Annotated in this window: 50 protein-coding genes; 32 read left to right on the plus strand and 18 right to left on the minus strand. The window is 75.2% G+C overall.

The window, feature by feature from the left end; all coding sequences use genetic code 11:
- From BM142_RS20225 to BM142_RS20245, 5 genes are all read left to right on the plus strand, one after another.
- Positions 1-323 (plus strand): integrase core domain-containing protein (locus BM142_RS20225; protein WP_139228966.1); only part of this gene is annotated, 323 nt, incomplete at its 5' end.
- Between the two features lie 36 nt (positions 324-359).
- Complete coding sequence (locus BM142_RS20230; RefSeq protein ID WP_092202648.1) at positions 360-1,787, plus strand: GuaB1 family IMP dehydrogenase-related protein; 1,428 nt, start codon at positions 360-362, stop codon at positions 1,785-1,787.
- Between the two features lie 37 nt (positions 1,788-1,824).
- Complete coding sequence (locus tag BM142_RS20235; protein ID WP_217640819.1) at positions 1,825-2,172, plus strand: metallopeptidase family protein; 348 nt, start codon at positions 1,825-1,827, stop codon at positions 2,170-2,172.
- A gap of 43 nt (positions 2,173-2,215) precedes the next feature.
- Positions 2,216-2,671, plus strand: a complete 456-nt coding sequence (locus BM142_RS20240; RefSeq protein ID WP_092202734.1) for a globin domain-containing protein — start codon at positions 2,216-2,218, stop codon at positions 2,669-2,671.
- Between the two features lie 11 nt (positions 2,672-2,682).
- Positions 2,683-3,015, plus strand: a complete 333-nt coding sequence (locus tag BM142_RS20245) for a GroES family chaperonin (RefSeq protein WP_254791098.1) — start codon at positions 2,683-2,685, stop codon at positions 3,013-3,015.
- A gap of 135 nt (positions 3,016-3,150) precedes the next feature.
- Here BM142_RS20245 and BM142_RS20250 read toward each other — a convergent pair whose 3' ends face one another.
- Positions 3,151-3,633: a MarR family winged helix-turn-helix transcriptional regulator gene (locus tag BM142_RS20250; protein ID WP_092202649.1), complete on the minus strand. Its 483-nt coding sequence runs from the start codon at positions 3,631-3,633 to the stop codon at positions 3,151-3,153.
- A gap of 78 nt (positions 3,634-3,711) precedes the next feature.
- Here BM142_RS20250 and BM142_RS20255 point away from each other — a divergent pair, with 78 nt between their 5' ends.
- Both BM142_RS20255 and BM142_RS20260 read left to right on the plus strand, forming a co-directional pair.
- Positions 3,712-5,844: an MMPL family transporter gene (locus BM142_RS20255; protein ID WP_092202651.1), complete on the plus strand. Its 2,133-nt coding sequence runs from the start codon at positions 3,712-3,714 to the stop codon at positions 5,842-5,844.
- A 135-nt stretch (positions 5,845-5,979) separates the two neighbouring features.
- A complete protein-coding gene (locus BM142_RS20260) occupies positions 5,980-6,855 on the plus strand; it encodes a ketopantoate reductase family protein (RefSeq protein WP_092202652.1) in 876 nt (291 codons plus the stop codon).
- Positions 6,856-6,917: 62 nt separating this feature from the next.
- Here BM142_RS20260 and pheA read toward each other — a convergent pair whose 3' ends face one another.
- A complete protein-coding gene (pheA, locus tag BM142_RS20265; protein WP_092202654.1) occupies positions 6,918-7,868 on the minus strand; it encodes a prephenate dehydratase in 951 nt (316 codons plus the stop codon).
- Between the two features lie 113 nt (positions 7,869-7,981).
- Between pheA and BM142_RS20270 the strand changes: the two genes are divergently transcribed.
- The 4 genes from BM142_RS20270 to yczE all read left to right on the plus strand — a co-directional run bounded on the left by BM142_RS20270 (position 7,982) and on the right by yczE (position 14,685).
- Positions 7,982-9,676 carry a GGDEF domain-containing protein gene (locus BM142_RS20270; protein ID WP_092202656.1) on the plus strand — a complete coding sequence of 565 codons (1,695 nt, stop codon included), beginning with the start codon at positions 7,982-7,984 and terminating at the stop codon, positions 9,674-9,676.
- Positions 9,673-12,651, plus strand: coding sequence for a diguanylate cyclase domain-containing protein (locus BM142_RS20275; protein WP_092202658.1), 2,979 nt, complete (start codon positions 9,673-9,675; stop codon positions 12,649-12,651). Before BM142_RS20270 ends, BM142_RS20275 begins: the two co-directional genes overlap by 4 nt.
- 107 nt (positions 12,652-12,758) lie before the next feature.
- The gene (gene larC / locus BM142_RS20280) at positions 12,759-13,946 is read left to right on the plus strand and encodes a nickel pincer cofactor biosynthesis protein LarC (protein WP_254791099.1); all 1,188 of its coding nucleotides are present in this window, start codon (positions 12,759-12,761) and stop codon (positions 13,944-13,946) included.
- Positions 13,947-14,025: 79 nt separating this feature from the next.
- Positions 14,026-14,685 carry a membrane protein YczE gene (yczE, locus tag BM142_RS20285; protein WP_092202660.1) on the plus strand — a complete coding sequence of 220 codons (660 nt, stop codon included), beginning with the start codon at positions 14,026-14,028 and terminating at the stop codon, positions 14,683-14,685.
- Here the strand turns inward: yczE and BM142_RS20290 are convergent.
- Complete coding sequence (locus BM142_RS20290; protein ID WP_254791100.1) at positions 14,630-15,007, minus strand: VOC family protein; 378 nt, start codon at positions 15,005-15,007, stop codon at positions 14,630-14,632. The two genes, yczE and BM142_RS20290, sit on opposite strands and share 56 nt — an antisense overlap.
- A 121-nt stretch (positions 15,008-15,128) precedes the next feature.
- Here BM142_RS20290 and BM142_RS20295 point away from each other — a divergent pair, with 121 nt between their 5' ends.
- Positions 15,129-15,989, plus strand: coding sequence for a helix-turn-helix domain-containing protein (locus tag BM142_RS20295; protein ID WP_139228967.1), 861 nt, complete (start codon positions 15,129-15,131; stop codon positions 15,987-15,989).
- Here BM142_RS20295 and BM142_RS20300 read toward each other — a convergent pair.
- Complete coding sequence (locus BM142_RS20300; RefSeq protein WP_092202664.1) at positions 15,916-17,061, minus strand: MFS transporter; 1,146 nt, start codon at positions 17,059-17,061, stop codon at positions 15,916-15,918. The genes BM142_RS20295 and BM142_RS20300 overlap by 74 nt on opposite strands.
- 329 nt (positions 17,062-17,390) lie before the next feature.
- Here BM142_RS20300 and BM142_RS20305 point away from each other — a divergent pair, with 329 nt between their 5' ends.
- Both BM142_RS20305 and BM142_RS20310 read left to right on the plus strand, forming a co-directional pair.
- Positions 17,391-17,987, plus strand: a complete 597-nt coding sequence (locus tag BM142_RS20305) for a TMEM165/GDT1 family protein (protein WP_175527386.1) — start codon at positions 17,391-17,393, stop codon at positions 17,985-17,987.
- Between the two features lie 101 nt (positions 17,988-18,088).
- Positions 18,089-19,543, plus strand: a complete 1,455-nt coding sequence (locus BM142_RS20310; protein WP_092202666.1) for a sensor domain-containing diguanylate cyclase — start codon at positions 18,089-18,091, stop codon at positions 19,541-19,543.
- Here the strand turns inward: BM142_RS20310 and BM142_RS20315 are convergent.
- The 4 genes from BM142_RS20315 to BM142_RS20330 are packed head-to-tail and all read right to left on the minus strand — an operon-like array spanning position 19,530 to position 23,165.
- Complete coding sequence (locus BM142_RS20315; protein WP_092202668.1) at positions 19,530-20,507, minus strand: glycine betaine ABC transporter substrate-binding protein; 978 nt, start codon at positions 20,505-20,507, stop codon at positions 19,530-19,532. The genes BM142_RS20310 and BM142_RS20315 overlap by 14 nt on opposite strands.
- Positions 20,508-21,329: an ABC transporter permease gene (locus tag BM142_RS20320; RefSeq protein WP_217640820.1), complete on the minus strand. Its 822-nt coding sequence runs from the start codon at positions 21,327-21,329 to the stop codon at positions 20,508-20,510.
- Entirely contained in the window at positions 21,326-22,531 is a 1,206-nt protein-coding gene (locus tag BM142_RS20325; RefSeq protein ID WP_305764376.1) for an ABC transporter ATP-binding protein, read from the minus strand. Before BM142_RS20325 ends, BM142_RS20320 begins: the two co-directional genes overlap by 4 nt.
- Entirely contained in the window at positions 22,524-23,165 is a 642-nt protein-coding gene (locus BM142_RS20330; protein ID WP_092202670.1) for an ABC transporter permease, read from the minus strand. Before BM142_RS20330 ends, BM142_RS20325 begins: the two co-directional genes overlap by 8 nt.
- A 251-nt stretch (positions 23,166-23,416) precedes the next feature.
- On the opposite strand from BM142_RS20330, the gene BM142_RS20335 reads away from it, so the two are divergent.
- From BM142_RS20335 to BM142_RS20345, 3 genes are all read left to right on the plus strand, one after another.
- Complete coding sequence (locus tag BM142_RS20335; RefSeq protein WP_092202672.1) at positions 23,417-24,169, plus strand: MerR family transcriptional regulator; 753 nt, start codon at positions 23,417-23,419, stop codon at positions 24,167-24,169.
- A 279-nt stretch (positions 24,170-24,448) separates the two neighbouring features.
- A complete protein-coding gene (locus BM142_RS20340) occupies positions 24,449-25,537 on the plus strand; it encodes an FUSC family protein (RefSeq protein ID WP_139228968.1) in 1,089 nt (362 codons plus the stop codon).
- Between the two features lie 43 nt (positions 25,538-25,580).
- Entirely contained in the window at positions 25,581-26,672 is a 1,092-nt protein-coding gene (locus tag BM142_RS20345; protein WP_139228969.1) for an FUSC family protein, read from the plus strand.
- A 6-nt stretch (positions 26,673-26,678) separates the two neighbouring features.
- On the opposite strand, the gene BM142_RS20350 is transcribed toward BM142_RS20345, so the two are convergent.
- Positions 26,679-27,473 (minus strand): methyltransferase domain-containing protein, encoded by a 795-nt coding sequence (locus BM142_RS20350; RefSeq protein WP_092202677.1) that lies wholly within the window; start codon positions 27,471-27,473, stop codon positions 26,679-26,681.
- A gap of 26 nt (positions 27,474-27,499) precedes the next feature.
- On the minus strand, positions 27,500-29,050 hold the full coding sequence (locus BM142_RS20355) for a glycerol-3-phosphate dehydrogenase/oxidase (protein WP_092202679.1): 1,551 nt from the start codon (positions 29,048-29,050) through the stop codon (positions 27,500-27,502).
- Between the two features lie 35 nt (positions 29,051-29,085).
- Here BM142_RS20355 and BM142_RS20360 point away from each other — a divergent pair, with 35 nt between their 5' ends.
- Positions 29,086-30,744: an FAD-binding oxidoreductase gene (locus BM142_RS20360; protein WP_092202681.1), complete on the plus strand. Its 1,659-nt coding sequence runs from the start codon at positions 29,086-29,088 to the stop codon at positions 30,742-30,744.
- A gap of 150 nt (positions 30,745-30,894) precedes the next feature.
- Here BM142_RS20360 and BM142_RS20365 read toward each other — a convergent pair whose 3' ends face one another.
- Complete coding sequence (locus BM142_RS20365; RefSeq protein WP_092202683.1) at positions 30,895-32,334, minus strand: FAD-binding oxidoreductase; 1,440 nt, start codon at positions 32,332-32,334, stop codon at positions 30,895-30,897.
- A gap of 190 nt (positions 32,335-32,524) precedes the next feature.
- On the opposite strand from BM142_RS20365, the gene BM142_RS20370 reads away from it, so the two are divergent.
- The gene (locus BM142_RS20370) at positions 32,525-35,884 is read left to right on the plus strand and encodes an ATP-binding protein (RefSeq protein WP_175527387.1); all 3,360 of its coding nucleotides are present in this window, start codon (positions 32,525-32,527) and stop codon (positions 35,882-35,884) included.
- 240 nt (positions 35,885-36,124) lie between these two features.
- Here BM142_RS20370 and BM142_RS20375 read toward each other — a convergent pair whose 3' ends face one another.
- On the minus strand, positions 36,125-36,892 hold the full coding sequence (locus tag BM142_RS20375) for an SDR family oxidoreductase (protein WP_092202687.1): 768 nt from the start codon (positions 36,890-36,892) through the stop codon (positions 36,125-36,127).
- A 117-nt stretch (positions 36,893-37,009) separates the two neighbouring features.
- Between BM142_RS20375 and BM142_RS20380 the strand changes: the two genes are divergently transcribed.
- The 3 genes from BM142_RS20380 (at position 37,010) to BM142_RS20390 (ending at position 41,307) form a co-directional block, all read left to right on the plus strand.
- Complete coding sequence (locus BM142_RS20380) at positions 37,010-38,245, plus strand: arginine deiminase (protein WP_092202689.1); 1,236 nt, start codon at positions 37,010-37,012, stop codon at positions 38,243-38,245.
- Positions 38,246-38,377: 132 nt separating this feature from the next.
- Positions 38,378-39,877 carry an MFS transporter gene (locus tag BM142_RS20385; RefSeq protein ID WP_092202691.1) on the plus strand — a complete coding sequence of 500 codons (1,500 nt, stop codon included), beginning with the start codon at positions 38,378-38,380 and terminating at the stop codon, positions 39,875-39,877.
- The gene (locus BM142_RS20390; RefSeq protein WP_092202693.1) at positions 39,874-41,307 is read left to right on the plus strand and encodes a M20/M25/M40 family metallo-hydrolase; all 1,434 of its coding nucleotides are present in this window, start codon (positions 39,874-39,876) and stop codon (positions 41,305-41,307) included. The genes BM142_RS20385 and BM142_RS20390 overlap by 4 nt, the downstream gene beginning before the upstream one ends.
- Before the next feature lie 431 nt (positions 41,308-41,738).
- Here BM142_RS20390 and BM142_RS20395 read toward each other — a convergent pair whose 3' ends face one another.
- On the minus strand, positions 41,739-42,671 hold the full coding sequence (locus BM142_RS20395) for a DUF5926 family protein (protein ID WP_092202695.1): 933 nt from the start codon (positions 42,669-42,671) through the stop codon (positions 41,739-41,741).
- Between the two features lie 245 nt (positions 42,672-42,916).
- Here BM142_RS20395 and BM142_RS20400 point away from each other — a divergent pair, with 245 nt between their 5' ends.
- From BM142_RS20400 to BM142_RS20415, 4 genes are all read left to right on the plus strand, one after another.
- Entirely contained in the window at positions 42,917-44,119 is a 1,203-nt protein-coding gene (locus BM142_RS20400) for a cytochrome P450 (RefSeq protein WP_254791101.1), read from the plus strand.
- A 61-nt stretch (positions 44,120-44,180) separates the two neighbouring features.
- On the plus strand, positions 44,181-44,843 hold the full coding sequence (locus tag BM142_RS20405) for a class I SAM-dependent methyltransferase (RefSeq protein ID WP_092202699.1): 663 nt from the start codon (positions 44,181-44,183) through the stop codon (positions 44,841-44,843).
- Positions 44,844-45,123: 280 nt separating this feature from the next.
- Entirely contained in the window at positions 45,124-46,743 is a 1,620-nt protein-coding gene (locus tag BM142_RS20410) for a long-chain fatty acid--CoA ligase (protein ID WP_092202700.1), read from the plus strand.
- A 108-nt stretch (positions 46,744-46,851) separates the two neighbouring features.
- Positions 46,852-47,214, plus strand: a complete 363-nt coding sequence (locus BM142_RS20415) for a TFIIB-type zinc ribbon-containing protein (protein WP_092202702.1) — start codon at positions 46,852-46,854, stop codon at positions 47,212-47,214.
- A 77-nt stretch (positions 47,215-47,291) separates the two neighbouring features.
- Here BM142_RS20415 and BM142_RS20420 read toward each other — a convergent pair whose 3' ends face one another.
- Positions 47,292-47,621, minus strand: coding sequence for a rhodanese-like domain-containing protein (locus BM142_RS20420; RefSeq protein WP_254791102.1), 330 nt, complete (start codon positions 47,619-47,621; stop codon positions 47,292-47,294).
- Positions 47,622-47,680: 59 nt separating this feature from the next.
- Between BM142_RS20420 and BM142_RS20425 the strand changes: the two genes are divergently transcribed.
- Both BM142_RS20425 and BM142_RS20430 read left to right on the plus strand, forming a co-directional pair.
- The gene (locus BM142_RS20425; protein WP_092202704.1) at positions 47,681-48,205 is read left to right on the plus strand and encodes a PH domain-containing protein; all 525 of its coding nucleotides are present in this window, start codon (positions 47,681-47,683) and stop codon (positions 48,203-48,205) included.
- A 77-nt stretch (positions 48,206-48,282) separates the two neighbouring features.
- Positions 48,283-49,743, plus strand: coding sequence for a PH domain-containing protein (locus BM142_RS20430; protein ID WP_092202748.1), 1,461 nt, complete (start codon positions 48,283-48,285; stop codon positions 49,741-49,743).
- On the opposite strand, the gene BM142_RS20435 is transcribed toward BM142_RS20430, so the two are convergent.
- A complete protein-coding gene (locus tag BM142_RS20435; protein WP_175527388.1) occupies positions 49,724-51,028 on the minus strand; it encodes a glutamate mutase L in 1,305 nt (434 codons plus the stop codon). The two genes, BM142_RS20430 and BM142_RS20435, sit on opposite strands and share 20 nt — an antisense overlap.
- Before the next feature lie 235 nt (positions 51,029-51,263).
- Between BM142_RS20435 and BM142_RS20440 the strand changes: the two genes are divergently transcribed.
- Positions 51,264-52,556, plus strand: coding sequence for an Nramp family divalent metal transporter (locus tag BM142_RS20440; RefSeq protein ID WP_092202706.1), 1,293 nt, complete (start codon positions 51,264-51,266; stop codon positions 52,554-52,556).
- An 8-nt stretch (positions 52,557-52,564) separates the two neighbouring features.
- On the opposite strand, the gene BM142_RS20445 is transcribed toward BM142_RS20440, so the two are convergent.
- Positions 52,565-53,206 carry a response regulator gene (locus BM142_RS20445; protein WP_254791103.1) on the minus strand — a complete coding sequence of 214 codons (642 nt, stop codon included), beginning with the start codon at positions 53,204-53,206 and terminating at the stop codon, positions 52,565-52,567.
- Positions 53,207-53,308: 102 nt separating this feature from the next.
- Between BM142_RS20445 and BM142_RS20450 the strand changes: the two genes are divergently transcribed.
- From BM142_RS20450 to BM142_RS20460, 3 genes are all read left to right on the plus strand, one after another.
- A complete protein-coding gene (locus BM142_RS20450; protein ID WP_139228970.1) occupies positions 53,309-54,043 on the plus strand; it encodes a sensor histidine kinase in 735 nt (244 codons plus the stop codon).
- Positions 54,044-54,144: 101 nt separating this feature from the next.
- On the plus strand, positions 54,145-55,008 hold the full coding sequence (locus BM142_RS20455) for a manganese catalase (RefSeq protein ID WP_092202712.1): 864 nt from the start codon (positions 54,145-54,147) through the stop codon (positions 55,006-55,008).
- Positions 55,009-55,105: 97 nt separating this feature from the next.
- Complete coding sequence (locus BM142_RS20460) at positions 55,106-55,339, plus strand: hypothetical protein (protein ID WP_254791104.1); 234 nt, start codon at positions 55,106-55,108, stop codon at positions 55,337-55,339.
- A gap of 63 nt (positions 55,340-55,402) precedes the next feature.
- On the opposite strand, the gene BM142_RS20465 is transcribed toward BM142_RS20460, so the two are convergent.
- Together BM142_RS20465 and BM142_RS20470 are read right to left on the minus strand one after the other, a co-directional pair.
- Positions 55,403-57,136: a sodium:solute symporter family protein gene (locus tag BM142_RS20465; protein WP_092202714.1), complete on the minus strand. Its 1,734-nt coding sequence runs from the start codon at positions 57,134-57,136 to the stop codon at positions 55,403-55,405.
- Positions 57,133-57,441 carry a DUF4212 domain-containing protein gene (locus tag BM142_RS20470; protein ID WP_092202716.1) on the minus strand — a complete coding sequence of 103 codons (309 nt, stop codon included), beginning with the start codon at positions 57,439-57,441 and terminating at the stop codon, positions 57,133-57,135. Before BM142_RS20470 ends, BM142_RS20465 begins: the two co-directional genes overlap by 4 nt.
- Positions 57,442-57,671 lie beyond the last annotated feature (230 nt).

Here is a 57,671-nt window from a genome sequence, read left to right on the forward strand (position 1 = left end):
CCCGCGGGGTCACCACCCAGCGGGTGCTATCCGACAACGGCTCGGCCTACCGCTCCCACGCCTGGCGCGACGCATGCCTCGAGCTCGGCATCACGCCCAAGCGGACCCGGCCCTACCGGCCGCAGACCAACGGCAAGATCGAGCGCTTCCACCGCACCATGGCCGACGGCTGGGCTTTCGCCCGCATGTTCTACAGCGAGTCAGCCCGCCGGAAAGCCCTGCCCGCCTGGCTGCACGAGTACAACCATCACCGGCCCCACACCGCGATCGGCAAGCACTCCCCGATCACCCGCTTGAACAACCTGGCTGGGCAGTACATCTAGCGCGCACGTCGCCCGGCGTGCGGGACACTGGGCCCCATGCGGTTCCTGCAGCGCCCCGACCACGACCTGACCTACGCCGACGTCTTCATGGTCCCGAACCACTCGACGGTGGGCTCCCGGCTCGAGGTCGACCTGACCACGCCGGACCGCGTCGGGACGACGATCCCGGTCGTCGTGGCCAACATGACCGCCATCTCCGGGCGACGCATGGCCGAGACGATCGCCCGCCGGGGCGGGCTCGCGGTGCTGCCGCAGGACATCCCGGTCGACGTCGTCAGCGAGGTGGTGTCCTGGGTCAAGGCGCGGCACCCGGTCTACGACACCCCCATCACGCTGGGGCCCACCTCGACCGTCGGCGAGGCGCTGGCGCTGCTGACCAAGCGGGCGCACGGGATCGTCGTGGTGGTCGAGGGCGGCTCCCCGGTCGGCGTCGTCACCGACGGCCAGTGCCAGGGCGTGGACCGGTTCACCCAGCTCTCGGAGGTCATGACCCGCGAGCCGCTGACCGTCCCGGCCGGCACCGACCTGCCCAAGATCTTCGACGTCCTCTCCGGCGAGCGGGTGAGCGCGGCCCCGGTCGTGGAGGGTGACCGGCTGGTCGGGGTGATCACCCGCAAGGGCGCGCTGCGCTCGGCGATCTACACCCCGGCGACCGGCCCCGACGGCTTCCTGCTCACCTCGGCCGCCGTCGGCATCAACGGCGACGTCGCCGGCAAGGCCGGTGCCCTGCTGGCCGCGGGCGTCGACGTGCTGGTCGTGGACACCGCGCACGGGCACCAGGAGAAGGCGGTCGAGGCGGTGCGGGCCGTGCGCTCGGTGGCGGGGTCCGTGCCGGTGGTCGCCGGGAACGTGGTCACGGCCGACGGGACCCGCGACCTGATCGAGGCCGGCGCCGACGTCGTCAAGGTGGGTGTCGGCCCCGGCGCCATGTGCACCACGCGGATGATGACCGGCGTCGGCCGCCCGCAGTTCTCCGCCGTCGAGGAGTGCGCGGAGGCGGCCCGGGCCCTCGGCCGGCACGTGTGGGCCGACGGCGGCGTGCGGCACCCGCGCGACGTCGCCCTCGCGCTGGCCGCCGGCGCGGCCAGCGTCATGGTCGGGTCCTGGTTCGCGGGCACCTACGAGAGCGCCGGCGACATCCACGACGACGGGTCGGGCCGGCTGTACAAGGAGTCGTTCGGCATGGCGTCCGCGCGCGCGGTCAAGGCCCGGACGGCGACCCAGACCGGCTTCGAACGGGCCCGCGCCGGGCTGTTCGAGGAGGGCATCTCCTCCTCGCGGATGTACCTGGACCCCGCCCGCCCCGGTGTCGAGGACCTCGTCGACCAGATCGTGGCCGGGGTGCGCTCCTCCTGCACCTACGCCGGCGCCCGCACCGTCGAGGAGCTGCACGAGCGCGCGGTGCTGGGGGTGCAGAGCACGGCCGGGTACGAGGAGGGCCGGCCGCTGCCGACCAGCTGGTGACGGCGACCGCACCGGCGTCGCCGGGGAGGGCGGCCCGGTGAAGCCACTGCCCGTCGAGGTCTTCGAGCAGCTGGTCGCCGACGCCCTCGACCAGGTGCCGCCGGAGCTGCTGGCGCTCATGGACAACGTCGTCGTCCTGGTGGAGGACCGCAATCCCGAGGAGCCCGACCTGCTGGGGCTCTACGAGGGCTTCGCCCTGACCGAGCGCGGGTGGGAGTACGGCGGGGCGCTGCCGGACCGGATCATGATCTACCGGGAGGCGATCTGCGACATCTCCGAGACCGCCGACGACGTGGTCGACGAGGTGACGATCACCGTCGTCCACGAGATCGCGCACCACTTCGGGATCGACGACGAGCGCCTGCACGAGCTCGGCTGGGGATGAGCGGCACCCCGTGGCGGCACGTGTGCTGCCACACTCGTCCACCGTGCGCCCGACGCTGTTCGCGTTCGCCGGCGGCGAGCCTGCCTTCCGGGCGCTGGCCGCCGCACACCACGCCCGCTGCCTCGCCGACCCGGAGCTGAACCACCCCTTCACCCGCGCCGACCTGGACCCGCAGCACGTCCCGCGGCTGGCCGCGTACTGGGCCGAGGTCATGGGTGGTCCGCCGCGCTACTCCGAAGGGTTGGGCGACCAGTCCGGTCTGCTGCGGATGCACGCGGGCAACGGGGACATCAGCGACCTCGGCCGGCGGTTCGTCGACTGCTTCGTCGCCGCCCTCGACGACGCGCAACTGCCCGCCGACCCGGAGTTCCGGTCCGCGATGCGCGCGTACGTGGAGTGGGCCGTGGACGACGTGCTGGTCTTCTCGCCCGTGGATGCCGTCGTACCGGACGACCGCGCCGTCCCCCGGTGGTCCTGGGACGGTCTGCGGCGCGGGTAGCGTGGGACGACGTGCCCGAGAACTCAGCCGCCGGCAAGCTGCCGATCAAGATGCTGCACGACCGCATCCTGGTCGCGCTCCGCAAGGAGGACGGCGACCGTCGCTCCAGCGGCGGCATCCTCATCCCCGCGACCGCACAGGTGGCCAAGCGCCTGGTCTGGGGCGAGGCGAAGGGCGCCGGGCCGAGCGTGCGCCAGGTGAAGGTGGGCGACCAGGTGCTGTTCTCCCCCGAGGACCAGCACGAGGTCGAGGTGCACGGCGAGGACCTGATCATCCTGCGCGAGCGCGACGTGCACGCCGTCGCCGCCGAGCGCATCGAGGAATCGACCGGCCTCTACCTCTGACCGGGCTCCACCTCTGACCGGCGACCGCGCGCGACGGGCGGTCCCACAGGGGCGCGCGCGGGCCGCCGCGGCCCGTCCTCCCCCACCGCAGCGCGTCCTCCCTCAGCGCCCACCGTGCGGGAGGACGCGCCATGATCAGGTTCCCTGATCGTGGCCGGGCGGGTCGGCGCGGGAATGGCGCATGGTCGCCGCGGTCATGTCCAGCACGAACCGGCGGACGACGGCCAGCTCCTCGTCGGTGTAGTCCTCCATCGCCGCGGCCAGGTCCCGGGCCAGCCCCCCGAAGTGCTCGGCCCCCGCGGCCATGGCCGAGTCCGACATCTCCAGCGCCACCCGCCGCCGGTCGCCGGTGTCGCGCACCCGCCGCACGTGGCCGACCTTCTCCAGCCGGTCGACCAGCGCCGTCACCGAGGCCGAGCTCAGCTCCACGGCGGACCCCAGCCGGCCGGCGGTGAGCGCCTCGCCACGGCGGGCCGCGTCCATGATCGCCACCAGCGCCCGGACGTCGGTGCGGTTGAGGCCGTGCACCTGGGCGAATCTCTGGCCGACTGCATCCAGTTCCACGGTCAGCCGGCGAAGGAGCAGTGCGAGCTCCTGCCGTGACCCCGCATCAGCCACGCACCGCCTCCGTTCGCCATCCGCCGTCGTCCGCCATAATCTCTCGACGATCGAGATTATCGACCATCAAGGGACATCATGCCTCGCCGTACCGCCGCCCTCCGCTGGCTGATCCCCGCCCTCGTCGCCGTGGCCTGGCTGGCCCTGGCCGGACCGCTGGGCTCCTTCAGCGGCAAGCTGGGCGAGGTCTCGGAGAACGACTCCGCAGCCTTCCTCCCCGACAGCGCGGAGTCCACCCGGGTCACCGAGCTGCAGCAGCAGTTCCGCACCGAGCGCACGCTGCCGGTGATCCTGCTCTGGGAGAGCGAGGACGGCCCCCTCGGCCAGGACGCGCTGGCCGAGGCCCGGGCCCGCGTCGACCAGGCGGTGGGCATCGCCGAGGACGCCGGCGCGCTCGAGGGCGAGGCCTCCCCGCCGATCCCGTCCGAGGACGGCGAGGCCGTGCAGGCCGTCCTGCCGTTCGACCCGAACCTGGGCGACGCGCTCGGCGAGGTGATCGGGCAGCTGCGCGACCTGCCCGGGATCGACGGCACCACCGCCTACGTGACCGGCCCCGGCGCGATCTTCTCCGACTTCGCCGAGGGCTTCGCGGGCATCGACGGGCTGCTGCTGATCGCCGCGTTCGGCGTCGTCCTGCTCATCCTGCTCGTCGTCTACCGCAGCCCGCTGCTGCCGCTGCTGGTGATCGGCACGGCCGGCATGGCGCTGGTCGTCTCGCTCGCGGTGGCGTACTTCCTGGCCGACCAGGGCTGGATCACGGTGAACGGCCAGAGCCAGGGCATCGCCTCGATCCTGGTCGTCGGCGCCGCCACGGACTACGGCCTGCTGCTGGTCTCCCGGTACCGCGAGGAGCTGCGCCGGGAACGGTCCCCCGTGGCCGCCATGAAGGTGGCGCTGCAGCAGTCGTGGGAGCCGATCGCAGCCTCGGGCGGGACGGTGATCCTCGGCGTCCTCTGCCTGCTCTTCTCCGACCTGGGCTCCAACCGGGCGCTCGGCCCGATCTCCGCGGTGTGCATCGCCTTCGCCATGCTGGCCGCGCTCACCTTCCTGCCCGCGCTCCTCGTGCTGTTCGGCCGCGCCGCGTTCTGGCCCTTCCGCCCGAAGTTCGGCGAGGAGCACACCCACGGCAAGGGCTGGGAGCGGATCGCCACGTCGGTCGGCCGCCGTCCCACCCGGTACCTCGTGGGCAGCGCCGGCGTCCTGGTCGTCTTCGCGCTGTTCCTGCCCACCTTCGACGCCGACGGGATCCCGCTGTCGGAGGCCGTGCGCGGCGGGTCGGAGTCCGGCGCCGGGCAGGAGGCCCTGGCCCGCCACTACGAGGCCGGCGCGGCGAGCCCCGCGGTGATCATCACCCCGGCCGACGGCTGGCAGGACGTCGCCGACGCCGCCGCCGGGGTCGACGGCGTGGCGGAGGTGGCGCCCTTCACCGGCGAGCAGGGCGGCCCGCCCGGCGCCGGGTCCGGCGAGCCGGTCGAGGTCGACGGCCTCGTCCGGATCGACGCCACGCTGGCCGACGCCCCCGACAGCGAGGCCGCGCAGGACACCGTCCAGCAACTGCGGGCGGCCGTGAGCGACGTCGACGCCGACGCGCTCGTCGGGGGCTCCTCCGCGCAGGACCTCGACACCCAGGAGACGGCGGCCCGCGACCTGGCGGTGATCGTCCCGCTGGTGCTGCTGGTCATCACTGTCGTGCTGGCCCTGCTGCTGCGGGCGATCGTGGCTCCGCTGCTGCTGGTGGCCACGGTGGCGCTGAGCACGGCCGCGACCGTCGGCGTCGCCGCGCTGGTGTTCGACCACCTGTTCCAGTTCCCGGGCAGCGATCCGCAGGTGCTGCTGATCGGCTTCGTGTTCCTCGTCGCGCTGGGGATCGACTACAACATCTTCCTGATGACCCGGGCCCGGGAGGAGTCGGTCCGGCACGGGGCGAAGGACGGCGTGCTGCGGGCGCTGGCGGTGACCGGCGGGGTCATCACCAGCGCCGGGCTGGTGCTGGCGGCGACCTTCGGCGCCCTGACCGTGCTGCCGCTGGTGATCCTCATCCAGCTGGGGTTCCTGGTCGGCTTCGGCGTCCTGCTGGACACGTTCGTCGTCCGCACGCTGCTGGTGCCGGCCGCCGTCCACCTGATCGGGGACAAGGTCTGGTGGCCCGGCGCGCTGGCGAGCGGCCCGACCGCCCCCGAGCCGGAGGAGCGCGAGCTCGCGAGGGTGTAGGCGCGCGCCGCCCGCCCGCCCGCCCTGCCAGATGATCATCGGCGGGTGGCGCCCGTCAGCGGCGTGTCGTCCAGCCACCCGCCGATGATCAACGGCGGTCGGGCGACTGGTTGACCGGACGGGCAGGGTGGAGGCATGACTGCTCTCCGGATCGCGGTCCTCGGACCGGGCGGGGTCGGCGGGATGCTCGGGGCGCTGCTGGCCCGCGACGGGCACGCCGTCACCTGCCTGGCCCGCCCGGAGACCGCCGAGCACGTCCAGCGGCACGGCCTGACGCTGTCCAGCGACCGGTTCGGCGCGTTCACCGCTCCGGCCCGGGGGACGACGCGGCTCGACGCCCCGGTCGACGTCTGCCTGGTCACCCCGAAGGCCACCCAGCTCGCGGCCGCGCTGGACCGGCTGCCCGCCGAGGTGCTCGGGACGGCGGTGCTGGTCCCGCTGCTCAACGGCATCGACCACCTGGAGCTGCTGCGGGCGCGCTACCCGGAGGCCCGCACCGTGGCGGGGGCGATCCAGGTGGCCGCGCACCGGCCGGCTCCGGGGACCGTCCGCCACGACGGGTCGCTGGCCGCGGTGACGCTCGCACCCGGTGCCGAGCAGCTGGCCGACGCGCTGGCGGCGACCGGCGTCGACGTCGACGTCCGGCCGGACGAGCGCGGGCTGCTGTGGGCCAAGCTCTGCCTGCTCGCCCCACTCGCCCTGCTCACCACGTCGCTCGCCGCACCGCTCGGCACGGCGCGGGAGCAGCGGGCCGAGGACCTGCGGGCCGTCGTCGAGGAGGTCGCCGCCGTCTCCCGCGCGGACGGAGCCGACCCCGACCCGACCGCGACGCTGGAGCTGCTGCACTCGCTGCCGGCCGGGATGCGCTCCTCGATGCAGCGCGACGCCGAGGCCGGCCGGCCCACCGAGCTGGACGCGATCGGCGGCGCGGTGCTGCGGGCGGCCGGGCGGCACGGGATCGACGTCCCGGCCACCCGCCGGATCGTGGAGGAGCTCCGCGCCCGGCTCTGAGCCCGTCGATCATCGGCAGGTGGCTGCCCGACACGCCGGCAGGGGCAGCCACGCGCCGATGATCAACGCGGGGAGGGGCCGCCCCGGATGCCCGCGAGCCAGCCCTCCGCATCGGCGAAGGCCGCGTCGGCGGCCACGTCGGGCACGGGCACGTTCTCCCGCCCGTCGGCGCGGGCGTAGGACCCGAGGAACCGGACGTCGTCGCAGACCCGGTGCAGCGCGGCCAGCGCCTCGCCCACGCGGGCGTCGGCGATGTGCCCCTCGCAGTCGAGGCTGAAGGAGTAGACGCCCAGCCGCTCCCGGGTCGGGCGGGACTCGATCCGGGTCAGCGAGATCCCCCGGACGGCGAACTCGCTGAGCAGCGCGAGCAGCGCGCCGGTGCGGTCGCCGACGACGGCGACCAGCGAGGTCTTGTCGTTGCCCGTGGGCGCGGGCAGCGCACCGGCCGGCTCGACCAGCACGAAGCGGGTCACCGCGCCCGGGGTGTCGGCGAGGTCGTCGACCAGCGCCACCAGCCCGTAGCGCTCGGCGGCGATGGGCGCGCACACGGCGGCGTCGAAGTCCCCCGCCGCCACGGCCGCGGCGGCTCCCGCGGTCGAGGACACCGGCAGCGGGACGACGCCGGGGAACAGCTCGGCCAGCCGCCCCGCGGTCTGCGCCAGGGCGTGCGGATGGCTGGCCACCGACCGCACGCCGGCCTGCTCCGTCCCGGGCCGGACGGCCAGCACGAAGGCGACGTCGAGGAACACCTCGCGGGTGATCACCAGGGGCGCACCGTCGGCCAGCCCGTCCATCGTGGCCGGCACCGAGCCCTCGACGGAGTTCTCCAGGGGGACCAGCGCGGCGTCGGCGTCCCCCGATCGGACGGCGGCCAGCGCCGCGGGGACACTCGGCTGGGGGTACCGCGATCCTCCCGCGGAGGAGACGGCGCTGAGGGCGGCTTCGGCGAAGGTACCCTCGGGTCCCAGATAGGCGAACCGCGTCGGAGACGTACTGGGTGGCATCCCGGGCATCCGACGAGGGTAGTGCGGGCGGGGCGGGGCGTGTCCCGACCCGGGGGAACCGAGTCGTCACCGACAGGCTCGGCCGCAGCACGGCTGGCCCGACCCGTCAGTGGAGGGGATCTGTGACACCCAGCCCGGTCCGCGTCGCCTCGAGCGATCTCGCGGCCGTGCTGTGGCGCCTGCTGGACGCCAGCTCCCGGGACGACTCCACCGCCTTCCTCTGCCTCCTCGACGACGCCGACGGCGCCTTCGCCGAGGCCACCGACGCGCGGTGGACGGCGTGGCGGCACGCCCTGGCCGCCCAGCGGGCGCTGTTCGAGAGCGACCCGGACCTCGCCGTCGAGTCCGTGGCGGCCGCCCGGGAGGCGCTGCTCGCGTGCCCGCCCTCGGCCGACACCGCGCTCACGCTGGCCTACCTGGCGCACGTCGAGGTCACCGCCGACCACTTCGACGCCGCGATGCTGTTCGCCGTCGACGCCAGCCTGCTCACCGAGGGGCCCAACGCCGGCGAGCCCACCCGCGCCCTGCACCAGGCGCACCGCTGGCTGTCGCTGACCCTCTCGGGCCTGGACCTCGAGGAGCTCGCGGTCTCGCACGCGGTCCGCGGGCACCGGATCGCCGCCGCCCTCCCCGACCTGGGCGACCAGTGGCAGCTGCTGCAGCTCTCGGCCCAGCAGCACGCCGAGCTGGCCCAGACGCTGCGCCGGCGCGGGGACTCGGAGCGGGCCCGGGCGCTGGCCGCCGTGGCGATCGCCCAGGCCACCGAGGCCCGGGAGATGGCCTGGGAGCCGGATCCGGCCGCCGCCGACCTGCTCGACGTCGTCCAGGCGTGGGCGATGAACAGCTCCGACGACCTGGACAGCGCCATGGGCCCGCTGCGCCGGGTCCGCCGCCGCGTGCAGGAGCACGGTGGCCTGTGGCTGCGCGGCTACACCGACCTCGTCCTGGCCCGCCTGCTGGTCCGGGTGGCCCAGCGCGACGAGGACGCGGAGTACGGCGAGGAGGCCATCGGCCTGCTGGTGGACGCCGCCGGCGCCTTCGTGGCCTCCGGGGACCGGCGCCGCTACCGGCAGTGCCTGCTGGAGCTGGGGCAGAGCACCGCCGACCTGGGCCGGCCCGCCGAGGCGCTGCACTGGCTGGAGGCCTACCGCGCCGACACCGGCCGGGCGCACGCGCGCGGCCGGGAGATGTGGGCGGAGATGTTCATCCGCCGCAGCCGGCTGCGCGAGGCCGAGCGGCAGGCCGCCCTGCTGCGCCGGCACGCCCTGGAGGACCCGCTCACCGGCCTGGGCAACCGGCGCAGCGCCGAGCGGCGGCTGGGCACGATGCCGCTCGGCGAGGAGCCGCTGTCGCTGGCCGTGGTCGACGTCGACCGGTTCAAGAAGGTGAACGACGAGGCGTCGCACACCCACGGGGACGCCGTCCTCCGCCGGGTGGCCGACCTGCTGCGGGAACACAGCCGCACCGGCGACGAGGTGTACCGCTGGGCGGGCGACGAGTTCCTGGTCGTGCTGCCGACGGCGACGGAGGCCCAGGCGCTCGTGGTGATGGAACGGCTCCGCGCGGCCGTGGCCGAGGCGGACTGGAGCGACCTCGTGCCCGGCCCGGTCACCGTCAGCATCGGCGTGGCCACCGCGCCGGCCGTCGAGGAGCAGCCGCCGGCCGAACCACCCCGGCCGGGAGGGGGCTGGCGGGCGCTGTTCGACACCGCCGATCTGCACCTGTTCTCCGCCAAGCGCAGCGGCCGCAACCGCGTGCGGGCTCCCGGCGGGGAGGCCGCTGCCGGCTCCGGCGGACCGTCCCCGGCCCCCGCGTGACCAGCTCCGCCTGGGACGCGTGGGACGCGTCGGACGGGGGACGGCGCGTTCCCGAACAGGTGCTCGACAGCGCACCCGACGCCGTGCACAGTGCGCTCGTGCCGCCCGGAACCCTGCACCGCCGGGTGACCGCTGCCCTGGCGAACTGGCAGCTCGACGACGCCGAGGAGCTCCTCGCCGACGTGGAGCGCGAGCCCTCGCCGTACGTCGTCGCGGACCCGGTGGCCGACGCCCCCGCGGACGCCCCTGTCTCGCTGGGCAAGGCGTGGGCCGACACCCTGCGCGCCGAGCTGCTCGTCCGGCGCCTCCGCGTCGCCGGCTTCACCCTCGTCGGCGACCCGGTGACCGCCGGTGCCGCGGCCGGCGACCCGCTGGACCTGCACGCCGGCGTCGCCGACCTCATCGAGGGCACCGGCGAGGACGGCGACCCGCGGTCGGAGTCGGCCTCCCGCGCCGCGCTGGCCATCGCCCTGGTCCGGTCGGCGAAGGCCGCCTTCGACGCCTCCGACGACGACCTGCAGCGCGCCGCCGGCCTGGCCCGGCACGCCCGGATCGAGCTGCTCTCCCGGCGCATCGACGCCGCCATGGACGAGGCCGTCGAGGCCGCCAGCCTGCTCGACCCGGTCCTGCCGCCCAGTGCCCTGCTGGTGGACACGCTCGGCACCCTCGCCGGCGTGCTCGCCGACCTCGAGCTCATGCCGCTGGCGCTGGACTACCAGCGGCGGGCCCACGAGGCGGCGCTGACCGCCGCCGCCGACCCGGCCGCCGCGGGGTGGTCCGGGGACGGTGACGCCGCCGACGTCGTGGTGGCCACCACCGCCACCTGTCTCGGCGAGCTCTGCGCGGAGCTGGGCGAGGGCCTGCTGGACGACGGCGTCCCCGAGTCGGCCGTGCCGCACTTCGCCGAGGCGCGCCTGCTGGCGGAGAAGGCCCTCGAGCTGCTGCCCCCGGACAGCCCCGGGCTCGTCCCCGCGCAGGTGGTGCACGGCTGGGCGCTGGTGGGGCTCGGCGAGCACGCCGCCGCCGTGGGCCCGCTGCGCGCCGCCGTGCGCGTCACCTCGGCGACGGCCGACCGCGCCCAGCTGGCGTCGGCGCAGCTCGCCCTGGGCCGGGCGCTGCGCCGCCAGGGCGACGTGTCCGAGGCCGACGAGCACCTGGTCTCGGCGCTGAGCCTGGCCACCGAGCACGGCCTCCCCCGGCTGCGGCGGGCCGCGCTGCGCGAGCTGTGCACCCTGCACGCCGAGCTGGACGACGCCGGACGCGCGCTCCCCTACCTGCAGGCCTACCTCTCCGACGAGCTGGACCGGGTCGACGAGCGGCGCACCCGGTGGGTGGAGCTGTTCGGCCGGCGCAAGAGCCTGCTGGAGACCGAGCGGGCCGCCGGCCAGCTCCGCCGCCAGGCCTACGAGGACCCGCTCACCCACCTGCCCAACCGCCGCTACGCCGAGGCCCGGCTCGACGGGCTGCTGGCCACCGGCGGCGCCCCCGCGCTCGCCGTGGTGGACGTGGACCGCTTCAAGTCGATCAACGACGCCTTCGGTCACCCCGCCGGCGACGCCGCGCTGCGCACCGTCGGCGAGCTGCTCGTGGCCGGCGTCCGCGACACCGACGAGGTGTGCCGCTGGGCCGGGGACGAGTTCGTCATCCTGCTCCCCGACACCACGGCCGAGCAGGGCGAGCGGGCCCTGGAGCGGATCCGCCGCTCGGTGGCGACCTACGACTGGTCCTCCCTCGGCATCGAGGCCCCGGTCACCATCAGCGTGGGCATCGCCTCGGCCGCCCGCGGTGACGACCGGCGGACCCTCTTCGCCGCCGCCGACGGCGTCCTCTACGACGCCAAGCGCAGCGGCCGCGACCGCGTCGTCCGGCTGTCCGGGGTGACCCAGACACGGGCAGCCGGCGCCAGCCCGCTCGACGTCCTGTTCGGCCCCCCGCCGTCCGCCGACGGGGCCACGCCCTCCGGGCCGGACGACGACGGCACCGCGGACGGCGCCACCGCGGACACGCACACGGCGGACAGCGGCACCGCAGGCACCGGCACGGCGGACACCCGGACTCCGGACGCCGGTGGCCCGGGCAGTCCGGTGGCGTCCCCCGCCCCCGACGCGACTCCCGTGCCGCGGCCCGCCGCCGAGGCGGCCGACGGGTTCGCCCCCCTGCTCGTCCCGCCGCGGCCGGCGCACCCGCCGCTGGGCACGGGCGGGCCGGCCGAGCCGCTGCTGGGCCCGCTGCCCGCGTCGGGACCGGTCGTCGTGCCGGCAGCTCCCGCCGCCGTGCAGCCCGCCGCCGTCGAGCCCGCGCCGGTCCCGCCCACCCCCGTGGAGCCGGCGACACCCGCCGCCGCACGACGCACCGCCGCGGTGGAGCCGGAGGTCGTCTGGGCCACCGGCCGCACCACCGAGCAGGTCCTCGCCCTGGTCCGCGAGGCGCGGCGCGAGCACCCCGACCGGCCGGCGCTGGTGCTGCGCGCCGGCGCGGAGACGCTCGTGGCCCTCGCCTCCGAGCACGACGCGTACACGACGATGGACGCCGCGGCGATGGCGGCGGCGGTCGGGCCGGTGCCCGAGCCGGTGGGCCGCGTGCACGTGCTGTGCGCCGGCGGGGCCGACGGTCCCGTCGCGGCGGAGGTCGCCTTCGTCGCGCGGGTCAGCGGCACCGCGGCCGTGCGGCTGGACGACGTCGCCGGCAGCCGGCTCCGCGACCTGCTCGCCGACGGCTCGGCGTTCGCCGGCGCCGACTGCCTGGTCGTCGTGGCCGGGCTGGACGCCTCGCTCGCGGCGACCGTGGGGGAGGCCGCCGACGTCCCCGTGGTGGCGGTGCCCACCTCGGCGGGGACGCCGAACGCCTTCGCCGGCCTCGGCGCGCTGGTGACGATGCTGAACTCGGCCGCGCCGGGCGTCGCCGTCACCGCCATCGACAACGGCTGGTCCGCCGGCGTGTTCGCCGCCCGCGTCGCCCGACGGGCGGCTGTGTGATCTGTCGTCCTCCGGACGACACCGCGCCCAACAGCCCGCCGGGAGCCCTCCGGGCCCCGCGGCAGGTCCACCCGCGGCCGAGTGCCGTTCCCGGCAGCCGCTGGGCCATGATCGAGCGCATGATCGGCTGGCTGGACCTCTCCGCGGGCGCCTCGGGGGACATGCTCCTGGGCGCGCTGGTCGACGCCGGGGTGCCGCTGGAGGTACTCACCACCGCGGTCGCCGCGCTCCCGGTCGAGCGGATCCGGCTGGTGACCGAGCAGACGACCCGCCACGGCCTCGGGGCCACCCGGGTGCACGTGCACGCACCGCCGTCGTCCGAGCACCGCACCTGGGCCGACGTCCGGGACCTGCTGGCCGGCGCCGGACTGCCGACCCCGGTCCGGGACGGCGCGCTCGCCGTCTTCGAGCGGCTGGCCGTGGCCGAGGGCCGGGTCCACCGGGTGCCCCCCGACGACGTGCACTTCCACGAGGTCGGCGCGCTGGACGCGCTGGCCGACGTCGTCGGGGTCGTGGCCGGCCTCGAGCACCTGGGGCTCACCCGGCTGAGCGCCTCCCCCGTGGCACTGGGCAGCGGCACCGTGCGCAGCGCGCACGGGGTGGTGCCGATCCCCGGCCCCGCGGTCCTGGAGCTGCTGCGCGGTGTCCCGGTGGTCGCCGGGCCGGTGCCGGCCGAGATGTGCACCCCGACCGGCGCGGCCCTGCTCGCCGCCCGGGTGGACGAGTGGACGACGCTGCCGCCGATGCGGGTGGAACGCGTCGGCGTCGGCGCGGGCGGACGGGACCCGGCCGAGCTGCCCAACGTCGTCCGCCTGGTGCTCGGGGAGGCCGCGGCGCCGCAACCGGCCGGGCCGGTGGTCCTGGAAACCAACGTCGACGACCTCGACCCGCGGCTGTGGCCGGGCGTCCTGGAGGCGCTGCTCGCCGCCGGCGCCTCCGACGCCTGGCTGACCCCGATCCTGATGAAGAAGGGCCGCCCGGCGCACACCCTGTCGGCGCTGTGCCCCCCGGCGGCCGTCCCCGGCGTGGAGGCGGCGGTCTTCGCCGGCACGTCGAGCATCGGCCTGCGGGTCGTCCCGGTCGGCAAGGTCGCGCTGGAGCGGGTGCAGACCTCGGTGGAGGTGCTCGGCGGCCGCACCGGCGTCAAGCTCTCCGTGCACGACGGGCGGGTGGTGAACGTCAGCGTCGAGTACGAGGACGTCGCCGCGCTCGCCCGCGACCTGGGCCTGCCGGCCAAGGAGGTGCTGCGCGCCGCCACGGCGGCGGCGGAGGCGGCTCATCCCGTCGGCCCGTGACGGCGAGACCTCTGACGACCAGGCCACCCGGCCCCGGTGGCCTGCCGGAACCCGGCCGATCGTGGCGCAGGATGGCCGGGTGCGCGCCCTCTTCCCGCCGACCCCGTCCGGGCGGCGCCTCCCCCGCCGGCTGACCCAGCTCTACGCGGGGCTGCTGCTCTACGGCATCTCCATGGCGCTGATCATCCGGTCGGCGCTGGGCAACATGCCGTGGGACGTGCTGCACCAGGGGCTCGCCGACCGGCTGGACCGCTCGATCGGCACGGTGGCGATCGCCGTGGGGGCGCTGGTGCTGCTCGCCTGGATCCCGCTCCGCCAGCGGCCAGGGCTGGGCACCGTGAGCAACGTCGTCGTCCTCGGGCTGGCACTGGACGCGACGCTCGCCGTCGTCCCGGCTCCGTCGGCCCTCCCGCTGCGGCTCGCGCTGCTGGTCGGCGGCGTGCTGCTCAACGGCGTCGCCACCGCCGCCTACATCGGCGTCGCGCTGGGGCCCGGCCCGCGGGACGGGCTGATGACCGGCCTGGTCGCGCGCACCGGCGGCTCGGTGCGCGTGGTGCGCACCTCCATCGAGGTCGCCGTCGTGGCCTGCGGCTGGCTGCTCGGCGGCACCCTGGGGCTGGGCACCGTCCTGTACGCGGTGGCGATCGGCCCCCTGGTGCAGCTCCTGCTGCCGCCGCTGTCGGTCAGCCCTGCTGCGCGCCCCACTCCGCCAGCCGCCGTTCCTGCTCCTCCGGGCTGATGTCCTCGACCTTGGTCATGATCGCCCAGCGGTGCCCGAAGGGGTCGTAGACGGAGGCGAACCGGTCGCCGGTGACGAAGGTGCCGGGCTCCTCCCGCACCGTCGCCCCCCGCTCGACGGCCCTCGCGAAGACGGCGTCGACGTCGGGCACGTAGATGCAGGTCGAGCCGCTGACCGCGTCCGTGGACCGGTCCGGCACCACGAGGCCGTACTGCTCGTTCGGGTCCGACAGCTGCAGCCGCCCGTCGCCGAGGTCGAGCTCGGCGTGCGCGACGGTGCCGCCGGGGCCGTCCATCCGGCTCACGACGGTCGCGCCGAACACGTCGGCGTAGAAGCCGATCGCCTCGGCCGCGGGCGAGCAGACGAGGAACGGGTCAGGGTCGTGTAGCCCTCGGGCTTGCCGTGCGTGATCGTCATGCCCCCACCCTGCCTAGGCTGCGGGGGTGGCGTCTTGGACAAACGCGACAGCCCTCGACCGCGCGGCCACCCTGCGCGGGTTGCTGCGGCCGGCCGAGACGGCGACGCGGGCGGGTCTGCGCCGCGACGCCCCGGTCAGCGAGCCGCTGCGGCCGTTCGTCGAGCGGTACTGGTCGGTGCGCTGGGACCTCACCGGGCAGCCCCCGTTCCGCTCGGAGGTGCTCAGCCACCCCAGCGTCAACGTCTCCGTGGAGACCGGCACCGAGCCGCGGTTCGGCTTCGCGCTGCCCGCCGTCCTGCTGCACGGGGTGGTCACCCGCCGGTTCGTCGTCGACCTGACCGGCGCCGGCCGGGTGACCGCGGTGAAGTTCCGGCCCGGCGGCTTTCCCGCCCTCACCGGCGCCCTCCCCGGTCGCAACACCGTCGAGCCCGTGGGCGACCGGCTGGGCCTGCCCGCGGCCCGGCTGCTGGACGACGTCCTGGCCCCGGAGGACGACGACGCGCGCGCCGCCGTCCTCGACGCCGCCCTGCTCCCGCTGGCGTCGGAGCCGGCCGACGCCTACCTCGACCTGCTGGGCCTGATCGACGCGATGATCTCCGACCGGGAGCTGGTCCGCGTCGACCAGGTGGCCGCGCTCGGCGGGATCAGCGTCCGGTCGCTGCAGCGGCTGTTCGCCGGCTACGTCGGGGTCACCCCCAAGGCGGTGCTGGCCCGCTACCGGCTGCAGGACGCCGCCGCCGCGATCGACGCCGGGAACGGGGACGACCTGGCCGCGCTGGCGGCGTCGCTGGGCTGGTTCGACCAGGCCCACTTCAGCCGCGACTTCCGTGCCGTCGTGGGGGTTCCCCCGTCGGAGTACCTCCGGCAGGCACGCCGGGTCCCCTGACGTCGGGTTCCCTGGTCCGCAGCCCGGCCCGCACCACCGGCACGACGGCGAGCACCAGGACGGCCACCGCCGCCGCCCCGCCCAGCGCCCAGGCCGCGAACACCAGCAGCGAGGCCAGCTCGATGCCCAGCCCCGCGACCGAGGTGATCGTGGCCCGGTGGGTGCTCGCGATCCCGTCCTGCAGCCGCGCCTCGGCCACGACGAGGACGGCGAGGTAGAGGGCGTAGAAGACCGCGACGGCGCCGAGCGCGGCCGGCCGGGCCCAGACGGCGGCCACCGCCAGGAACCCGGCCGCCGCGACCAGCAGGCCCAGGAGGGCCCACCCCGGCAGCCGGTCGGCCCGGCCGCCGAGCGCGGCTCCGGCGGCGCCGGCGAGCGCGACGACCAGCACGGCGAAGGGGACCGCGGCCGTGGGCACGCCCCACTCCCCGGCGAGCACGGGGAAGTACTCCTCGACCGCGTCCAGGCCACCGATCAGCGCGACGGCGAGCACGAGGACGCGCAGCGCCGGCGACCGCAGGACGTCGGCGACGCCCCGGCGCACCGGCTGCTCCCCGCCGTCCGCTCCCGTCCGGGGCGCTTCCGGGAAGCGCAGCGCCAGGGCGGCGGCGGCCAGGCAGACGACCACGCTGGCCCAGCCGACCAGCGGGTACCCGCCGACGGCGAACAGGGCGCCGGCGGCGAACGCCGTGGGCACCTGGACGACGAGCTCGGCCGACGTCATCGCGCCGTTCACCCGGGCATAGCCGTCGCTCGCGCCCACCGCGGCCAGCCCGTCGTAGACCAGCGCCTCGGCGGCGCCGGAGACCAGCGCGCCCGAGATGCCCCACAGCAGGAAGCCCACCGCGAAGGCCCAGACCTGCGGCGCCGCCGTCCACACGGCGAAGCCGGCCGCCTGCAGCACGCCTCCCAGGACCACGACCCCGCGGCGGGACCAGCGGTCGGCGAGCACACCGGCCGGGACCTCGGTGAGGAAGGAGGTGACCGACCAGACGGCGAACAGCATGGAGATCTGCGCGCCGGAGAGCCCGGTGTCGAGGAAGAGCAGCGCGTAGAGCGGGTACAGCGGCACCAGCTCCGAGAGCGCGGCCCAGCCGACGGCCAGGCGGGCCAGCGGCCGCGCGGCGGGCGGGAGCGGGTTCGGCGACGGGCGTCAACGGAACGGCATGTGCGGAGGCTAACGCCGGCCGGGCGGCTCGCGCAGCCGGTTTCTCGCTAGGCTGCCCGGCGAAGGGGAGTAGCCCCCCGTCCGCTGGTCGACATGCTGGCGCCTCCCGAGGCCGCCCGGTCAGCGGGTCCACGTCCCGCGTGGATGGGCGAGACCTTCGACCAGCAGCCCGCGCTGCCCGGTCGGAGGCCGCCCTGACTCCGCCCGGCAGCGCCCAGCGGAGGAGAAGTCCCGTGGTCCTGTCCGTCATCGCGACGGCGTTCATCCTGGTCCTGCCCGTCGAGCTGCCGGACAAGACGCTCTTCGCCAGCCTCGTGCTCGCCACCCGCTTCCCCCCGTTGCCGGTCTTCGTCGGGGTGGGTGCGGCGTTCGGACTCCAGGTCGCGATCGCGGTCACCGCCGGGTCGCTGCTGTCCCTCCTGCCCGAGGCCCTGGTCAGCGGCGTGGTGGCCGTGCTCTTCCTCGTCGGCGCGGTGCTCCTGTGGCGCAGCGCGCGCAGCGGCCCCGAGGACGAGGAGCTCGGCGAGACCGGGCAGGGCAGCTCGTTCCTCCGCATCGCGGCGGTCTCTTTCGGCGTCCTCTTCGCCGCCGAGTGGGGCGACCTGTCGCAGCTGGCCACCGCAGGGCTGGCCGCCCGGTACGACGAGCCGCTGTCGGTGTTCGTCGGCGCCTGGGCCGCGCTGCTCGTGGTGTCGGGGCTCGCGGTCTTCCTGGGCACGAAGCTCGCCGACCGGTTGCCGATCGCGCTGATCCGCCGGGTGGCGGCCGGGCTGTTCCTGGTCTTCGCGGCGTTCGCGGTCGCCGAGACGGTGCGCGCGCTCGCGAGCTGACGCCGCCACCCGTTCGGGGGACCCCCGCTCAACCCGGCGGCGATGGCTGTCGTTCCGGAACGAGTACGATCTCGAAGGCTCTCCCGGGGAAGGCTGCTGGCATGACGACGACCGGACGACGGCACCCGCGTGCCCGCCCGGCCGCGCTCGTGCACGAGTTCGGCGTCCCCGGCCCGAGCGCCGATCCGGAGCTCGACGGCATCGTCCGCCTGGCCGCCGCCGTGACCGGGCTGCGCTACGCCGCCGTCAACACCCTCGACACCCCCGTCAAGCACGCGCTGGCGGCGCACGGCTTCCGCGCCACCGCCACGCCGCGCGACGAGTCGATCGGCTTCGTGCTGGCCCGGCGCGGCGCCGGCGTCCAGACGGTCGAGGACCTCACGGCCGTGCCGGAGTTCGCCGGGAACCCGTGGGTGGACGGCCGGCGGGGCCGGGTGCGCGCCTACGCGAGCGCGCCGATCGTGGTGGACGACGTCCTGCTCGGCGCGCTGAGCGTCTTCGACGACGAGCCGCACGCCTTCACGCCGGACGACTGCGGCCGCCTCGACGACCTCGCCGCCGTCGCCGTCTCGCTGTTCCGCGCCCGGCAGCAGGCCAGCCGGCTGGCCGACCTGGCGGCCGCCGGTCAGCTGGCCCGGGCCGACCTGGAGCGCGCCCACGCGCGCCTGGTGCGGTCGACCGCGTTCACCAGCGCACTGCTCGACGCCCTGCCCGTCGGCGTGGTGGCCGGGGACGCAGAGGGACGGCTGTCGTTGTTCAACCGGGTCAGCCGCGAGTGGCACGGCGTCGAGCCCGACCCGGCGGTCGCCGTCGACGAGCTCCCCGGCGTCTTCCGGCTCACCGACGCGCAGGGCGCGGCGCTGCCCCCGGACCTGGTGCCGCTCACCCGGGTCTACCGCGAGGGCCGGGTGGCCGACGTCGAGATGGGCATCGCGGCGCCGGGCCGGCCGCTGCGGCTGGTTACCGCCTCGGGCACCACCATCCGCGGCGACGACCAGAAGGTCCTCGGCGCCCTGGTCACGCTGGTCGACGTCACCGCCCAGCGGGAGCTGGAGCGGGCCCTTCGCGCGGCGGCCCTGCACGACCCGCTGACCGGGTTGCCCAACCGCAGCCTGCTGCTCGACCGGCTCGAGCAGTCGCTGTCCGCGGCCCGGCGGGCGGCCGAGCCGGCGGCGGTCCTCTACTGCGACCTCGACGGGTTCAAGCCGGTGAACGACGTGGCCGGCCACGCGGTCGGTGACGAGGTGCTCGTCGATGCCGGCCGGCGGCTGGCGTCGGCCGTCCGGCCGGGCGACACCGTGGCCCGCATCGGCGGCGACGAGTTCGTCGTCCTCTGCCCCAGCGTCCGGGGCGAAGAGGCGGCGCAGGAGATCGCCGGGCGGGTCGCCGCCGCGTTCGGCACGCCGTTGCACAGCGCGGACGGCACGGCGTTCGACGTCGGGATCAGCATCGGCGTGGCGCTCTGCGCGCCCGAGGACACCCCGGAGTCGGCGCTCGAGGCCGCCGACGCCGCGATGTACCGGGTCAAGGCCGCCGGCCGGCTCAGCCGCGGGTGACGAGCCCCTCGTCCACCATCCAGTCCAGCGCCACGTCGGCGGGCTCCTCGCCCTCCACGTCGACCCGCGCGTTGAGCACCTGCAGCACCTCGTCGGTCAGCAGCGGCGTGATCTGACCGAAGATGTCGGCCAGCTCGGGGTACTCCTCCAGCGTCTCGGTCAGCACGACGGGCGAGATGTTGTACGCCGGGAAGAACCCGCGGTCGTCCTCGAGCACGGTGAGGTCCAGGGCGGGGATCCGGCCGTCGGTGGTGAACACCTCGCCGAAGTTGCACAGCCCGTCGTCGGTGGCCTCGTACACGGCGCCGGTGTCCAGGATGCGGATGTTGTCGCGCGGCACCCCCTGGGGGTCACCGAGCGGGATGCCGTAGGTCTCGAGCATCGGGCCGAGGCCGTCGTTGCGGCTGGCGAACTCCGACTCGACGCAGAAGGTGCGTTCCTCGACCGGCAGCTCGGCGATGCCGGAGAGGGTCGAGATGTTGCCCAGCTCCGGCAGCGCCTCGCTGCGCACGGCGAACGCGTAGGTGTTGTTGGCCTCGGCCGGTGGCAGCCAGGTCAGCCCGTTGCCCTCGTCGACGTCGCGCACGGCCTCCCACTGCTCCTGCGGATCGGGGATCGGGTCGGACTCCCCGAAGTAGGACAGCCAGGCGGTGCCGGTGTACTCCCACTCCATGTCGATGTCCCCGTCCACCAGGCCCTGGCGGGCAGGGACGGAGCCGGGGATGTTGGTCCGGTCCACGACGTCGAACCCGGCCACCTGCAGCGCGATCACCGCGATCTTGCCGAGGATGAGCTGCTCGGTGAAGTTCTTGGCGCCGACGACGATCTCGTCCCCCTCGACGCCGTCGATCGGCTCGATGCTGCCGGGCGCCGACGGCGGCGTGTACTGGGTGGCGGCCTGCAGTCCGCAGCCCGTCGTCGCCAGGAGGGCGGTGGCGGCCAGCGCCACGAGACGCGCGCGCATCTAGAGCCCCCTCGGCCGGGCGACGTGCTCGACCACCCGGCCCAGCCAGTCGATGGCCAGCGCGAGCAGCGCCACCAGCACCGCCCCGCTGATCAGCAGGGCGTCCAGCGACAGGTTGATCCCGGTCGTGATCAGCACACCCAGCCCGCCGCCGTTGATGAAGGTGGCCAGGGTGGCGGTGCCGACGAGGAGCACGAGCGCGGTCCGCACGCCGGCCAGCAGCACCGGCACCGCCAGGGGCAGCTCGACCCGGAGCAGCACGGCGAGGGCGCTCATCCCCATCCCCCGGCCCGCCTCGACCAGCCGGGCATCGACGCCCTGGATGCCGACGATGGTGTTGCGCAGCACCGGCAGCGCGGCGTAGACGACCAGCCCGATCACCGCCGTCCGGAAGCCGAAACCCACCCAGGCGGCCAGCAGGACCAGCAGGCCGATGGCCGGAGCCGCCTGCCCGGTGTTCGCCACCCCGATGATCAGCGGGCTGAACCGGCGCATCGCGCCACGGGTCAGCAGCACGCCCAGCGGGATGGCGATGACCAGCACGATCACCGCGGAGACCGCGGTGAGCTGCAGGTGCTCGACGATGCTCCGGGACAGGGCGCTCCAGCCCAGCTGCCGGGACTCGGTCTCGCTGAGGTCGGCCGCGAGCCGCCAGACGACGAAGGCAAGCACGGCCGCCGCCAGCATGACCGGCTGCCACACCAGCGCCCGCCAGCCGCCGGCACCGGACGCGGCCGCGCGCTCGTCGGCCGCCTGGGTGGCGGGCTCAGGCGCGGTGTCGTCGGGGGCGCCGTCCGGGCGGACCCCGGTGGAGGCGGTCACCCGGCCGCTCCGGAGCGGGTGCGCTGGATGGCCGCCATGACGGTCTCGACGGCCATGACCCCGGCCAGGCTCTCCCGCCGGCCGGTGACCACCACCCCGCCCTGGCTGGCCGCCAGCATCGTGTCGAGCGCATCGTTGAGCGTCGAGCGCATCCCCACGACGGGCAGCCGTTCGTCGACCGTGTCGGGAATCGTCGGGGACCGGGTGAGCTCGGCCAGCGTGGGCCAGCTGATCGGCCGCCCGCGCCGGTCCAGCACGACCACGTAGTCGTCGCCGGCCGCCTGCGCCGCGGCCACGGCGGCCGCGGCGTCCGAGCCGACCGTCGCCGTCGTCGGCTGCAGGAGGTCGACGTCCCCGACCCGGGTCAGCGTGAGCTGCTTGAGGGTGGCGCCGGCGCCGACGAAGTCGGCGACGTACTCCTCGGCCGGATCGGCGAGGATCCGCTCGGGCGTGTCGTACTGCACCACCCGCGCGCCCACGTCGAACACGACGATCCGGTCACCCAGCTTCACGGCCTCGTCGAAGTCGTGGGTGACGAAGACGATGGTCTTTCCCAGCTCCTCCTGGATGCGGATGAGCTCGTCCTGCAGCCGCTGGCGGGTGATCGGGTCGACGGCACCGAACGGCTCGTCCATGAGCAGCACGGGCGGGTCGGCGGCCAGCGCGCGGGCGACCCCGACCCGCTGCTGCTGCCCGCCGGAGAGCTCGCGCGGGTACCGGTCGCGGTACTGGTCGGGGTCCAGGCCCACCAGGTCGAGCAGCTCGTCCACGCGAGCGGCGACGCGGGCGTCGTCCCACTTGAGCATCTTCGGGACCAGCCCGATGTTGGTAGCCACGGTCATGTGCGGGAACAGCCCGCCGGCCTGGATGACGTACCCGATCCGCCGGCGCAGCCGGTCCGGGTCCTGGTCGGTGACGTCCTCGTCGCCGAGGTGGATGCGGCCGCCGGTCGGCTCGATCAGCCGGTTGATCATCTTCAGCAGCGTCGTCTTCCCGCAGCCCGACGGGCCGACGAACATGACCGTCTCGCCGGCGGCGATCTCCAGGGTGACGTCGTCGACGGCGGGCACGTCCTGACCGGGATAGCGCTTGGTCACGCCGTCCAGCCGGATCGGCACGCCGCTGATGTTCCGGTCGTCGCGGCCGGGCTCGGCGGCGGTCGGCGGAGCGGGCTGCGCCTCGGAGGGCAAGGTCTCAGACACGGATCCCCCTGGGGGTGGTCAGCCGGCCCACCAGGACCAGCAGCAGGTCGAGGACGAGGGCCAGCAGGACGATCGCGATCGTCCCGGTGAGCGTCGAGTTGAGGGCGTTGGCCCCACCGAGGCGGGAGAGCCCGGAGAAGATGAACCCGCCGAGGCCCGGACCCAGCACGTAGGCGGCGATGGCCGCGATGCCCATGACCATCTGGGTGGACACCCGGATGCCGGCCAGGATCACCGGCCAGGCCAGCGGCAGCTCCACCCGCAGCAGGGTGCGGACCCGGCTCATCCCGATGCCGCGGGCGGACTCGACCAGGGACCGGTCGACCCCGGCCAGCCCCACGACGGCGTTGCGCAGCACCGGCAGGGCCGCGTAGAAGGTGATCGCGATGACCGCCGGCGTGATGCCGAAACCGAACGGCGCCAGCAGGATGCCCAGCAGCGCGAAGGAGGGGACGGTCAGGCCCACGGCGGAGAAGCCGTTGGCGGCCGACGTGGCGGTCGGGTTGCGGTAGACCAGGACCGCCAGCGCGACGGCGAGGAGCGAGCCGAGCAGGACGCACTGGACGACGAGACTGACGTGCTGGAAGGCCTGGAAGGCGATGAGGCCGCGGCGCTCGACCACGTAGTCCCACATGGGGCCAGCACCTTTCCCGGCCGCATGTGCGCCGCGGATTCGACGTGAGGTCCTGCGCGGGTACCGGACGACTCCGGGCGCAGGGGAAACCGACCGTTTCACATCCGCCCCCCGACCGGCGACCCCCGCGATGATTGCGATCCTGCGACGACCCGCTCCGTCGACGATCGCTGACTGCGGGTGACGGGCTTGACCCTGACGTGGCGTCAGGCTGTTGCCTTCTCCTCGTCAACACCGAAGGAGGGACCGCGATGAACGTGGGAGAGGTCGCGGCACTGGCCGGCGTCACGGTGCGCACGCTGCACCACTACGACCGGATTGGCCTGCTGTCGCCGTCCGGGCGCACGTCGGCCGGCTACCGGCAGTACTCGGCGGCCGATCTGGACCGGCTGCACCAGGTGCTGCTCTACCGCGAGCTGGGGTTCCCCCTCGAGGAGGTCGCGGCACTGCTCGACGACGCGTCCGCCGATCCCGCGGAGCACCTGCGCCGGCAGCACCGGCTGCTGCGGGACCGGCTGGAGCGGACGTCGGCGATGGTCGCGGCCGTCGAGAAGGAGATGGAGGCACGGGACATGGGGATCGCACTGACCCCGGAGGAGAGGTTCGAGGTGTTCGGCGAGCACGACCCGGCGCAGTACGACGCCGAGGTGCGGGAGCGCTGGGGCGAGACCGACGCGTACGCGCAGTCGACGCGGCGGACGGCGGCCTACTCGAAGGACGACTGGGTCCGGATCACGGCCGAGATGGAGGACCTCGGCAACCGGTGGGTCGCCGTGATGCGGTCCGGGGCCGCGCCCGACTCGGCGGAGGCGATGGACGTCGCGGAGGACAACCGGCAGCACATCAGCCGCAGCTTCTACGAGTGCTCGCCCGAGATGCACGCCGGCCTCGGGCGGATGTACGTCGAGGACGAGCGCTTCGCGGCCACGTACGAGGCGATGGCACCCGGCCTGGCGCGGTACGTGAGCACCGCCGTCCAGGCCAACGCCGCCCGCCAGGGCTGACGCCGGGCCCGCTCGGCCCCGACGGGCGTCGTCCGCCCGCGACTGGCGGTGGCAGGTACAGCCGCACCACCGGACGTCCAGCCGCGCCACGACGCGGCTGGACGTCCGGTCCGGCGGCCAGACCCCGGGGAGGGTCCGGCGGCCAGACCTCGGGAAGGGTCCGGCGGCCAGACCCCGGGAAGGGTCCGGCGGCCAGACCCCGGGAAGGGTCCGGGGACGAGTCGGACGTCACCCTCCCGGTGGGTGCGCCCGGCCCCCCGTGGCCCGCATCCTGGCCGGGTGGGGTGGGTGGTGGCACGGCTGCAGCAGCCGTGGGTGCAGCGGGCGGTCCGGGCGGCACTGGCGGCGGGGCTGTCGTGGCAGGTGGCGCTGCTGCTGCCCGACGCCCTCTCCGAGTACGCCTACTACGCCCCGCTGGGCGCGGTGATCGCGGTCAGCCCGACGGTCGCGGACTCGGCCAGCGCCGCCTGGCGCAGCATCCTGGCGATCCTGCTCGGGTTCGCGCTGGCCGTCGCGGTCTACGAGGTCACGCGGGCGGTGCCCAACGCGCTGACCATCGCGCTGATCGTGCTGCTGGCGATCGTCGTGGAGCAGTGGCGGTACCTGCGGGAGCAGGCCAGCTGGGTGAGCTTCGCGGCGGTCCTCATGCTGACCGTGGGGACGGCGGACCCGGCCGACTACGCGGTGCGCTACGCGGGCCTGACCTTCCTGGGGGCCGCGATCGGCGTCCTGGTCACCACCGTGCTGTTCCCGCCGCTGCAGCTGACGTCGGCCACCCAGCGGATCGAGGCCGCCCGGGGGCTGATCGCGGACCACCTGGAGACGATGGCCGCCGGGCTGCGCAGCGGCCGGGTGCCCGACCCGGACGAGTGGGACGACCGCGGGCACCGGCTCGACCGCGCCCTGGAGCGGATGCGGCAGGCCGAGCTGGTCGTGGAGCGCGCCCGCCGGGCCAACCCGCGGGCCCGGAAGTGGCGCGGCACCGCGGCCGGCATCCGGGAGCAGTCCCGCGCGCTGGACCGCGTCGCCGTCCTCATCGACGACCTCACCACCCTGGTCGTGGAGTTCCACCCGCACCGGCGGGGCCTGGACCGGGTCGACGACGGGACCGGCTGGGTGCTCGCCGACGCCCTCGAGGGGCTGGCCGGCGTCGTCCGGATCCCGTACCACGACACCGACACGCAGCCCGACGAGCGGGACGGGGCCATCGGGGCGGCGCTCGCGGCGGCCGGGCGGCTGACGGCGCTGGTGCGGGAGTCCGCGATCGGCGACGACGAGGGCTTCTTCGCCCTGGGTGCCGTGGCGGTCGGCACGCACCGGGCCCTGACCGTGCTGGAGGCGCAGTCCCGCTGGCCGCAGCCGGCCTGACCCGGAGGGTTGACCGGCCGGCCGCCGGGAACCGTCTGAGGTCGTGAGGGGTCTGTGGGCACCGTTGCGCCGCCCGGTCGTCCAGCGCGGGATCCGCGCCGCGCTCGCCGCCGGCATCTCCTGGCAGCTCGCCGTCCTCCTGCCGGCCCCGTTGTCCGACTACGCCTACTACGCCCCGCTGGGCGCGGTGGTCGCCTGCCTGCCGACCGTCGCGGACTCGGCGAGCGTCGCCTGGCGGACGGTGCTGGCGATCCTGCTGGGAGGCGGGATCGCGGTCGGCGTGCACGAGATCGCCCGCCCGGTGCCGACCGCCCTCACCCTGGCGCTGGTCGTCGCCGTCGCGATCGGGGTGGAGCAGTGGCGGGTCCTGGGCTCCAACGCCAGCTGGGTGAGCGTCGCCGCGCTGTTCACCCTGACGCTGGGGAACGCGGACGATCCGACCGCGTACGTGCTGCCCTACGCCGCGCTGGTGCTGTTCGGTGGCGCGATCGGCGTCCTGGTGACCACGCTGCTGTTCCCGCCGCTGCAGCTGACCCACGCCAGCGAGCAGGTCGCCCGGGTGCGGGAGCTGCTGGCCGAGCACCTGGAGCTCGTGGCGGGGGAGCTGCGCCGCGGCGAGCTGCCGACGGCCGAGGAGGAGGAGCAGCGCGTCGCCGCCCTCAGCGGCCCCCTGGACCGCATGCGGCAGGCCGAGCGCACGGTGGAGCGGGCCCGGCAGGCGAACCCGCGGGCCCGGAAGTGGCAGGAGCCGGCCGCGCGGCTGCGCGCCCAGTCGCGGTCGCTGGACCGGGTCGCCGTCCTCGCCGACGACGTCACGACCCTGGTGGCGGAGTACCGGCCCGGGGACCCGGGCGGGGACGGCCCCGAGCTGGGGACGGCGGAGCGGCTGGCCGACGCCCTCGACGGGCTCGCGGGCGTCGTGCGCACCCCCTACCACGACGGCGACGAGCGCCCCGACGACCGCGACAGCCGCATCGACGTGGCCCGGCAGGCGCTGGACAACCTCACCGAACGGCTGCGCCGGACGACGGTCGACGACGACCCCGGCTTCCTCGCGCTGGCCGCCGTCGCGGTCGGCGTCCAGCGGGCGCTGCTGGCCCTCGACGCCGAGCCCCGCGAGCCGTCCCCGGCCTGACCCGCGTCAGACGCGGATCAGCAGCTCGCCGTGCAGCATGCCGAGCCAGCCGTCGTCGGACTCCGCCCAGCGCAGCCAGGCGGCGGCGATCTCCGCCAGCTCCGCCGGCGTCGCCAGGCCGTAGGCCACCGCCTGGTCGGCGAACGCCGACGACGTCGCCCGCCCGGCCCAGGAGCGGCCCCACCACCGCCGCTCCTCGGGCGAGGCGTAGCAGTAGGTGCCCGCGCTGGCGGTGATGTCGCGCAGCCCCGCCGCGTGCGCCCAGGACAGCAGCCGCCGTCCGGCGTCGGGCTCGGCCCCGTTGGCCCGGGCGACGCGGGAGTAGAGGTCCAGCCACCGCTCCAGGCCAGGGTCCGCCGGGAACCAGGTGGTGGCCGCGTAGTCGACGTCCCGGACGGCGACGAGCCCGCCCGGACGGCAGACGCGGGCCATCTCGCGCAGCGCCGCGACCGGGTCGGTGAGGTGCTGCAGCACCTGGTGGGCGTGCACGACGTCGACGGAGCCGTCGGCCGCGTCGAGCGCGTACACGTCCCCGACCGCGAAGGAGACCGCCACCCCGGCGCCGGCGGCCGCCGCCCGCGCCTCGGCCAGCGGCTCGGCCGACACGTCGATGCCCAGCACCCGCCCGGGGGCGACCCGCGCGGCGAGGTCGACGGTGATCGTGCCGGGCCCGCAGCCGACGTCGAGCAGGTCCAGTCCCGGGCGCAGGTGCGGGAGCAGGTACCCGGCCGAGTTCTCCGCGGTGCGCCACCGGTGCGACTGCAGGACGGGCTCGGCGTGCCCGTGGGTGTAGGTGTCCACGCCCCGATCCTGCACCCGGCGTCCCGTCAGATGGAATGCCCATCCCGTCCAGTGGGATAAGCCTCCTCGGCGAGCACCCGCTCGGCCACCGGCACGGCGCGCTCCCGATCGGCGGGGACCAGCCCGATCCGGGTGCGCCGGTCGAGCAGGTCGGCGACGGTGCGCGCCGCCTCGTAGCGGACCGCGAAGCGGAGCTCCCCCTCCGTCTCGGGCCGGCCGGCCACCACGACGGCGGTGCCCAGCGCCTCCACGGCCGGGGCCTCCGTGCCGTACCGGGTCACCAGCCGCCCCGGTGCGGCCACCCGCTCCAGCGCCGGCCGCGGCGCCGCGCCGACCAGCGGCAGCCGGGACGTGACCGACCGCCGGGCGCCCCGGCCCAGCCGGGCCACCACGGCGTCCACCGCCTCCTCGGCCATCGCGCGGTAGGTGGTCAGCTTGCCGCCGACGACGGAGAGGACCGGTCCGTCCCACTGCAGCAGGTGCCGGCGCGAGAGGTCGGCGGTCGAGTCCCCCGGGCCCGCCCCGGCGGACATCGGCAGCACCAGCGGCCGGTATCCCGCGTAGGCGCCGACCACGTCGTCCCCGGTCAGCGGCGCCGCCAGCACTTGGTTCACCGTCTCGAGCAGCTGGGCCACCTCGGCGTCGCTCGGCGTCGCGTCGTCGTCGGGCACCTGGCCCTCGACCGGCTCGTCGGTGATCCCGAGGTAGACCCGCCCGTCGGCCTGCGGCAGCGCGAACACGTACCGCGACCGCGACCCGGGGATCGGCACGGTGAGCGCCGCCGTCGGCGACCCGAGCGCGGATCCCGGCACCACCAGGTGCGAGCCGCGCGAGGGCACCAGCCGGATCGACGGCGCCAGCGCCTGCGCCCACACCCCCGCGGCGTTCACCACGGCCCCGGCCCGCAGCGCGAACGCTTCCGCGCCGGCCCGCACGTGCACGTCGGCACCGTCCACCGCCGTCGCGGTGGCGCCGGTCAGGACCCGCGCCCCGTACGCGGCCGCCGTCCGGGCCAGGGCCACGACCAGCCGGGCGTCGTCCACCAGCTGCCCGTCCCAGAAGACGACGCCGCCGCGCCCGGCGCGGACACCCGGCACCAGCCGCGAGACCTCGTCGGACCCGACCCGCCGGGTGCCGGGCAGCGACCCGCGGCCGCCGCGCACCGACAGCCGGACGGCGTCCCCCAGCCGGCCGCCCGCGGCGGCCAGCGCGGTGACGTCCCGGCCGGCGACGTCCGGGACGAGGAACGGCAGCCGCCGCACCAGGTGCGGCGCGGTCGCGCCCATGAGGACGGCGCGCTCCCGGGCGCTCTCCCGGGCCAGGCCGAGCTCGCCGTGCGCCAGGTAGCGCAGCCCGCCGTGGACCAGCTTGGACGACCACCGGCTGGTGCCCGCCGCGAGGTCGGTGCGCTCGAGCAGGACGACCGACAGGCCCCGGCTCGCGGCGTCCAGCGCCACCCCCGCACCGGTCACGCCGCCACCGACGACGACGACGTCCACGGTCGCGCCGGCCAGCTCCGCGAGATCGCGCGCCCGGCGAGCCGGCGAGAGGGCTCCAGGCAGGGACGACGTCACCATGATCGCTCCGGCGGCAGCACCGGCAGACTGTACCGGTGGCAACGCAGCCGGAACTGACGATCCAGGGCTGGGGACCGCCGTCCCCCGCCGCGGCACCGCGCGACGGGGACCTGGGCGGCACGCTGCCCAGGGCGGCCCGCCGCTACCTGAGCGGCGAGCTGGGCTGGACCCCGCGGGCGACCCCGCCGGTCGCCGTCGACGAGATCGACCTGGCGCCCTCCCGGCTCGCCGAGGACGTGCGCGCCCGGCTGGTCGAGCTGCTCGGCGCCGACAACGTCCGCACCGACCGGGAGTCGCGGCTGCGGCGGGCCGGGGGGAAGAGCTACCTGGACCTCCTCCGCCGCCGCGGCGGGAACGCCTCCGACGCCCCGGACGCCGTCGTCCTCCCCGGGACGACCGAGGAGACGGCGGCGCTGCTGGCCACCTGCAGCGAGCAGGGCGTCGTCGTCATCCCGTTCGGCGGGGGCACCAGCGTCGTCGGCGGCCTCGCCGGCGTCGACCCCGACGACCGCCCCTCGATCGCCGTCGACCTGTCCCGCATGTCGTCGGTGCAGTCCCTCGACGTGCCCTCCTCGCTGGTCACCGTCGGCCCCGGCATGCGCGGCCCCGCACTGGAGCAGGAGCTGGGCCGGGCCGGCCTGACCCTCGGGCACCTGCCGCAGAGCTGGGAGTTCGCCACGCTCGGGGGGTACGCCGCCACCCGCTCGGCCGGGCAGAACTCCACCGGCGTCGGCCGCTTCGACGAGCTCGTCACCGGGCTGACGCTGGCCACCCCCTCCGGGGTCCTGGAGCTGGGCCATCCCCCGGCGACGGCGGCCGGGCCCGACCTGCTGGGCCTGGCGCTCGGGTCGGAGGGGACGCTCGGCATCATCACCGAGCTGACGCTGCGGGTCCGCCCGGTGCCGGCGACCTCGGCCTACGAGGGGTGGTCGTTCCGCTCCTGGGCCACCGGGCTGGCCGCTCTGCAGCAGCTCTCCCGCCACGACCTGCTGCCCGACGTCGTCCGGCTGTCGGACTCCGACGAGACGCGGGCCAACCTGCTGATGGCCTCCGGTGCGGGGGCGAGGGCGCTGCGGGCCGGCCTGCGGGTCCGCGGGCACGGCGACGGCTGCCTGCTCGTGCTCGGCTGGGAGGGGCTGCCCTCGATGGTGCAGGCGCGGACGAAGGCGGCCGCCTCCGTGCTGCGCGACGGCGGGGCGATCCGGCTCGGCCGCACCGTCGCCGAGTCGTGGAAGAAGAACCGGTTCGCCGGCCCCTACCTGCGCGACCGGCTCATGGACGGCGGGCTGCTGGTCGAGACCCTGGAGACGGCGGCCACCTGGTCGGCGCTGCCCACCGTGTACGACGCCGTCCGCCGGGCCCTGCGCGGTTCGCTGACCCGCGACGGTCGCCGTCCGCTGCTGATGAGCCACCTCTCGCACGCCTACCCGACCGGTGGCTCGCTGTACGTGACGGTGCTGGCCGACCGCGACGACGACCTGCCCCTGCAGCAGTGGCTGACGGCCAAGCGGGCCGCGACCGACGCCCTGCTGGCCGCGGGCGGCACGCTCACCCACCACCACGCCGTCGGCGCCGACCACCGCCCGTGGATGGAGCGCGAGGTCGGGCCGCTCGGGGTGGAGGTGCTGCGGGCGGTCAAGGAGCGACTGGACCCCCGGGGCATCTGCAACCCCGGCGTCCTGCTCCCCGACTGAGCACCCTGCGCCGCGGACCGGGGTCAGGGGTCCGCGGCGCCGACGGCCCCGCTACGCCATGATCAGGGGACCTGATCCCGGAGCGTCCTCCCTCACGTCCTGCGGTGAGGGAGGACGCTCGATGATCAGGGTGGCTGATCGTGGACGGGCTCAGATGGCGTGGCCGAACGTGAAGATCCCGGCCGGGTCGACGGCGGCCTTCACCGCGCGCAGTCGGGTCAGGGTCTCCGGCGGGTAGGCCGCACGGACCTCCCCCGGGCCGGACACGTCACCCAGGAAGTTGATCATCGTCTCCGCGGCCCGCCACGGCGCCAGCGCCCCGACGACCCCGCCCACGACGGCCGGCACGACCTGCGCCAGCTCCGGCACGCCCGGGCCGATCACGTACACCGCGAACGCCCCGCTCCGGCCGGGGACGGCGTTCGGCACCGCCGCCGGCCGGCCGAGCGCGCCCCCCATGAGCCGGATCTCCACCATGATCACCGGGACGTCGAGCTGCGGCCCGGCCGCCGCCAGCAGCGCGTCCACCGCCTCCTCGGTCAGGTCGGTGAGCAGCAGGCCCTTCTCGAAGGCCGGCATCGGGTCGACCGGGTCCATGTGGATGCTGTCCATCTCCGTCGTCCGGATGGGGCCGACGTAGCCGAGCACGATCCGCCCGGCCTCCTTCATCGGCGCGAGCAGCCGCTCGGCCTCGGCCTCGTCGGGGCCGGCGGAGGCGAACCGCAGGTGGACGACGGTCTGCCCGCGCAGCGGGGGCGGGAGGAACTCCAGGTCCGGCAGCCGCAGCAGCGCGATCGAGCTGCTGATGTGCTCGGGCAGCATCGGCGCCCACTGGCGGAACCGGTGCAGCAGCGCCGGGGCGTCGTCGCCGGCGAAGAAGATGCCGCCGGCGTACAGCCCGGTGACCGGCACCAGCTCGATCTCCAGCGCCGTCACGATGCCGAGGTTGCCCTTGCCGCCGCGGACGGCCCAGAAGAGCTCGGGCTCGGCGTCGGCGGTGAGGCGGCGCAGCCGGCCGTCGGCGGTCACGATCTCCACGGCGTGGACGTGGTCGGCGGCGAACCCGTACTGCCGGCCGAGCGACCCCATGCCGCCGCCGAGGGTGTAGCCGACCACGCCGACGTCGGACGACGAGCCGCACAGCCCGGCGAGGCCGAACTCGGCGGCCGCCTCCAGCACCCGGGCCCACTTCACACCGGCCTCGACGCGGGCCGTGCGCCGCTCGGGATCGATCTGCACCCCCTGCATCCGGCGGGTGGTGACCATCAGCGACCCCGCGGCGTTGCGGACCGGGCCGTGGCCGGTGGCCTGGACGGCGACGCGCAGGTCGTGCGCGACGGCCCAGGAGACGGCGGCGGCGACGTCGGCGGCGCAGGTGGCGCCCACGGCGACGGCGGGGGTGTGCTGCACGGCGACGTTCCAGGTGGCGACCTCGGCGGCCAGGCCGTCGTCGCCGGCGACGTAGACCGGCCCGTGCACCCGGCCGCGCAGCTCGTCGACGGCGCCCGCGGGGAAGGCGGGGGCGAGGGTGGCGAGCACCGTGTCGCTCAGGACGGCGGAGGGGAGCTCGGGCTTCTCGGTGAGACTCATCAGGGGTATTTCCTCTTCGCGGCCGCGGCGGTGGCCGCGGATCGGGGGAGCTCGCGGCGGTGACCGCGCAGCCGGTTCGGACGCAGGACAGAGTTCCGGCGGCCGCTTGGCGGATACTTGGACCCGACTTGCAGCGCACCGCACGAGAAGGGGTGCCGGCCGGGCACGGCGGCTGGGAACATCCCGGCTCGTGCGCTTCCGCGTGCTCGGCCCGCTCGAGGTCACCGGTCCCGACGGCCGTCCGCTGGACGTCGGCGGCGCGAAGCCGCGCGCGCTCCTCACCCTGCTGCTGGCCGAGGCCGGCCGGGTGGTCGGGATCGACCGCATCGTCGACGCACTCTGGGGCGAGGACCCGCCGGCCACCGCCACCGGCACCCTGCAGGCCTACGTCTCCCACCTGCGGCGGGTCCTCGAGCCCGAGCGCGGGCCGCGCGAGGCGCCGACCGTGCTGCTCACCCGCCCGCCCGGCTACCTGCTGCGGGCCGACCCGGCCGACCTGGACCTGCTCCGGTTCGCCCGGCTGGTCGACGACGGCGACCGGGCGGTCGGGGCCGGCGACGGCGCCGCGGGCATCGCCCTGCTCGACGAGGCGCTCGGGCTGTGGCGCGGCGACCCCTTCCCGGAGCTCGGGGAGCTGCCGGCCGCGGCGACCGACCGGCTGCGGCTCACCGAGCTGCACGTGCGGGCCCGGGAACGGCGCTGCGACGCCCTGCTGGCGGCGGGCCGCGCCGAGGCCGCCGTCCCGGACCTCCAGCGACTCGTCGCCGAGCACCCGCTGCGCGAGCGGCTCTGGGCCCGCCTGGTCACCGCGCTCTACGCGGCCGACCGGCAGGCCGACGCGCTCGACGCCCTCCGCCGGTGCGCCGGGCTGCTGCGGCACGAGCTGGGCATCGACCCGGGGCCCGAGCTGCGCGACCTGGAGCGGGCCGTGCTGCGCCAGGACGCGACGCTGCTGGACCGGGTGCCGCGCCCGGTCCTCCCGACCGCCCCGGCCCCGGCCCCGGTGATGACCGCCGGCGCCGAGCTCCTGGTCGGCCGGCGGAGCGAGCTCGCGCGGCTGCAGGCGGTCGCCGGGCAGGTGAGCGCCGGGCACCCGGCCGTCGTCGTCCTCGAGGGCGAGGCCGGGATCGGCAAGACCCGGCTGGCCGAGGCCGCCGCTGCGGCGGCGCGGGCCGCCGGCTGGACGGTGGCGTGGAGCCGATGCGCCGACGACACCGGCGCGCCGGCGCTGTGGCCCTGGCGGCAGGTGCTCGAGCAGCTGGGGCAGGACGAGCTCGCCCTCCAGCTCAGGGCCGGGGACGACGACCCCGATGCCGCCCGGTTCGACCTGTTCCAGGACCTGCGGACCCGGCTGCGGACGGCGGCCGGCCCGGCGCCGGTGCTGGTCGTGCTGGACGACCTGCAGGGCGCCGACACCACCTCGGTGCAGCTGCTCGGGCTCCTGGCCCGCCACCTCCCCCGCGCGCCGGTGCTCCTGCTGGTGACGGCCCGCACCGTGGGCGAGCAGCTGCCCGAGGCGGTCACGGACTGCCTGGCCCGGCTGGCCCGGGAGCCCGCCGCCACCTGCCTGCGGTTGGCCGGGCTGGACGCCGACGACGTCGCGGCGCTGCTGGACACCCAGCCCGGCGCCCGCGGCGACCGCGCGCTGGCCTCGGCCGTGCACGACCGCACCGGCGGCAACCCGTTCTTCGTCGTCGAGCTGTCCCGCTGGCTGGCCGGCACCCACGAGCGGCACCTGGACGCCGTCCCGGTGCCGCCGTCCGTCGGCGCGGTGCTGCGCACGCGGCTGGCCCGGCTGCCCGCGCCCACCCGTGCCGTGCTCGAGCTGTGCGCGGTCGCCGGCCGCGAGGTGAGCCTGGAGCTGCTCGAGGCGGCGCGGACGCCGGCGGAGGAGGCGCTGGACGCCCTGGACTCCGCCGTCGCGACGGGCCTGGTCGTGGAGGGGAGGCGGCCGTGGCGCTGGCGGTTCGCCCACGCGCTGGTCCAGGAGGTGCTGGTCGGCGACCTCCCCGCGCTGCGGAGGGCGCGGCTGCACGCGCGGCTGGGCGAGGCGCTGGAGCGCCGGGTTGCCCTGACCACGGACGACTCGCTGGTCGAGCGGCTGGCGCACCACTTCGTCGAGGCGCTGCCGGTCGCCGGTCCCGCGCCGGCACGGATCTACTCCACCGCGGCGGCGCGGGCCGCCCGCGCCCGCCTGGCCCACGGCGAGGCGGCGGCGCACACCCGCCGCGCCCTGGAGCTGGTCGACCCGGCCGGACCGGACGCCGCGCGCACCCGCCACGACCTGCTGACCGCGCTGGGCAACGACCTGCTCCGCTCCGGCTCGCGGACGGAGGCCCGGGAGGTGGTGGCGCAGGCGATCGCGGGCGCCCGGCACCTGGACGACCGCGGGTGCCTCGCCGAGGCGGCGGCGGTCTGGGGGAGCGTGACGGTCTGGAACTGGCGGCCGCACGGCATGGTGGACGACGACATGGTGGCCCTGCTCGAGGACCTCCTGGCCGGCGGGGACGTCGACGACCGCACCACTGCGCAGCTGCTCGGCACCCTCGGCGTCGAACTGGCGTTCGGCCCCGACGACCGCGGGGTGCGCGCCGCGGAGCAGGCGGTCGGGATCGCCCGCACGGCCGGCGATCCCGAGCTCCTCGGGCGGGCGCTGAACAACTTCAGCCTCGCCGTCTGGGGCCGCCCCGGCGCCGCCGAGCGGCGGCTGGCCGCCGTCGACGAGTCCCTGGCGATGGTCGGCCGCGGGCTGCCGCGGTGGACGGAGTTCGTGGCGCGGCTGCACCGGGCGGCGATCCGGCTGCACCTCACCGACCTCGCCGGTTTCGAGGCCGACCATGCGGAGGCCCGCCGGCTGGCAGTGTCGCTGAGCGGTCCGGAGGTGCGCCCGCACGTGCTGTGGCAGGCCGGCGGGCTGGCCTGGCTGCGCGGCGACGCCGCCCGCGCCGAGGAGCTGACCACCGAGGCCTACGAGCTCTACCGCCGGGTCACCCCGCACGCCCGGCACGCCTACGCGGCGCACCAGTTCACCCTGCGCCGCGCCGACGGCCGGCAGGGCGAGGTGGTGCCGCTCCTGGTGGAGACCGGCGACGAGGGCAGCCCGCTGCTGCAGGAGATGGCCGTGCTCGCCGCCGCGGAGTCCGGGGACGTCGGTGAGGCCCGGCGGCTGCGCACGCGGTGGGGGCGCACCCCGATCCGCGACTGGGCCAGCGACGTCGCCGTCCTGCTGCAGGCCGAGTCGGCGCTGTGGCTGGGCGACGACCCGGACCTGACGTCGGCCGCCGAGTCGCTGCTGCCCTACCGCGGGCGCCAAGCGGTCCTCGGCACGCCGTCCCTCACGCTGGGCGCCTACGACGAGCTGCTGGGCCGGCTCGCCGAGCGCCGGGGCGATCTCGACGCGGCACGGTGCTGGTGGCGGTCGGCCCGCGAGCAGGGGGTGCTGGTCGGGTCGCCGCACCAGGTCGCGCTGGCCGACGCGCACCTGGCGCGGGTCACCGAGGTGCCGCCGCGGCAGCGCACCGTCCCGCCGATGCTCCGCGCGCCGTCCTGACCGCCGCCCCCACCGCGCGGTCGCCGGCCCGACCGTCCTCCCCCACCGCGCGGCCGCCGTCCCGGCCGTCCTCCCCCACCGCGCGGCCGCCGTCCCGACCGTTCTCCCCCACCGCGCGGCCGCCGTCCCGACCGTCCTCCCCCACCGTGGCGCGTCCTCCCCCACCGTCTGCCGTGGGGGAGGACGCGCCATGATCAGGTGCCCCGATCATGGCGCGGGCAGCCGGGCAGGGGGTGTTTCTCAGGCGGTGGTGGCGATCCCGCCGTCGACGGGGATGACCGCGCCGGTGACGTAGGCGCCCGCCCGGCTGGCCAGGTAGACGACGACGCCGGCCATGTCGTCGGGCCGGCCGATGCGGCCCAGCGGGGACTTGGCGGCGATCTCCGACCCGAAGGCATCGAGCGTGGCGGCCATCATCTTCGACTCGAACGGGCCGGGCGCGACGGCGTTGACCGTGATGCCCTTCGGCCCGAGCTCCTTGGCGAGCACGCGGGTCAGCTGGTGCAGCCCGGCCTTGCTCGTGGCGTAGGAGTAGGTCGGCATCGGGTTGACGTGCAGGCCGTCGATGCTGCCGACGTTCACGATGCGGGCCGGGTCGCCCTCGCTGGCCGCCGCCTGCAGCTTCGGCAGGAAGGCGCGGGTGAGGAAGAACGGCGACTTGAGGTTGAGGTCGAGCAGCTTGTCCCAGGCCGACTCGGGGAAGGTCTCCAGCGGCTCGCCCCACGTGGCGCCGGCGTTGTTGACCAGGATGTGCACGCGCTCCTCCCGCGCGCCCACCTCCTCGGCGAGCCGCACGCACTCGGCCTCGGTGGAGAGGTCGGCCGGGATGGAGACGGCGGTGCCGAACTCGGCCAGCTCGGCGACGGCGGCGTCGCCCGCCTCGGCCTTGCGGGAGCTGAGGTACACCCGGGCCCCCGCCTGGAGCAGGCCGCGGGCCATCATCAGGCCGATCCCGCGGGTGCCGCCGGTGACGACGGCCACCTTGCCGGTCAGGTCGAACAGGTCCACGCGGTACCTCCGCCTCAGGCGGGGCCCGCCTCGTCGCGGGCCCTCCCCGGCACGATAACCAGCGGGTCGCCGGGCACTGCCGGGCGGCCGGGCCACCCCCTGTGCCAGCCTCTGCGCATGATCGAGTCTGCTCCCGAGGCGCCGCTCATGGGCGCCACCAGCGAGGTCGGCCGGCTGCGGACCGTGCTCCTGCACCGCCCCGGCGCGGAGCTGCGCCGGCTCACCCCGCGCAACAACGACGAGCTGCTCTTCGACGGCGTCCCGTGGGTCGACCGCGCCCAGGAGGAGCACGACGCCTTCGCGCAGGCACTGGCCGACCGCGACGTCGAGGTGCTGCACCTGGACCGGCTGCTGGCCGAGGTGCTGTCCTTCCCCTCCGCCCGGGCCGAGCTCATCGCCGCCGCGGTCGACGATCCCCGGCTCGGGGCCACCCTGCAGCGCTCGACCACCACGCACCTGGCCGGCCTGGCGCCGGAGGACCTGGCCCGCACGCTGATCGCCGGGCTGGCGCACGACGAGCTCCGCGGCGGCAAGGGGCTGGCCTACGAGGTCATGGACCGCGGTGACTTCGTCGTCCCGCCGCTGCCGAACCTGCTGTTCACCCGGGACTCCTCCGTCTGGGTCGGCGACGAGGTCGCGGTGACGTCGCTGGCGATGCCGGCCCGCCACCGCGAGAGCACCATCACCGCCGCGGTCTACGCCCACCACCCGCGGTTCGCCGGGGTGGAGCAGCTCTACGGCGCCCAGCTGGAGCACCTGGAGGGCGGGGACGTGCTGCTGCTCGCCGAGGGCGTCGTGGCCGTCGGCGTCGGGGAGCGGACGACGCCCGGCGGGGCCGAGCGGCTGGCCCGGCGGCTGTTCGCCCGGCGGCTGGCCAGCACGGTGCTCGTCGTCCCCATCGTCCAGCAGCGAGCGACCATGCACCTGGACACGATCGCCACGATGGTCGACGTCGACGCGATGGTCATGTACCCCGCCGTTGCCGATTCGCTGGTCGCCTGGACCGTGACGGCCCCGGACGGGGTGGCCGACGACGCCGACACCACCGAGCTGGCGGTCACCGGCCCCCGGCCGTTCCTGGCCGCCGCCGCGACCGCCATGGGCATCGACCGGCTGCGGGTCATCGACACCGGCCTGGACCCGGTGACCGCCGAGCGGGAGCAGTGGGACGACGGCAACAACACCCTGGCCCTGGCCCCCCGCCTGGCCGTGGCCTACGAGCGCAACACCGTGACCAACGCCGCGCTCGAGGCGCACGGCATCGAGGTGGTCCGGATCGCCGGGTCGGAGCTCGGCAGCGGCCGCGGTGGCCCGCGCTGCATGTCCTGCCCGGTGGCGCGCGACCCCCGCTGACCCGGCCGTCGGACCCCCGCCTCGACCGTCCGGGCGGACTTCGCCGACAGGTGGGCCGCCCGGGCGCTCCGGCCACTACGCTCCGGACCCTCCGCGCCACCACCCGTGGCGCAACGGGAAGGGACGTCGCAGGTGGCGGGGACGGCACGGGAGACCGGGCGGATCGCGGGCATCGGCGGGGGGCTGGTCGGCTTCCTGGTCTTCGTCGAGTTCACCAGCGGCGTCCTGCAGGGCTACTACATCCCGCTGCTCACCGACATCGCCCGGCACCTGGACATCCACGACGCCGACGTCAACTGGCTCGAGGCCGCCCAGCTGATGCTGTCGGCGATCGCCGTGCCGATCCTGGCCAAGCTCGGCGACCTGCACGGCCACCGGCGGATGCTGCTGCTGTCGGCGGCGCTGGTGGCCGCGGCGACGGTCGTGCTCGCGTTCGCGTCGTCCTTCCCGGTGTTCCTCGTCGCGTGGGCGGTGCAGGGCATCTACGCCGCCTGGCTGCCGCTGCAGGTGGCGCTGATCTACAACCGCTCGCGCGGCCGGGCGGACCAGGCGGCGCAGACGCGGCGGGCCACCGGCCTGATCGTCGCCGCGCTGCAGCTGGGCGCGATCGTCGGTGCGCTGGGCGGCGGGCAGGTCGGCAGCGCCCTCGCCGGGCAGTTCTGGCTGGTGCTGCTGATCCCCGGGTTCCTGGTGGCCGGCGTCTGCGCGGTCGTCGCGCTGCGCGTGCCGGAGAGCGTGGACCGGCAGTCCGGCTCCGTCGACGCGACCGGCGCGGCGCTGCTCAGCGTCGTCCTGCTGGTGATCACCGGCGGCCTGACCTTCGTCCGGATCAACGGCGCCGGCGAGGCCTGGCCGTGGCTGGTCACCGCCCTGGGCCTGCTGCTGGTCGTCCCGTTCGTGCGCTACGAGCTGGGCCGGCCCGACCCGCTGGTCGACTTCCGCGTCCTGCGCAGCCCCGCCATGTGGCCGGTGCAGCTGACCGCCGGGCTCTTCGGCGTCAGCGTGCTCGGCGCCCAGGGCCCGCTGTCGACCTTCGCCCGCACCGACCCGGACGACTACGGCTACGGGCTGGGGTTGTCGACGAGCATGGTGTCGATCGTCATCGGCGGCTACGTCATCTCGATGCTGGTCGGGGCCAGCCAGTTCTCCCGGATCTCCGCCCGCACCACCCCGCGGACGACGCTGATCGGCGCCGCGGTCCTCGTCGGCACTGGCTACCTGCTGCTCGTGCCGTTCCACGACTCGCTGGCCCAGGTGCTGGCCTGCATGGTGGTGGCCGGCCTGGGCTCGGGTGCCCTGGTGGCGGCCCTGCCCGCGGCCGCCGCCGCCGCCGCGCCGACCGGTCGCACCGGCGTGGCCACCGGCCTGACCAACACCACGAAGGTCCTCGGCGGCAGCTTCGCCTCCGCGACGTTCGCCGTCGCCCTGGCCGCGAACGCGCCGACGCTCGCCGACGGCTCCGCGGGGACGGCGGGCTCCCTGGGCGGTTATCTCGCCGTGTGGATCATCTGCGGGACGACGGCGCTGGCGGCCGCGGTCGCGCTGGTGTTCGTGCCGCGCCTGGCGTTCTCCGACGCACCCGACGCCACGGACCTCCGTTCGGTCGCGCCCGCGACGGAGCACCGGGCATGAGGGGCGCACTGCTGGGCGCGGCCTGCGGTGCCGCGGTGGCCGCCGCGACCCGCCGGGTCGCCCGCTTCCGCCCGCCCCCGGACGCCCCGGACCCCGCCGACCTCGACGGTCTGGACGCCGACGGCGCGGCGCAGCGCCTGGCCGAGCTGGTCCGCATCCCGACGATCTCCACCCGGGACGCCGCCGAGCGCGACACCGCCGCGTTCGAGCGGTTCCGCGCGCGGCTGGCGGAGCTGTACCCGCACACCCACCGCGTCCTCGAGCGGGAGGTGCTCGGCGGCGGCGCGCTGCTCTACCGGTGGCCCAGCGGGACGGACCTGCCGCCCCTGGTGCTCATGGCGCACTACGACGTCGTCCCGGTGGCCGGCCAGGAGTGGTCGCGCGACCCGTTCTCCGGCCTGATCGAGGACGGCGTGGTGCACGGCCGCGGCGCCATCGACGACAAGGGCGCCCTGGTGGCGATCCTCGAGGCGGTGGAGTCCCTGGTCGCGGCCGGGTTCACCCCCGCCCGCGACGTCTACCTCTCCTTCGGCGACGACGAGGAGGTGGCCGGCGTCGGGGCGCAGCTGGCGGTCGAGGCGTTCACCGCCCGCGGCGTCCGGCCCTGGGCGGTGATCGACGAGGGCGGCGCCGTGGTCAGCGGCGTCTTCCCCGGCGTCCCGGGCCAGACCGCCGTCGTCGGGCTGGCGGAGAAGGGGCTGCTGGACGTCGAGCTGGTCACCACCGACGCCGGTGGGCACGCGTCCGCGCCCGTCCGCGGCGGCGCGCCCGCACGGCTGGCCCGCGCCATCCTGCGGATCGAGGACGACCCGTTCCCCGCCCGGCTGCACGACGTCGTCCTCGGGATGGTCGACGCCCTGGGCCGGCACGCCCCGATCGGCTACCGGGCGCTGTTCGCGCACGCGGCGTACCTGCGCCCACTGCTGGCGGCCGTGCTGTCGAAGGCGAGCCGCGAGGCCAACGCGCTGGTCCGGACGACGGTGGCCATCACCGAGCTCGAGGGCAGCAAGGCCCGCAACGTGCTGGCCACCCGCGCCCGGGCGCACGCCAACATCCGGATCGCCCTGGGCGAGACGGTGCAGTCGACCGTCGACCGGCTGCGCCGGGTGATCGACGACCCGAGCGTCGAGCTGACCGTGGTGTCCGGGAACGATCCGTCACCGGTGTCGCGGGCGGACAACGAGGCGTTCGCGCTGGTCGGTGCCGCCGTCCGCTCGGTGTACCCGGAGGCCGCGGTGGCCCCGTACGTGATGGTGCAGGCGAGCGACGCCCGGCACTTCAGCCAGATCTGCGACAGCGTCTACCGGTTCATGCCCTTCGACCTGACGAAGGGCGAGCTGGCCGCCCTGCACGCCGCCGACGAGCGGATCGGCGTCGCCGCCCTGCACCGCGGCGCCGGCTTCTACCGCTACCTGATCCGCCACCTCTGACGGCGGCCGGGCGTTCCGCCGCTGGGTGTTCCCGCGGACGGTCGGCCCCTGCCCACAGGAGTGGGCAACGGCCGAGCATGCCCGAAGGAGGGATCGCGCGCGGCCGGGCGTTCCGCCGCTGGGTGTTCCCGCGGACGGTCGGCCCCTGCCCACAGGAGTGGGCAACGGCCGAGCATGCCCGAAGGGAGGATCGCGCGCGGCCGGGCATTCCTCCGCCGATGTCCCCCCGCGGACGGTCGGCCCCTGCCCACAGGAGTGGGCAACGGCCGAGCATGCCCGAAGGAGGGATCGCGCGCGGCCGGGCGTTCCGCCGCTGGGTGTTCCCGCGGACGGTCGGCCCCTGCCCACAGGAGTGGGCAACGGCCGAGCATGCCCGAAGGGAGGATCGCGCGTGGCCGGGCATTCCTCCGCTGGGGTGTCCCCGCGGACGCTCAGCGCAGGGTGATCTGCCGCGAGATCAGCCCGGCGCGGGCGCGCCGCTCGTCGGAGGTCAGCGGCTCGGTCACGGCCAGGGCTGCCTCCAGCCGGGTCTGGAACTCCGTCGCCGGCCCGACCCAGTCGGCCGCCGGGGTGTCGGCGGGCAGGTCCCACACGGGGACGACGAGGCCGAGGGCACGGAAGGCTCCCGCGTAACGGGTGCCCTCCCCCAGCAGGATCTGGCCGGACGCCGAGAGCCGGGCCAGGGCGTCGAGCAGCTTCTCCTCCGGCTCCGGCCGCACCCAGCGAAGGTGCGCCCGCTCGTCGCCGGGCCGCACCCAGTAGGCCGCCTCGAGCCCGGCCAGCCGGACGGTCGGCAGGATCGCCTCGTTGGCGTGCTCCAGACCGGCCGTGGCCGCGGCCGAGGGCTCCGTCCCCTCCAGCCAGAAGCCGAAGTCGTCGTGCACGGTCACCTCGAAGGGCGCCGAGAGGTCGAGCAGCTCCCGCAACCGGGGGCCGGCCGAGCCGGCGCCGCCGACGGGGCCCGGGTCCACCGGCGCGCCGGCCGGGGCCTCCAGCGCCGCGGCGAGCGCCGTGCCGATGTCGCGGCTCACGTCGTCGGAGGAGACCTGCATCTGGACGGCGACCACGATCTCGCCGTTGGCCCGCACCAGGGCGGGGGTGCCGCCCGGCAGCACGCTGGCGAGGGTGACCTCCCGGCCGTCCGTCGTCCGCAGGCCGGCCGTGGCCGCCGGGACCAGCTCGCGCAGCGCCACCCAGTCCGCCTCGCCCGGGAGCCCCTCGAAGGGCCGGGTCACCGGCGGGGCGTAGCCGGAGCCGTGGCAGTGCTTGTAGCGCCGGCCGGAGCCGCAGAAGCACGGGGCCTTCGGGTTGATGCCCTCCGGCGCGTCGGTGGCGGGGGCTGCGGAGCGCTTGCGGGAAGCCATGCGGTGCAGCGTAGTGAAAGGCCTCCCGTCCCCCTCCCGCCTCGCATGCTCGGCGCGAGCCTCTGGACGGGGGCCGGGCGTCGGAGCCCGGCAGCAGGGCCGCCGCTCAGGCCACCCGGGCCGCTCCCGGCCTCTGAACCATGCGCACTCGTGGTCATCGCCGGCCGATGGCCACGAGTGCGCATGGTTCGTGGCCCCGCAGGGCTGTGACCGGCGTCGTTGCCGGCGTTCCTAGGCTCGTGGACGTGACGCCCGCTCCCCTCGACCTGACCGATCCCGCCGTCGTCGCCGACCCGTACCCGGCGTTCGCCCGGGCCCGTGCGGAGGCGCCGGTGCAGTGGCACGAGGGGCTCGGGCTGTGGCTGGCGTTCACCCACGCCGAGGCCAACGCCGTGCTGCGCGACCGCCGGCTGGGCCGGATCTGGTCGGACAAGGCGCCGGCCGAGCGGTTCGGGAGCTTCAACCTCATCCACCGCAACGCCATCCTGGAGATGGAGCCGCCGGACCACACGCGGCTGCGCCGGCTGATCAGCGCCGCGTTCGCCCGCGGGCACGTGGAGCGCCTGCGGCCGTGGGTGGAGGAGCTCGCGGGCACCCTGGTCGACGGCCTGGTCGAGCGATCCGGGGGCACCGAGCCGGTCGACGTCCTCAGCGGGATGGCCGAGGAGCTGCCGGTCGCCGTCATCGCCGAGTTGCTGGGGGTGCCGGAGGCCGACCGGGCACTGCTGCGCCCGTGGTCGAACGCGATCGTGAAGATGTACGAGTACGGCCGGACGACGGAGATCGAGGACGCCGCCGAGCGTGCCGCCGAGGAGTTCGTCGCCTACCTGCGCGAACTGGCCGCCGACCGCCGGAAGAACCTCGGCGAGGACCTCGTCTCGCACCTGGTCAGCGTCCGGGACGCCGAGGGCGACAAGCTCACCGAGGACGAGCTGGTCACCACCTGCATCCTGCTGCTCAACGCCGGCCACGAGGCGACCGTCAACGTCAGCGGCAACGGCCTGCTCGCCCTGCTGGAGCACCCCGACCAGCTGCAGCGGCTGCGCGACGATCCCGCGCTGCTGCCGACGGCGATCGAGGAGCTCATGCGCTTCGACTCCCCGCTGCAGCTGTTCGAGCGCACCGCGACCGCCGACGTCGAGATCGGCGGGATCACGGTGCAGCAGGGCCAGAAGATCGCCGCCCTGCTGGGGTCGGCCAACCACGACCCCGCGGTGTTCGCCGAACCGGGGACCCTCGACGTCGGGCGCACCGACAACCCGCACATCTCCTTCGGGGCCGGCATCCACTTCTGCATCGGCGCCCCGCTTGCCCGCGTCGAGCTGCAGGCGTCGTTCGGCGCGCTGCTCTCGCGCACCTCGCGGCTGGAGCTGGGGCGGCCCGCGCGGCGCCGTCCGGAGTTCGTCATCCGCGGCCTGCGCGACCTCCCCGTCGTCCTCACCGCCTGATCTCTTGCCGGACCGGCAACGGAAGTGGCCGATCCGCGGCGTGCGGGGGGAGAGTGCGGAGGTGACCCGAGACCTTCCCGTGGACCCGACCGCCGCCGACGACTACGTGGGATCTCCCGCGGTGCGGGCGGAGTGGGACCGGCGCTACACCGAGTGGGAGCAGCTGTGGAGCGGCCGACCCAACGGAGCGCTCGTCGCCGAGGCCGGGGACCTGACGCCCGGGAGGGTGCTGGACGTCGGCTGCGGCGAGGGCGCGGACGCCGTCTGGCTGGCCCGTCAGGGCTGGGACGTGACGGCTCTCGACGTCTCCGAGGTGGCCCTGGAGCGGGCGGCGCGGCATGCCCGCGACGCCGGCGTCGAGGTCCGCTGGGTGCACGCCGGCCTGGAGGAGGCGGCGCTGCCGCCGCGGTCCTTCGACCTCGTCTCCGCCCAGTACCCGGCCCTGCCACGCACGCCGGACGCCGCCGCCGAGCGCGCCCTGCTGGACGCCGTCGCGCCGGGCGGCGTGCTGCTGCTCGTGCACCACGCGGGGATGGAGACGCACCGACCGGAGAACAGCGAGTTCGACCCGGCGGACTACGTCTGGCCCTCGATGGTGGCAGCGCTGCTGGACGACGCGTGGCGGGTGGAGGTGGACGAGCAGCGGCCGCGCGTCGCACCGGAGAGCGGCGGCGGGGCACACCACACCGAGGACGTCGTGCTCCGCGCCCGCCGGTTGCGCTGAGCCGACCCGACCGGGGGCGGGGCGGCCACCCTCGACGGACGGCATCCTCCTCGCCGCGCGGCATCCTCCTCGCCGCGCGGCGTCCCCCTCGCGGCTCGGCGTCCCCCTCGCGGCGGCGTCCCTTTCGCGGCGGCGTCCTCCCCCACCGGAGCGCGTCCTCCCCCACCGGAGCGCGTCCTCCCCCACCGCCCACCGTGCGGGAGGACGCGCCACGATCAGGGAACCTGATCATGGCGGACCACCGGTGGAAGGTGAGCGCCGTCACTGGCACGATGCGGTCATGCGCGGCCTGATGCAGGACACCCCACTGACCGTCGACGCGATCTTCCGGCACGTCGAGCAGCACTACGGCGACGGCACGATCGTCACCAACAACCCCGGGGGCGTGACCCGGGCGACCTACGCGGAGTGGGCCCAGCGCACCCGCAAGCTCGGCGGGGTCCTGGACACCCTGGGCATCAGCGCCGACGGCCGGGTCGGCACGTTCGGCTGGAACAGCCAGCGCCACCTGGAGCTGTACTTCGCCGCGCCCTGCACCGGCCGGGTGCTGCACACGCTCAACGTGCGGCTCTTCCCGGAGCAGCTGACCTACATCGCCAACCACGCCGAGGACGAGGTCATCTTCGTCGACCGCAGCGTCCTGCCCCTCCTGTGGCCGCTGATCGACACCATGAAGACGGTCCGGCAGGTCGTGATCATGGACGACGGCACGGACAACGAGATCCCCGACGACCCCCGGGTCCTCGACTACGAGACGCTGCTGGCCGACGCCGAGCCGGTCGAGTTCCACGTCGAGGACGAGGGCCTGGCCGCGTCGATGTGCTACACGAGCGGCACCACCGGCAACCCCAAGGGCGTCGTCTACTCCCACCGCTCGACGTTCCTGCACACGATGGGCGTCCTGATGCCCAACGCCTTCGGGCTGGGCATCCGCGACGTCGCGATGCCGGTCGTGCCGATGTTCCACGCCAACGCCTGGGGGATCGCGCAGGCCGCGCCCGCCGCGGGGGCCTCGCTGGTCATGCCCGGCGCGCTCATGCAGCCGGAGGCTCTGGCGAAGCTGATCATCGACGAGGGCGTCACGTTCACCGCCGGCGTCCCGACCATCTGGCAGGGCGTGCTCCCCCACCTGGCCGGCAAGCCGCACAAGCTGCGCGACATCGGCTGCGGCGGCTCCGCCGTCCCGAAGGCCCTGTCGGAGGCCTACCGGGAGCAGGTCGGCATCCCGATCCTGCAGGCGTGGGGCATGACCGAGACCCACCCGGTGGCCTCCTCCGGCATCCTGCCGCCGCGCTACGAGGACGTCGACGACGCGACCAAGGCGACTCAGCGGGCCCGCGCCGGCATCCCGTTCCTGGGTGTGGAGGCGCGGATCGTCGACGCCGACACCCTCGAGCCGCAGCCGTGGGACGACAAGGCCACCGGCGAGCTGCAGGTGCGCGGGCCGTGGTGCGCGAAGGACTACTACAACCCCGACGCCGGCGTGGAGCTCACCACCGCGGACGGCTGGATGAAGACCGGCGACGTCGCGGCGATGGACGAGTTCGGCTCCATCCGGATCGCCGACCGCACCAAGGACCTGATCAAGTCCGGCGGCGAGTGGATCAGCTCGGTCGACCTGGAGAACGCGATCATGAGCCACCCGGCGGTGAAGGAGGCCGCGGTCATCGGCATCCCGCACCCGAAGTGGGACGAGCGCCCGCTGGCCTGCGTCGTGGTCAAGGAGGGCGAGTCGGTGACCGAGGAGGAGATTCTCGAGCACCTCAAGCCGCTGGTGGCCAAGTGGTGGATGCCCGAGGCCGTGGAGTTCATCGACGAGGTGCCCAAGACCAGCGTCGGCAAGTTCTCGAAGAAGGACCTGCGCAACCAGTTCGCGGAGTACGCGCTCCCCGAGGGCTGACGCCGCTCTCCCGTGTTGATCATCGGCGGGTGGCTGCGCCCGCCGGCGTGTCACCCGGCCACCCGCCGATGATCAACACGGCCGCGACCCCGCAGGTAGCCTGGGTGCATGCAGCTCCTGTGCCCGAAATGCCACAACGTGATGGCGCAGTACGAGCGCAACCGGGTGCTGGTCGACCAGTGCACCGAGTGCAAGGGGATCTTCCTCGACCGCGGTGAGCTGGAGAACCTCGTGGCGGCCGAGCGGGCCGTCAACGACGTCGAGGACGGCCGCCCGGTCGTGCCCCCGCCGACGGCGGCCGCACCCCCGCCCATCCGCGACCCCTACGACCGGGACCCGCGCTACTACGGCGAGCACCGCTACGACGAGCGCTACTACGGCCGCGGCTACGAGCAGCAGCGGGGCTACGACGAGAAGTACGCCAAGAAGAAGCGCCGCAAGAGCATCCTCGAAGAGCTCCTCGACTTCTAGAAGGACCCCGCTGCCCCCTCCTCTCGCAAGCTCGAGGCGGGACCCTGCAGCGGGGCCGCTCCAGCACGTCACCAGGCTCAGCGGACGAAGGGCGGCTGGCCGGTCTCGCTGACCATGGGCTTGCCGGCCGCCTCCCAGCCGCCCATCCCCTCGGCGACGTTCACCGCGTCGAACCCGTTCTGGTTCAGCCAGGCAGCGACCCGCGCCGACCGGCCGCCGCTGCGGCAGGTGACGTAGAGCGGATCGGCCTCGGGGAGGTCGTCGAGCCGGGCCGGGACGTCGCCCATCGGGATGTGGGTCGCCCCCTCGACGTGGCCGTGCACCCACTCGTCGTCCTCCCGGACGTCGAGGATCACGGCGTCCTCGGGCAGCTCGCTGACAGAGACGGTCGGAACCTGCTGCGGCATCACGCGCTCCATCGTGGCATGCGTGAGCCCGTCGGCCCGCACTGCGAGGATGGACGGCGATGACCACGACCACGACCACGACCCCGTCCCCGGTGCGCGAGCCGGCCTGGCCGCTGTCCCGCTCGGCGATCGGGCTGTGGGTGACCGAGAGCGTGATCAGCTCGGTGTTCCTCGGCATGGGGTTGGCCGCGTTCCTGATCTTCGTGCCGGCCGAGCCCGGCACCCCGCTCCCGGTGCTGCGGTGGGTCGTCCCCGTGCTGTACGCCGTGTACGTGGTGCTCGCCGTCGGTGTCCGCCCGTGGGTGCGCTTCCGGGTGCACCGCTGGGAGATCACGGACGAGGCGGTCTACACCCTCACCGGCTGGCTGACCCGCACCTGGACGCTGGTGCCGATCTCCCGCATCCAGACCGTCGACGTCACCCGCGGCGTGCTCCAGCAGATGTTCGGGCTGTCGACGGTCGCGGTCATGACGGCGTCCTCGCAGGGCACCGTGCAGGTCTGGCACCTGGAGGCCGACGTCGCCCAGCAGGTCGCCGACGACCTCGCGCACCGGGCCGAGCAGGTCCGCGACCAGGCCACGTGACCGGGCCGACGGAGCCGGCCACGCCCCCACCGGCCACGCCCCCACCGGCCGCGCCCCCACCGGCCACGCCCCCACCGGTGCCCCGACCGCCCGACACCGGGCGGCGCACCTCCCCACTCGTCGTGCTGGTGCACACGGTGACCTTCCGGCAGGCCCGGCAGTTCGTCCCGGCGGTCATCCCGATCGTCGCGGCCACCGGCCTGGGCGGTGGGGCGTGGACGGTCGCGGCGCTCGTCGTCGGCGTCACGCTGCTGTCGCTGGGCACCGCCGCGCTGGGCTGGTGGCGCTTCCGCTACGCCGACGGCCCGGCGTCCGTCGTCGTCACCCGGGGGCTGCTGTCCCGGTCGGTGCGCACCGTCCCCAACGACCGCATCCGGGGCGTCGAGGTCGAGACGCCGCTGCTGCACCGGCTGCTCGGGCTAGTGCGGGTGCGCATCGACGCCGCGGCCGGGGCGGTCAACGGCAAGGACGAGGAGCTCGTCATCGACGGGGTCCCGCGCGCCGAGGGCGACCGGCTGCGCGCCGCCGTCCTCACCCACCGGTCCGGGCCGGTCGCCGAGGAGGGCGCCGAACCGGCGGCGGAGGAGGAGTTCGCCCGCTTCGACAACCGCTGGCTGTTCTACGCCCCGCTGGTCGGCAGCTACCTGGCCGTGCCCCTGGCCGGGGTGGGTGCGCTGTTCCGGCTGGCCCAGGAGCTGCCCGCTCGCTTCCAGCCGGACATCGACGGCGTGCAGATCAGCGGCGTAGGGGCACTGCTCGCCGTCCTCGCGGTCGCCCTGGTGCTGCTCGTCGCGGGGTCGGTCATCGGTGCCGCCGTCGTCAACTGGGGCTTCCGGCTCACCCGGCGCGGCGGCTCCCTGGTCGCCGCACGCGGTCTGGTCACCCGCCGGCACACCGAGCTGGAGATCGACCGGATCCGCGGCTGGACCCTGTCGGAGGGGCTGGGCATGCGCTGGGTGCGGGCCGCACGGGCCGGCGCCCTGGTCACCGGCCTCGGGGACGCCGCCCGCCGCGGCCAGCTGCTCCCGCTGGGGCCGCGCGAGGAGGCCCGCGCGCTCGGCATCCGCCTGGTCCCCGAGCCCGGGCCGCTGCGGCCGCACCCCCCGGCCGCGCGCCGGCGCCGGATCGTCCGCGCCGTCACCGCCGGGCTGCTGGTCACCGCGGCCGGTGCGGTCACGACGCCGCTGCTGGGCTGGTGGTGGGTCCTGGTGGCCGGCCTGGTCCTCCTCGTCCTGGGCGTGCCCCTGGGTCTCGGCCGCTATGCCGCCCTCGGTCACGCCAGCGGCGAGGGGTCGTTCTCCGTCCGCAGCGGCTGGCTGGTGCGCGAGCAGGCCGTGCTCCAGGACCGCGCCGTCGTCGGCTGGCAGGTGCGGCAGTCGCCGTTCCAGCGACGGGCCGGCCTGGCCACGGTCGTCGCCTGCGTCGGCGCCGGCAGCGGTGGCTACGCCGCCGTCGACATGGCCGCCGACGAGGTCGGCGCGTTCACCGCCGCGGCCTCCGACCAGTGGGCGAGGACCTTCAGCGCGCGAGCGGAGTGACCCTCGGGGCGGCCAGCAGATCCTGGGCCAGCGCCGCGGCCGCCACGGGGTGGTCGCCCGCCAGCAGCCCGACGGCGGCCAGCACGTACCGCCGGTCGACGACCACCGCCTTGCCGTCCAGCACGCTCCCCGCGCCGCCGGCGTCCTCGGCCAGCCGGGCGAGCACCTGGTCCACCGCCGCCGGGTCGGCGTGCCGGAAGACGCCGCCGGACAGCACCACCAGCCGGGCCGACCGCGCACTGGCGCCACCCGGGCCGTAGGCCGCCTCGGCACGCAGGTGCCGGCGCAGCGCCACGGTGGCGGCCGCCTCTGCCAGGGCCAGCGGGTCGTCGCCGGGCCCGGTCAGCCCCTCGGCCACGGCAGCCGCCCGCAGCGCGTCCACACTCCACGAGACGCCGAGGTCGCCCTCCACCGTCCGGCGACGGGCGGGCACACCGACCGCCTCGCGGCCCAGCGTCGCCTGCTCGGCGTCCGGGTCGGGCACGCAGTACACGTCGGTGGTCGCCCCGCCCACGTCCAGCGCCACCACGGAGACCTCCGCCGGGGCGAGCGCCCGGGCCAGCACGGTCACGCCCTCCAGGACGGCGTCCGGGGTGACCGCACGCACCCAGGACCGCAGCCGCGGATCGGCCGACAGCCGGTCGCCGCCGATCACGTGTTCCAGGAACACCGTGCGGATCGCCGCCCGCGCCGACTCCGGCGCCAGCCGGCCGATGTCGGGCAGCACGTTGCCCGCCTCGTGCACCGGCAGCCCGCCCGCGCGCAGCACGGCCGCGACCTCGTCCCGCACGGCGGCGTTCCCGGCCAGCACGACCGGCACCGACCACGGAGGGCCCCCACGGCCTCCCGCACCGGTACCCGGTGATACGGCCGACGAGGCCAGCGCCGTTGCGTTGGCCCGCAGCACCGACGCCTCGCCGCCGTCGGTGCCCCCGACCAGCAGGACGACGTCGGGCTCCGCCGCCCGGAGCGCGGCCAGCCGGTCGGCGTCCAGCACCCCGGCGGCGACGTGCACGACCCGGGCGCCGGCCGACAGCGCGGCCCGGCGCCCGGCCTCGGCGCTGATCAGCTCCTCGTAGCCGACCACCGCCAGCCGCAGCCCCCCGCCGGCGCTGGAGCACGCCACGACCGGTGCCTCCGGGAAGCCCGCCGTCGCGTCCAGGACCCCGCGGACGACGTCGTCCAGGGTGGTGGGCGCCTGGGCGGTGGCCAGCAGCCGCCCGGAGGCATCGTCGACCAGCGCGGCCTTGGTGAACGTCGAGCCGATGTCGACGCACGCGATCACCCGGCGGACCCTACCGATCCGGCCGTCCGCCCCCACCGACCTCACCGTCCGGTCGCCGACCCCGTGCTGCCGCGCGAGGTCGGCGACCCGTGCGCGAGGCCCGCGGCCGTCGGAGCCGCCGGGGTGAGGGCAGGCAGGCCTGGCCCGCGGGGGCCACGGGTCGGCCCCGGTGTGTCAGCCCCGGCGGGCAGAGCCAGGAGCGACCACCGCCGTCCGAGCCCCGAAGAAGGCCGCCGTGTACCTGTCCAAGACCGAGGCCGCCGTCCTCCCGCGCACGCTGGGCTCCGCCGCCCGGCCGACGCCACCGGCGGAGGGCACGCGTCGCATCTGGCCACTCCTGGGGCCGGCCTTCGTCGCCGCCGTGGCCTACGTCGACCCGGGCAACTTCGCGACGAACTTCTCCGGCGGCGCCTCGTTCGGGTACACGCTGCTCTGGGTCATCGTCGCGGCGAACCTCATGGCGATGCTGATCCAGTCGCTGACCGCGAAGCTCGGCCTGGCCACCGGGCGCGACCTCGCCACGCTCTGCCGGGAGCGGCTGCCCCGCCCGGTCACCCGTGGGCTCTGGCTGCAGGCCGAAGCGGTCGCCATCGCCACCGACCTGGCCGAGATCGTCGGCGGCGCCGTCGCGCTGTACCTGCTCTTCGGCGTCCCGCTGCCGGTGGGCGGGGTGATCACCGCGGTCGTCGCCTTCGGCCTGCTGGCCGCCCAGTCCCGCGGGCACCGCCCGTTCGAGCGGGTCATCACCGGGCTGCTGCTCGTCATCGGCCTGGGCTTCGCCTACACGCTGGTCGGCTCGGGGGTCGACGTCGCCGGCGCGGCGGCCGGCCTGGTGCCCTCCTTCGCCGGGCCCGAGAGCCTGATCCTCGCCACCGGCATCCTCGGCGCGACGGTGATGCCGCACGTCATCTACGTGCACTCCGCGCTCACCCCGGGCCGGTACGGCGACGCCGTCACCGCCGGCCGGACGGCGACCGGACGGCGCCGCCTGCTGCGCGCGCAGCGCCTGGACGTGCTGCTGGCGATGGGGTTCGCCGGGCTGATCAACGCCGCGATGCTCGTCGTCGGCGCCCAGTTGTTCACCGGCACCGGCATGGACGGGTCGCTGGAGGCGGTGCACGCCGGGCTGGGCGAGCAGCTGGGCCGGGGCGCGGGCATCGCCTTCGGCATCGCCCTGCTGGCCGCCGGGTTCGCGTCGTCCTCGGTCGGCACGCACGCCGGTCAGGTGGTGATGGCCGGGTTCCTGCGCCGGTCGATCCCGGTCCTGCTGCGCCGGCTGGTCACGCTGGCGCCCGCGCTGCTGATCCTGCTGCTCGGTGTCGACCCCACGACCGCGCTCGTCTGGTCGCAGGTCGTGCTCTCCTTCGGCATCCCGTTCGCCCTCGTGCCGCTGCTGTGGCTGACCAGCCGGCGCGACGTCATGGGCGGCTGGGTGAACCGGCGCCGGACGACGGCCGTGGGTGCGGTCATCGCCGTCCTCATCATCGGCCTGAACCTGCACCTGCTGCTGGAGCTCACGCTGGGCTGAGCCGACCGTCACCCCTCGGCGCGCTGGTCGAGGCCCACCCGCCCGGCGAGGGCCGCCGCCTCCACCCGGCTGGCCACCCGCAGGCGCCGCAGCAGGTGGGCCACCAGCCGCTTCGCCGTCCGCTCGGAGACGTGCAGCGTGGTCGCGATGTCCACCGTCCCGGTGCCGGCCGCGACCAGCCGCCAGAGCCGGCGCTCGTCCGCGGTGAGCTGACCGGCGATCCCGTCGTCGCCCGAGGTCCCGCCGTGCTCGAGCAGGTGCCGCAGCAGCGGCTCCGGCAGCACCGACCACCCGTCGAGGACGGCGAGGAGCGGGCCGACGAGGGACTCCGGGTCGGCGGTCTTGGGCAGGAAGCCGGCCGCACCGGCGCGCAGGGCCTCCACGGCCGCGTGCTCGTCGGCCATCCCCGACATGGCCACGATCCGCACCGTGGGCGCCACGCGGCGGACGGCGGCGATCGCCCGGGAGCCGCCGGGCGGCGGCATCTGCACGTCGATGACGGCGACGTCGGCCCGGAACCGCTGCACCAGAGCAGCCGCCGCCGAGGCGTCGTCGGTGGCGGCCACGACCTGGACCCGCCCGCCGCTCACCTCGGGCAGGAGCAGGGTGAGCCCCCGGGTGAAAAGTGGGTGGTCGTCCACCACAATCACGTCCAGAGGCCTCTGGCGTGAAACAACGGCGCCGTCCTCGCCCATGTTCTCCCGCCCGTCGGTGCGCCTCGGCGCGCTGGTCCCGCGGGGGCGGAGGTGCCCGTGATCCTGGCGCAACACACCTCACCGGCACGGTGGAGCGGATTCCTGCCCGCCGCGGTCCGCAGAGCCCGAGCCCGGCTGCGCCGTGGGGGTGCTCGTGCGGCCGAGCCGGAACGGCCCAGCTCCGAGGACGTCCTGGTCCGGGCGCTGTGCCACGACATGCGTGGCTCCCTGGCGTGCCTGGAGAGCGCGCTCCGCCACCTCGGGCGCACCGATCCGGCGCTGTCCGACGTCCTCGAGCTGGCACAGGCCCAGGCCGCCCACCTCACCTCGCTGCTGCGCACCGCGGAGGTCACCGGTGGTGCGGCGCCCCGGCGTCCGCGGGACGGCCAGCGGCTGACGGATGTGCTGGCCGCCTCCGTCGCCGCGTCCGGGCTGCCGCGCGCCCAGCTGACCGTGGACCTCGACGAGACCTCCGAGCACGTGCTGGTGGGGGACGCCCGGCTCCAGCGCATCCTGGTCAACCTCCTGGAGAACGCCCACCGGCACGGCAGGGGCGCCCCCGTGCACCTGGGCGTCACCAGCGGCGGTGGCTGGGTGGAGTGCGCCGTCACCCAGGCGGGGGTCCCCGCGCAGCTGGTGATCGGCCATCTGACGACGACGCGCCCGCCCGCCGACCTCACCGGACTCGGGCTGTGGTCGGTGCAGCAGCAGGTGCGGCAACTGGGCGGCTGGATCGTGTGGGAGGAGCACGGCGGCGCGCTCACCCTCCGGGTCCAGCTCCCCGACCACTGATTGGCACCGGGGGGCCACCGGACGGCACGGGTAGGCCAGGGCGGGCGGGCAGAAGGTCGGTGTGCCCGCGAGCGCGGGCGCTTCGACGCAGAGGAGGACCCGTGTTCACGCACACGCACGCGCTGCAGTACGAGGCCAAGCCCGACGGCCCCGACCCGGCCTACGCCCGCCGGCTCCAGGAGGTCCTCGGCGGCCAGTGGGGCGAGATGACGGTCGCCACCCAGTACCTGCTCCAGGGCTGGAACTGCCGACTGCCCGGCAAGTACAAGGACATGCTGCTCGCCATCGGCACCGAGGAGCTGGCGCACGTCGAGATCCTGGTGACGCTGATCGACCGGCTGCTGGACCACCAGCCGCTCAAGCCCGACTCCGCCGACCGCACCAAGGAGGCGGCCGCCGGGTTCGGCAACACCAACCCGCAGCACGCGATCGTCAACGGCGGGGGCGCCTACTACCGCGACAGCATGGGCCTGCCCTGGAGCGGCGGGTACGTGACGGCGAGTGGGAACCTGATGGCCGACTTCAACTACAACGCGACCGCCGAGATGATGGGCCGGCTGCAGGTCTCCCGGCTCTACAACATGACCGACGACCCGGGGGTCAAGGAAACCCTGCGCTTCCTGCTCGCGCGCGACCACTACCACCAGATGCAGTGGCTCAAGGCGATCGAGGAGCTCAAGGTGGACGGGCTGGAGAACATCCCGGTGCCCGAGGCGTTCCCCATGGACGAGGAGCCGGAGGAGTTCGCCTACGCCTTCCTCGACGCCTCCGACGGCCCGGACGCCGCGGCCGGCAGCTGGGCGAGCGGACCGGCGATCGACGGGACGGACAAGCAGCTCTCGGCCCGCCGGATCGAGGCCACCGCCGACGCGCCGATCCTGCCGCCGGGTGACCCGCGGCTGTACGGCACGCCGCCGATGCCGGGTGAGGGCCTGCTGCAGAAGGCCAAGGACCTCCTCAAGTGAGTCTCTGAGCGTCCTGCCTGCGTCGCCGTGCCGGCGGCCCGTCCCCGCACCGGACGGGCCGCCGGCAGGGCGCGACACCGATCCCGGAGGTCCCGCCGTGCACCTGCACCTGCCCCACCGGCTGACCGTTCCGCTCGTCCTGCTGTCGGTGGTCTACGCGTCCGCGATCGCCGTCGCGCTCGCGAACCCGGGCCGGCCCACGGTCGCCGGTCTCGTCGTCCTGGCCGGCCTGACCGCCCGCTGGGGAGCCCACCACCGGCGTGCCCCGGCACCGGCGGAGGTCGTGGTCCTCGCACCCGATCCCGCGCCGGCCCGCTCCACCGCTGCCTGACCCCGGACGCGCCGAGGCGCGCGCCCCCCGGACGGGGAGCGCGCGCCTCGGGTACGACGAGGGCTAGCGGGACCGCGGCTCGTGCGGCGGCTCCCCCAGCCACTCGTCCTCGGGCACGTCCTCCAGGTGCCCTTCGGCGTGCGCCGCGACCAGCCGGCTCTTGCCGGGGTAGCGGATCTCCTCCACCAGCTCCTGCATGACCGGCGACGGCTTCGGGGTGAACTGCGAGACGATGATCGTCACCACGAAGTTGATGATCATGCCGATGGTGCCGAAGCCGGTCTCGGGGATGCCCCAGAGACCCTCGCTGTTGCCGTAGATGTCGATCGTCCACAGCATGTACGCGATCGTCGTGCCCAGGCCGGCCGCGAGGCCCGCCGTGGCACCCATCGCCGTCGTCTTCTTCCAGAAGATGCCGAGCACCAGGATCGGGAAGAAGCTCGCACAGGCGAGGCCGAACGCGAGCGCGACCACCTGGGCGACGAAGCCGGGCGGGTTGATGCCCAGGTAGCCGGCGACGACGATCGCCGCCCCCATCGCGATCCGCCCGACGAGCAGCTGCCGGGCCTCCGTGGCGGCCGGGTTGATCCGCTTGTAGTAGACGTCGTTGGCCACCGAGGAGGAGATGACCAGCAGCAGACCGGACGCGGTGGAGAGCGCGGCGGCCAGGGCGCCGGCGGCGACCAGGCCGACCACGGGTGCCGGCAGACCGGCGATCTCCGGCGTCGCGAGCACGATGATGTCGTTGTTGATCACCAGCTCGCCGGTCGCGGGCCCGTAGTCGATGACGCCGTTGCTGTTGACGTCGTCGACCGTGATCAGTCCGACGTCGGCCCAGGTGTTGAACCACCCGGGCGTCTCGTCGACCCCCGTGCCCGCGATCTGGTCGATGAAGTTGAGCTTGCTGAACGCCCCCACCGCCGGGGCGGAGGTGTAGAGCAGGGCGATGAAGAACAGCGCCCACAGGGCCGAGAACCGCGCGGCACGGACGCTCTTGGCCGTGTAGAAGCGGACGATCACGTGCGGCAGGCCGGCTGTGCCGAACATCAGCGCCGCGGTGATCAGCACCATGTTGAGCATCGTCGTCTGCGTGAACGCCTCGGTGTAGGCCGCGAAGCCGAGGTCCTCCTGCAGGCCGTTGAGCTCGCCGAGGATCTCGCCGAAGGCGATCTGCGGGACCGGGATCCCGGTGATCTGCACCGAGATGGCCACCACCGGGATGAGGTAGGCGACGATCAGGACGCTGTACTGGGCGACCTGCGTCCAGGTGATCCCCTTCATGCCGCCGAGCACGGCGTAGAAGAAGACGATGACCATGCCGATGATCACACCGGCCGTGGTGCCGACGCCGAGGAACCGCTGGAACACCAGGCCGACACCGGCCATCTGCCCCGCGACGTAGACGAACGAGACGACGACCGCCGCGACGACCGCGACGAGCCGGGCCGTCTCGGAGTACCGGTCACCGACGAAGTCCGGGATCGTGTACTTGCCGAACTTGCGCAGGTAGGGGGCCAGCAGGAGGGCGAGCAGCACGTAGCCGCCGGTCCAGCCCATCAGGTACACCGAACCGGCGTAGCCGTTGCCGGCGAAGGCGATGATGCCGGCCATGGAGATGAACGACGCGGCGCTCATCCAGTCCGCGGCGATCGCGGCCCCGTTGGCCGGGGCAGGGATGCCGCCGCCGGCGACGTAGAAGCCGGACGTGGTGGACACCCGGCTGGCGTAGGCGATGTAGATGTAGATGCCGAACGTGATGACGACGAAGACGAGCGTCCAGACCTGGATGTCGCTCATGAGTGGTGGACCTCTTCCTCGTACTCGTCGATGCCGTACTCGGCGTCGAGCTTGTCCATCCGCCACACGTAGACGGCGATGAGGATCACGAAGGTCACGATGGATCCCTGCTGGGCGAACCAGAAGCCGAGGGGGAAGCCGAGGATCTCGATGTTGTTCAGCGGTTCGACGAAGACGATGCCCGCACCGAACGACACCAGCGCCCAGATCACCAGCAGCACGCTCATCAGGCGGAGATTCCTCCGCCAGTACTCCCTACGTTGGGTTGCGTCCACGCACTCCTCCAGAGGTCCGGCATACGACATATGTCCCAGGTCACATGTGCGCGGACAGGGAACCAGACCTGCCTGGTCCGGTCAAACAGTCGTACACACACTGCAACGTCCTCGTGACCTGGGAAGACGCGTCGCCCATACCATCGGCGTCACGGGCTATCGCAACCGCCCCGGAGCACCTACAGTCCTGTCCTTATGGCGGTGACTACACGGGACGCAACGCGCCGAGCTCGGCGCCGGGCACCCGGGAGCAGGCGCCT

It is taken from the genome of Blastococcus tunisiensis, from assembly GCF_900112815.1.
Classification (GTDB): Bacteria; Actinomycetota; Actinomycetes; order Mycobacteriales; family Geodermatophilaceae; genus Blastococcus_B; species Blastococcus_B tunisiensis.

What these genes read in the sequence shown, in the direction of transcription:
- BM142_RS20230 (WP_092202648.1), top strand. Translation starts at nt 360, where the DNA reads ATGCGGTTCCTGCAGCGCCCCGACCACGACCTGACCTACGCCGACGTC.
- BM142_RS20255 (WP_092202651.1), top strand. Translation starts at nt 3,712, where the DNA reads ATGCCTCGCCGTACCGCCGCCCTCCGCTGGCTGATCCCCGCCCTCGTC.
- BM142_RS20260 (WP_092202652.1), top strand. Translation starts at nt 5,980, where the DNA reads ATGACTGCTCTCCGGATCGCGGTCCTCGGACCGGGCGGGGTCGGCGGG.
- pheA (WP_092202654.1), bottom strand. Translation starts at nt 7,868, where the DNA reads ATGCCCGGGATGCCACCCAGTACGTCTCCGACGCGGTTCGCCTATCTG.
- larC (WP_254791099.1), top strand. Translation starts at nt 12,759, where the DNA reads ATGATCGAGCGCATGATCGGCTGGCTGGACCTCTCCGCGGGCGCCTCG.
- BM142_RS20310 (WP_092202666.1), top strand. Translation starts at nt 18,089, where the DNA reads ATGACGACGACCGGACGACGGCACCCGCGTGCCCGCCCGGCCGCGCTC.
- BM142_RS20315 (WP_092202668.1), bottom strand. Translation starts at nt 20,507, where the DNA reads ATGCGCGCGCGTCTCGTGGCGCTGGCCGCCACCGCCCTCCTGGCGACG.
- BM142_RS20330 (WP_092202670.1), bottom strand. Translation starts at nt 23,165, where the DNA reads ATGTGGGACTACGTGGTCGAGCGCCGCGGCCTCATCGCCTTCCAGGCC.
- BM142_RS20335 (WP_092202672.1), top strand. Translation starts at nt 23,417, where the DNA reads ATGAACGTGGGAGAGGTCGCGGCACTGGCCGGCGTCACGGTGCGCACG.
- BM142_RS20355 (WP_092202679.1), bottom strand. Translation starts at nt 29,050, where the DNA reads ATGGTGACGTCGTCCCTGCCTGGAGCCCTCTCGCCGGCTCGCCGGGCG.
- BM142_RS20365 (WP_092202683.1), bottom strand. Translation starts at nt 32,334, where the DNA reads ATGAGTCTCACCGAGAAGCCCGAGCTCCCCTCCGCCGTCCTGAGCGAC.
- BM142_RS20380 (WP_092202689.1), top strand. Translation starts at nt 37,010, where the DNA reads ATGATCGAGTCTGCTCCCGAGGCGCCGCTCATGGGCGCCACCAGCGAG.
- BM142_RS20390 (WP_092202693.1), top strand. Translation starts at nt 39,874, where the DNA reads ATGAGGGGCGCACTGCTGGGCGCGGCCTGCGGTGCCGCGGTGGCCGCC.
- BM142_RS20395 (WP_092202695.1), bottom strand. Translation starts at nt 42,671, where the DNA reads ATGGCTTCCCGCAAGCGCTCCGCAGCCCCCGCCACCGACGCGCCGGAG.
- BM142_RS20410 (WP_092202700.1), top strand. Translation starts at nt 45,124, where the DNA reads ATGCGCGGCCTGATGCAGGACACCCCACTGACCGTCGACGCGATCTTC.
- BM142_RS20415 (WP_092202702.1), top strand. Translation starts at nt 46,852, where the DNA reads ATGCAGCTCCTGTGCCCGAAATGCCACAACGTGATGGCGCAGTACGAG.
- BM142_RS20420 (WP_254791102.1), bottom strand. Translation starts at nt 47,621, where the DNA reads ATGCCGCAGCAGGTTCCGACCGTCTCTGTCAGCGAGCTGCCCGAGGAC.
- BM142_RS20425 (WP_092202704.1), top strand. Translation starts at nt 47,681, where the DNA reads ATGACCACGACCACGACCACGACCCCGTCCCCGGTGCGCGAGCCGGCC.
- BM142_RS20465 (WP_092202714.1), bottom strand. Translation starts at nt 57,136, where the DNA reads ATGAGCGACATCCAGGTCTGGACGCTCGTCTTCGTCGTCATCACGTTC.
- BM142_RS20470 (WP_092202716.1), bottom strand. Translation starts at nt 57,441, where the DNA reads ATGTCGTATGCCGGACCTCTGGAGGAGTGCGTGGACGCAACCCAACGT.